The organism is Nonomuraea sp. NPDC049480, from assembly GCF_044465905.1.
Taxonomy (GTDB): domain Bacteria; phylum Actinomycetota; class Actinomycetes; order Streptosporangiales; family Streptosporangiaceae; genus Nonomuraea.
In genome coordinates, this window is the sequence record NZ_JBITMD010000014.1 from 114,014 (window position 1) to 169,292 (window position 55,279).

The 55,279-nt window shown below is 68.9% G+C and carries 55 protein-coding genes (1 of these 55 only partly in view); 25 read left to right on the forward strand and 30 right to left on the reverse strand.

Annotated elements, in window-relative coordinates; all coding sequences use genetic code 11:
- The 3 genes in view from ACIBX3_RS34595 to ACIBX3_RS34605 are tightly spaced (at most 25 nt apart) and all read left to right on the forward strand, a layout consistent with a single transcriptional unit that may run on beyond the window.
- Positions 1-704, forward strand: the 3' portion of a protein-coding gene (locus ACIBX3_RS34595; RefSeq protein WP_397124475.1) for a carbohydrate ABC transporter permease. Its footprint begins 247 nt before the window's first position; only the last 704 of its 951 coding nucleotides appear in the window; its start codon lies off the left edge, out of view; its stop codon occupies positions 702-704.
- On the forward strand, positions 701-1,522 hold the full coding sequence (locus ACIBX3_RS34600; protein ID WP_397124477.1) for a carbohydrate ABC transporter permease: 822 nt from the start codon (positions 701-703) through the stop codon (positions 1,520-1,522). Before ACIBX3_RS34595 ends, ACIBX3_RS34600 begins: the two co-directional genes overlap by 4 nt.
- A gap of 25 nt (positions 1,523-1,547) precedes the next feature.
- The gene (locus ACIBX3_RS34605; protein ID WP_397124479.1) at positions 1,548-2,096 is read left to right on the forward strand and encodes a hypothetical protein; all 549 of its coding nucleotides are present in this window, start codon (positions 1,548-1,550) and stop codon (positions 2,094-2,096) included.
- A gap of 5 nt (positions 2,097-2,101) precedes the next feature.
- Here the strand turns inward: ACIBX3_RS34605 and ACIBX3_RS34610 are convergent, their stop codons facing one another.
- From ACIBX3_RS34610 to ACIBX3_RS34635, 6 genes are all read right to left on the reverse strand, one after another.
- Positions 2,102-2,518 carry a hypothetical protein gene (locus ACIBX3_RS34610; protein WP_397124481.1) on the reverse strand — a complete coding sequence of 139 codons (417 nt, stop codon included), beginning with the start codon at positions 2,516-2,518 and terminating at the stop codon, positions 2,102-2,104.
- 81 nt (positions 2,519-2,599) lie between these two features.
- Positions 2,600-3,064 carry a PPOX class F420-dependent oxidoreductase gene (locus ACIBX3_RS34615; protein ID WP_397124483.1) on the reverse strand — a complete coding sequence of 155 codons (465 nt, stop codon included), beginning with the start codon at positions 3,062-3,064 and terminating at the stop codon, positions 2,600-2,602.
- 76 nt (positions 3,065-3,140) lie between these two features.
- The gene (locus tag ACIBX3_RS34620; RefSeq protein WP_397124485.1) at positions 3,141-3,629 is read right to left on the reverse strand and encodes a hypothetical protein; all 489 of its coding nucleotides are present in this window, start codon (positions 3,627-3,629) and stop codon (positions 3,141-3,143) included.
- Complete coding sequence (locus ACIBX3_RS34625; protein WP_397124487.1) at positions 3,614-3,820, reverse strand: FAD-dependent monooxygenase; 207 nt, start codon at positions 3,818-3,820, stop codon at positions 3,614-3,616. Before ACIBX3_RS34625 ends, ACIBX3_RS34620 begins: the two co-directional genes overlap by 16 nt.
- 3 nt (positions 3,821-3,823) lie before the next feature.
- The gene (locus ACIBX3_RS34630; RefSeq protein WP_397124489.1) at positions 3,824-4,786 is read right to left on the reverse strand and encodes an MBL fold metallo-hydrolase; all 963 of its coding nucleotides are present in this window, start codon (positions 4,784-4,786) and stop codon (positions 3,824-3,826) included.
- Between the two features lie 31 nt (positions 4,787-4,817).
- The gene (locus ACIBX3_RS34635; RefSeq protein ID WP_397124491.1) at positions 4,818-5,612 is read right to left on the reverse strand and encodes a DUF2071 domain-containing protein; all 795 of its coding nucleotides are present in this window, start codon (positions 5,610-5,612) and stop codon (positions 4,818-4,820) included.
- 86 nt (positions 5,613-5,698) lie between these two features.
- Between ACIBX3_RS34635 and ACIBX3_RS34640 the strand changes: the two genes are divergently transcribed.
- Positions 5,699-6,196 carry an NUDIX hydrolase gene (locus tag ACIBX3_RS34640; RefSeq protein WP_397124493.1) on the forward strand — a complete coding sequence of 166 codons (498 nt, stop codon included), beginning with the start codon at positions 5,699-5,701 and terminating at the stop codon, positions 6,194-6,196.
- A gap of 4 nt (positions 6,197-6,200) precedes the next feature.
- On the opposite strand, the gene ACIBX3_RS34645 is transcribed toward ACIBX3_RS34640, so the two are convergent.
- Positions 6,201-6,638 (reverse strand): DUF1772 domain-containing protein, encoded by a 438-nt coding sequence (locus tag ACIBX3_RS34645; protein ID WP_397124495.1) that lies wholly within the window; start codon positions 6,636-6,638, stop codon positions 6,201-6,203.
- A 189-nt stretch (positions 6,639-6,827) separates the two neighbouring features.
- On the opposite strand from ACIBX3_RS34645, the gene ACIBX3_RS34650 reads away from it, so the two are divergent.
- Both ACIBX3_RS34650 and ACIBX3_RS34655 read left to right on the forward strand, forming a co-directional pair.
- Entirely contained in the window at positions 6,828-7,325 is a 498-nt protein-coding gene (locus ACIBX3_RS34650; protein ID WP_397124497.1) for a DinB family protein, read from the forward strand.
- A gap of 224 nt (positions 7,326-7,549) precedes the next feature.
- Positions 7,550-8,209, forward strand: a complete 660-nt coding sequence (locus tag ACIBX3_RS34655; RefSeq protein ID WP_397124499.1) for a rhomboid family intramembrane serine protease — start codon at positions 7,550-7,552, stop codon at positions 8,207-8,209.
- 25 nt (positions 8,210-8,234) lie between these two features.
- Here the strand turns inward: ACIBX3_RS34655 and ACIBX3_RS34660 are convergent, their stop codons facing one another.
- The 3 genes from ACIBX3_RS34660 to ACIBX3_RS34670 all read right to left on the reverse strand — a co-directional run bounded on the left by ACIBX3_RS34660 (position 8,235) and on the right by ACIBX3_RS34670 (position 10,845).
- Positions 8,235-8,672, reverse strand: coding sequence for a hypothetical protein (locus ACIBX3_RS34660; RefSeq protein ID WP_397124501.1), 438 nt, complete (start codon positions 8,670-8,672; stop codon positions 8,235-8,237).
- A 122-nt stretch (positions 8,673-8,794) separates the two neighbouring features.
- Complete coding sequence (locus ACIBX3_RS34665) at positions 8,795-9,487, reverse strand: hypothetical protein (protein WP_397124504.1); 693 nt, start codon at positions 9,485-9,487, stop codon at positions 8,795-8,797.
- A complete protein-coding gene (locus ACIBX3_RS34670) occupies positions 9,478-10,845 on the reverse strand; it encodes an alpha/beta fold hydrolase (RefSeq protein ID WP_397124506.1) in 1,368 nt (455 codons plus the stop codon). The genes ACIBX3_RS34665 and ACIBX3_RS34670 overlap by 10 nt, the downstream gene beginning before the upstream one ends.
- A gap of 103 nt (positions 10,846-10,948) precedes the next feature.
- Here ACIBX3_RS34670 and ACIBX3_RS34675 point away from each other — a divergent pair, with 103 nt between their 5' ends.
- The 3 genes from ACIBX3_RS34675 (at position 10,949) to ACIBX3_RS34685 (ending at position 15,247) form a co-directional block, all read left to right on the forward strand.
- Positions 10,949-12,010: a sensor histidine kinase gene (locus ACIBX3_RS34675; protein WP_397124508.1), complete on the forward strand. Its 1,062-nt coding sequence runs from the start codon at positions 10,949-10,951 to the stop codon at positions 12,008-12,010.
- On the forward strand, positions 12,007-12,636 hold the full coding sequence (locus tag ACIBX3_RS34680; RefSeq protein ID WP_397124510.1) for a response regulator: 630 nt from the start codon (positions 12,007-12,009) through the stop codon (positions 12,634-12,636). Before ACIBX3_RS34675 ends, ACIBX3_RS34680 begins: the two co-directional genes overlap by 4 nt.
- A gap of 112 nt (positions 12,637-12,748) precedes the next feature.
- The gene (locus ACIBX3_RS34685; protein ID WP_397124512.1) at positions 12,749-15,247 is read left to right on the forward strand and encodes a polysaccharide lyase family 8 super-sandwich domain-containing protein; all 2,499 of its coding nucleotides are present in this window, start codon (positions 12,749-12,751) and stop codon (positions 15,245-15,247) included.
- Between the two features lie 159 nt (positions 15,248-15,406).
- Here ACIBX3_RS34685 and ACIBX3_RS34690 read toward each other — a convergent pair whose 3' ends face one another.
- Complete coding sequence (locus ACIBX3_RS34690) at positions 15,407-15,778, reverse strand: DUF4267 domain-containing protein (RefSeq protein ID WP_397124514.1); 372 nt, start codon at positions 15,776-15,778, stop codon at positions 15,407-15,409.
- Positions 15,779-15,945: 167 nt separating this feature from the next.
- Positions 15,946-17,829 carry an adenylyl cyclase gene (locus tag ACIBX3_RS34695; protein WP_397124516.1) on the reverse strand — a complete coding sequence of 628 codons (1,884 nt, stop codon included), beginning with the start codon at positions 17,827-17,829 and terminating at the stop codon, positions 15,946-15,948.
- Positions 17,830-18,163: 334 nt separating this feature from the next.
- On the opposite strand from ACIBX3_RS34695, the gene ACIBX3_RS34700 reads away from it, so the two are divergent.
- The 6 genes from ACIBX3_RS34700 (at position 18,164) to ACIBX3_RS34725 (ending at position 22,443) form a co-directional block, all read left to right on the forward strand.
- Positions 18,164-19,114 (forward strand): SPFH domain-containing protein, encoded by a 951-nt coding sequence (locus tag ACIBX3_RS34700; protein WP_397124519.1) that lies wholly within the window; start codon positions 18,164-18,166, stop codon positions 19,112-19,114.
- 5 nt (positions 19,115-19,119) lie between these two features.
- Positions 19,120-19,386 carry a hypothetical protein gene (locus ACIBX3_RS34705; RefSeq protein ID WP_397124521.1) on the forward strand — a complete coding sequence of 89 codons (267 nt, stop codon included), beginning with the start codon at positions 19,120-19,122 and terminating at the stop codon, positions 19,384-19,386.
- Entirely contained in the window at positions 19,361-20,011 is a 651-nt protein-coding gene (locus ACIBX3_RS34710; protein ID WP_397124523.1) for a GPP34 family phosphoprotein, read from the forward strand. Before ACIBX3_RS34705 ends, ACIBX3_RS34710 begins: the two co-directional genes overlap by 26 nt.
- A gap of 167 nt (positions 20,012-20,178) precedes the next feature.
- A complete protein-coding gene (locus ACIBX3_RS34715) occupies positions 20,179-21,075 on the forward strand; it encodes an ABC transporter ATP-binding protein (RefSeq protein ID WP_397124525.1) in 897 nt (298 codons plus the stop codon).
- On the forward strand, positions 21,072-22,181 hold the full coding sequence (locus tag ACIBX3_RS34720; protein WP_397124527.1) for an ABC transporter permease: 1,110 nt from the start codon (positions 21,072-21,074) through the stop codon (positions 22,179-22,181). The genes ACIBX3_RS34715 and ACIBX3_RS34720 overlap by 4 nt, the downstream gene beginning before the upstream one ends.
- 73 nt (positions 22,182-22,254) lie before the next feature.
- Positions 22,255-22,443, forward strand: coding sequence for a hypothetical protein (locus tag ACIBX3_RS34725; RefSeq protein WP_397124529.1), 189 nt, complete (start codon positions 22,255-22,257; stop codon positions 22,441-22,443).
- Between the two features lie 238 nt (positions 22,444-22,681).
- Here ACIBX3_RS34725 and ACIBX3_RS34730 read toward each other — a convergent pair whose 3' ends face one another.
- The 5 genes from ACIBX3_RS34730 to ACIBX3_RS34750 form a co-directional block, all read right to left on the reverse strand.
- Positions 22,682-23,539 carry an ATP-binding cassette domain-containing protein gene (locus tag ACIBX3_RS34730; protein ID WP_397124531.1) on the reverse strand — a complete coding sequence of 286 codons (858 nt, stop codon included), beginning with the start codon at positions 23,537-23,539 and terminating at the stop codon, positions 22,682-22,684.
- Positions 23,532-25,298 (reverse strand): ATP-binding cassette domain-containing protein, encoded by a 1,767-nt coding sequence (locus tag ACIBX3_RS34735; protein ID WP_397124534.1) that lies wholly within the window; start codon positions 25,296-25,298, stop codon positions 23,532-23,534. Before ACIBX3_RS34735 ends, ACIBX3_RS34730 begins: the two co-directional genes overlap by 8 nt.
- Positions 25,295-26,233: an ABC transporter permease gene (locus tag ACIBX3_RS34740; RefSeq protein WP_397124536.1), complete on the reverse strand. Its 939-nt coding sequence runs from the start codon at positions 26,231-26,233 to the stop codon at positions 25,295-25,297. The genes ACIBX3_RS34735 and ACIBX3_RS34740 overlap by 4 nt, the downstream gene beginning before the upstream one ends.
- Before the next feature lie 69 nt (positions 26,234-26,302).
- The gene (locus ACIBX3_RS34745; RefSeq protein WP_397124538.1) at positions 26,303-27,847 is read right to left on the reverse strand and encodes an ABC transporter substrate-binding protein; all 1,545 of its coding nucleotides are present in this window, start codon (positions 27,845-27,847) and stop codon (positions 26,303-26,305) included.
- A gap of 67 nt (positions 27,848-27,914) precedes the next feature.
- Positions 27,915-29,057: a serine hydrolase domain-containing protein gene (locus tag ACIBX3_RS34750; protein ID WP_397124540.1), complete on the reverse strand. Its 1,143-nt coding sequence runs from the start codon at positions 29,055-29,057 to the stop codon at positions 27,915-27,917.
- A 70-nt stretch (positions 29,058-29,127) separates the two neighbouring features.
- Here ACIBX3_RS34750 and ACIBX3_RS34755 point away from each other — a divergent pair, with 70 nt between their 5' ends.
- Genes ACIBX3_RS34755 through ACIBX3_RS34765 form a run of 3 tightly spaced genes read left to right on the forward strand, consistent with a single transcriptional unit; the run spans position 29,128 to position 33,514 of the window.
- Positions 29,128-31,059, forward strand: coding sequence for a glycoside hydrolase family 3 protein (locus ACIBX3_RS34755; protein WP_397124782.1), 1,932 nt, complete (start codon positions 29,128-29,130; stop codon positions 31,057-31,059).
- The gene (locus ACIBX3_RS34760) at positions 31,056-31,751 is read left to right on the forward strand and encodes a TetR/AcrR family transcriptional regulator (RefSeq protein ID WP_397124542.1); all 696 of its coding nucleotides are present in this window, start codon (positions 31,056-31,058) and stop codon (positions 31,749-31,751) included. The genes ACIBX3_RS34755 and ACIBX3_RS34760 overlap by 4 nt, the downstream gene beginning before the upstream one ends.
- Entirely contained in the window at positions 31,748-33,514 is a 1,767-nt protein-coding gene (locus tag ACIBX3_RS34765; protein WP_397124545.1) for a DUF5605 domain-containing protein, read from the forward strand. The genes ACIBX3_RS34760 and ACIBX3_RS34765 overlap by 4 nt, the downstream gene beginning before the upstream one ends.
- A gap of 47 nt (positions 33,515-33,561) precedes the next feature.
- On the opposite strand, the gene ACIBX3_RS34770 is transcribed toward ACIBX3_RS34765, so the two are convergent.
- Complete coding sequence (locus ACIBX3_RS34770) at positions 33,562-34,746, reverse strand: FAD-dependent monooxygenase (RefSeq protein ID WP_397124547.1); 1,185 nt, start codon at positions 34,744-34,746, stop codon at positions 33,562-33,564.
- A gap of 297 nt (positions 34,747-35,043) precedes the next feature.
- Between ACIBX3_RS34770 and ACIBX3_RS34775 the strand changes: the two genes are divergently transcribed.
- The 4 genes from ACIBX3_RS34775 (at position 35,044) to ACIBX3_RS34790 (ending at position 37,643) form a co-directional block, all read left to right on the forward strand.
- A complete protein-coding gene (locus ACIBX3_RS34775; RefSeq protein WP_397124549.1) occupies positions 35,044-35,241 on the forward strand; it encodes a hypothetical protein in 198 nt (65 codons plus the stop codon).
- Positions 35,242-35,319: 78 nt separating this feature from the next.
- Positions 35,320-35,814, forward strand: coding sequence for a SigE family RNA polymerase sigma factor (locus ACIBX3_RS34780; RefSeq protein WP_397124551.1), 495 nt, complete (start codon positions 35,320-35,322; stop codon positions 35,812-35,814).
- A complete protein-coding gene (locus tag ACIBX3_RS34785; RefSeq protein WP_397124553.1) occupies positions 35,811-36,899 on the forward strand; it encodes a hypothetical protein in 1,089 nt (362 codons plus the stop codon). The genes ACIBX3_RS34780 and ACIBX3_RS34785 overlap by 4 nt, the downstream gene beginning before the upstream one ends.
- Positions 36,900-37,004: 105 nt before the next feature.
- A complete protein-coding gene (locus ACIBX3_RS34790) occupies positions 37,005-37,643 on the forward strand; it encodes a hypothetical protein (protein WP_397124555.1) in 639 nt (212 codons plus the stop codon).
- Positions 37,644-37,727: 84 nt separating this feature from the next.
- Here ACIBX3_RS34790 and ACIBX3_RS34795 read toward each other — a convergent pair whose 3' ends face one another.
- From ACIBX3_RS34795 to ACIBX3_RS34815, 5 genes are all read right to left on the reverse strand, one after another.
- Positions 37,728-38,558: a sugar nucleotide-binding protein gene (locus tag ACIBX3_RS34795; RefSeq protein WP_397124557.1), complete on the reverse strand. Its 831-nt coding sequence runs from the start codon at positions 38,556-38,558 to the stop codon at positions 37,728-37,730.
- Positions 38,559-38,803: 245 nt separating this feature from the next.
- The gene (locus ACIBX3_RS34800; protein ID WP_397124559.1) at positions 38,804-40,075 is read right to left on the reverse strand and encodes a cytochrome P450; all 1,272 of its coding nucleotides are present in this window, start codon (positions 40,073-40,075) and stop codon (positions 38,804-38,806) included.
- A gap of 857 nt (positions 40,076-40,932) precedes the next feature.
- The gene (locus ACIBX3_RS34805) at positions 40,933-42,174 is read right to left on the reverse strand and encodes a hypothetical protein (RefSeq protein WP_397124561.1); all 1,242 of its coding nucleotides are present in this window, start codon (positions 42,172-42,174) and stop codon (positions 40,933-40,935) included.
- 252 nt (positions 42,175-42,426) lie between these two features.
- Positions 42,427-42,882: a calmodulin-binding protein gene (locus ACIBX3_RS34810; RefSeq protein ID WP_397124563.1), complete on the reverse strand. Its 456-nt coding sequence runs from the start codon at positions 42,880-42,882 to the stop codon at positions 42,427-42,429.
- A 114-nt stretch (positions 42,883-42,996) separates the two neighbouring features.
- Positions 42,997-44,670, reverse strand: coding sequence for an IS1182 family transposase (locus tag ACIBX3_RS34815; RefSeq protein ID WP_397124565.1), 1,674 nt, complete (start codon positions 44,668-44,670; stop codon positions 42,997-42,999).
- 119 nt (positions 44,671-44,789) lie between these two features.
- Between ACIBX3_RS34815 and ACIBX3_RS34820 the strand changes: the two genes are divergently transcribed.
- The 3 genes from ACIBX3_RS34820 to ACIBX3_RS34830 all read left to right on the forward strand — a co-directional run bounded on the left by ACIBX3_RS34820 (position 44,790) and on the right by ACIBX3_RS34830 (position 47,608).
- Positions 44,790-45,620, forward strand: a complete 831-nt coding sequence (locus ACIBX3_RS34820) for a helix-turn-helix domain-containing protein (protein WP_397124567.1) — start codon at positions 44,790-44,792, stop codon at positions 45,618-45,620.
- 162 nt (positions 45,621-45,782) lie between these two features.
- On the forward strand, positions 45,783-46,763 hold the full coding sequence (locus ACIBX3_RS34825; RefSeq protein ID WP_397124569.1) for an ATP-binding cassette domain-containing protein: 981 nt from the start codon (positions 45,783-45,785) through the stop codon (positions 46,761-46,763).
- The gene (locus ACIBX3_RS34830) at positions 46,760-47,608 is read left to right on the forward strand and encodes an ABC transporter permease (RefSeq protein ID WP_397124571.1); all 849 of its coding nucleotides are present in this window, start codon (positions 46,760-46,762) and stop codon (positions 47,606-47,608) included. The genes ACIBX3_RS34825 and ACIBX3_RS34830 overlap by 4 nt, the downstream gene beginning before the upstream one ends.
- Before the next feature lie 60 nt (positions 47,609-47,668).
- Here ACIBX3_RS34830 and ACIBX3_RS34835 read toward each other — a convergent pair whose 3' ends face one another.
- From ACIBX3_RS34835 to ACIBX3_RS34865, 7 genes are all read right to left on the reverse strand, one after another.
- Positions 47,669-48,115, reverse strand: a complete 447-nt coding sequence (locus tag ACIBX3_RS34835; RefSeq protein WP_397124573.1) for a DUF4383 domain-containing protein — start codon at positions 48,113-48,115, stop codon at positions 47,669-47,671.
- A 100-nt stretch (positions 48,116-48,215) separates the two neighbouring features.
- Entirely contained in the window at positions 48,216-49,688 is a 1,473-nt protein-coding gene (locus ACIBX3_RS34840; protein ID WP_397124575.1) for a glycoside hydrolase family 30 beta sandwich domain-containing protein, read from the reverse strand.
- Entirely contained in the window at positions 49,685-51,658 is a 1,974-nt protein-coding gene (locus ACIBX3_RS34845) for a beta-galactosidase (protein WP_397124577.1), read from the reverse strand. Before ACIBX3_RS34845 ends, ACIBX3_RS34840 begins: the two co-directional genes overlap by 4 nt.
- A gap of 15 nt (positions 51,659-51,673) precedes the next feature.
- Complete coding sequence (locus tag ACIBX3_RS34850) at positions 51,674-52,579, reverse strand: carbohydrate ABC transporter permease (RefSeq protein WP_397124579.1); 906 nt, start codon at positions 52,577-52,579, stop codon at positions 51,674-51,676.
- On the reverse strand, positions 52,576-53,493 hold the full coding sequence (locus ACIBX3_RS34855) for a carbohydrate ABC transporter permease (RefSeq protein ID WP_397124581.1): 918 nt from the start codon (positions 53,491-53,493) through the stop codon (positions 52,576-52,578). The genes ACIBX3_RS34850 and ACIBX3_RS34855 overlap by 4 nt, the downstream gene beginning before the upstream one ends.
- Entirely contained in the window at positions 53,484-54,698 is a 1,215-nt protein-coding gene (locus ACIBX3_RS34860) for an ABC transporter substrate-binding protein (protein WP_397124583.1), read from the reverse strand. The genes ACIBX3_RS34855 and ACIBX3_RS34860 overlap by 10 nt, the downstream gene beginning before the upstream one ends.
- Positions 54,699-54,725: 27 nt before the next feature.
- Entirely contained in the window at positions 54,726-55,247 is a 522-nt protein-coding gene (locus ACIBX3_RS34865) for a hypothetical protein (protein ID WP_397124585.1), read from the reverse strand.
- Between the last annotated feature and the right edge of the window lie 32 nt (positions 55,248-55,279).

Below are 55,279 nucleotides of genomic sequence, written 5' to 3' on the forward strand. Positions count from 1 at the left end.
CGTTCCTGATCTGGTTCATGTCCACGGTGCCGATGCTCTTCCTGGCACTGGTCATCGCCAGCATGCTGAACAGCACCGTCCGCTTCGCCGGCTTCTACCGGATCGCCTATTTCGTCCCGAACGTGACCTCGGTCGTGGCGATCGCCATCTTCTTCGGCTCGGTGTTCGGCACGAACGCCGGGCTGATCAACGTCATCCTCGGCTGGCTCGGCTCGTCTCCCGTGCAGTGGCTGGTCAACGAGTGGACGATCAAAATCGTCGTCGCCACGCTGATCTGCTGGCAGTGGACCGGCTACAACGCCATCATCTATCTGGCCGGCCTGCAGGCCATACCGACCGAGCTCTACGAGGCCGCCAAGATCGACGGAGCCGGGCCCGTACAGATCTTCTTCCGCATCACGATCCCGCAGCTGCGGCCCATCATCCTGTTCACCGTGGTCATCTCGACCATCAACGGCATGCAGACCTTCACCGAGCCGCAGGTGCTGTTCTCCAGCAACGTCGCCAACGCCGCCAACTCCGGCGGCCCGGGCTCGGCCGGGCTCACCGCGATCCTGTACTTCTACCGCGAGGCCTTCAACAACAACGACTACGGCTACGGCGCCGCCATCGCCTGGGCCGTCTTCCTGGTCATCCTGCTGTTCACCGCGATCAACTGGCGCATCGTGTCGCGCCGCGACCGGCTGCCCAAGGGGGCCTCGTGAAGCGATTCCGCGGGGTGGGCCTGCACCTCACCATGATCACGGGCGTCGTCATCTCGCTGTTCCCCTTCTACTGGACAGCCGTCATGGCGACGAACACCACGAAAGACATGTACACCGTGCCGCCGAAGTTGACGTTCGGCCCCGAGTTGATGGCCAACATCGGCCGGCTGCTCTCGAACATCGACTTCTTCGGCTCGATGCTCAACACGTTCATCGTGGCCTGCAGTGTGACCGCGCTCGTGCTCTTCTTCGACTCGATCGCGGCCTTCGCCTTCGCCAAGTTCCCCTTCCCCGGCAGGAACATGCTGTTCGGCGTGCTGCTGCTGACGTTCATGCTGCCCAGCCAGCTCGCGCTGATCCCGCAGTTCGTCATCATGGTGAACCTCGACTGGGTGGGCACGCTGAACGCGCTCATCGTCCCGGCGGCGGCCAACGCCTTCGGCATCTTCTGGATGCGCCAGTACATCAGCGGCGCGGTGCCCGACGACCTGCTCGCCGCGGCCCGCATCGACGGGTGCGGCTTCTTCCGGCAGTACGCGTACGTGGCGCTGCCGGTCATCCGCCCGGGCCTGGCGTTCCTCGGCATCACCACGTTCATCGGCGCCTGGAACGACTACGTCTGGCCGCTGATCGTCATGGTCGATCCCTCGAAGCTCACGCTCCAGGTGGCGCTGTCGCAGCTCAACACGGCGCACAACACGGACTACAGCATGATCATGGCGGGGACGCTGCTCGCCGTGCTGCCGCTGGCCGTGGTGTTCACCCTGTTCGCCCGCGGCTTCATCCGCGACGCGATGAAGGGAGCCCTCCGCGGCTGACCGACTTTATGATCAAATATGCCGAATGGAGCGGATACGGCAGCTGGTCGGTGAGTCGCTGCTCTACTGTTTCGCGGTCGTCGTGCTCACCGGCGGCTTCCTGGCGTTCCACTACGTGCCCGACGGCCAGGAGGTCGCCTACGGCGGCTCCTACGCGCCGCTGAGCGGCGTTCCCATCAGCGCCGCGTACGATTCGGTGCTGACCATCAGCCTGGACGTGCCCGGCGGGCTGTCCATGCGGCAGCTCCACCACAGCTCCACGGTCGTGCTCTTCCTGGGGAGCGTCGTCTGGGCCGTGCTCGGCCGCCTCCGGTACACGCCCGCGCTCGCGGTGCTGGGCTTCGTCGTGCTCGCCGGGCTCGGCGGGTACGGATCCGCCGACGACCTGCTGTCCGGGACCTTTCTCGGGAAGGTCCCGGTCGTCGTGTGGTACGGCCTGCACCTGATGACGGCGCTGGCCGTGGGTGCGGCGCTGGTGGTCTCCTCGCGGAGGGAGGCGGCCCAGCGCCCCAGGACGCCGCGGTTCGTCGCGCTCAGCATCGTCCTCGCCGCACTGGCGATCCTCGGGCTCTGACCCGCCTACCCGCCCTGGGTCATGATGGTCTTCCAGCGCGAGCACTCGCCGGTGGGGCGCTTGCTGGTGCCGCGGCAGACCTGGACCTTGATCTGCAGCACATTGCGGTAGTCCTTGCGGAAGGTGCCGTTGCCGGGCACGCAGTTGTAGAAGCCGAAGCTCTTCCACCGCCCGTTGCTCGCGCTCTGCGCCTTGAACACGACCCAGGCGCAGCCCTTGCCGAGGGTGTCCTCCACGGTGCCGGTGACGAGGTAGCCGAACTGGTGGATGGAGACCTTGCCCCAGGCGCGGGCCATGCCGTCGGTGGAGTGGACGGAACGCCACTTCCAGATGGCGGGGGTGGCCTCGGCGGGGGTGGCGACCGCCAGCGGAAGGGCGGCGGCGGCGAGAACGGCGAGAACGGCGAGCAGACGCAAACGCATGAGGGGACTCCGGAGTGAACCAAAGGTGAATCGGACACTCCTATGGATAGGCCCTCATACTTGTGAGCGGCTTGTAAGCGTCTAGGACACCAGGCGCGCGGGGAAGCCGCCGGTCGCGATGGGCCCCCACCGGTCGATGTGGATGCGGATCAGCGACTTGTCCTGGCGGCGCATGGCCTCCCGGTATTCGGCCCAGTCGGGGTGCTCGCCGGAGATGCACCGGAAGTACTCGACCAGCCCTTCCACGGCGTCCGGCATGTCCACCACCTCGGCGTGGCCGTCGACCTGGACGTACGGGCCGTCCCAGTCATCGGACAGCACACAGATCGACACGCGGTCGTCACGGCGGGCGTTGCGGGCCTTGGCGCGGTCGGGATAGGTGGAGACCACGATCCGGCCGCCTTCGTCGACCCCGCACGTGACCGGCGAGAGCTGCGGGCGGCCGTCCGCGCGGGTCGTCGACAGCAGGCCGTGGTGCCTGATGCGGAGGAATTCCAGCAGTTCGGGCAGGTCGACGCGGCGCGCGGTGGCGATGTTCGGAGCCATCTCAGATCCTTTCGAGCATATTCAGATCTGATCCTTTCATCCCGCGACGCCGCGATCCCGCCTGCCCGGGCGCGTGTCATGCCCTCACGGTCGCCGTCCCGGACAACGTGCCGCCCAAGGCGCGGCGCAGTGCCGCCGTGACCTCGCCGGGCGTCGGCCGGGCCGGCACCGCGGCGATGTGCGCGTCCGGGCGCACGATCCACAACTCGCCGGGGCGTGCGGCGAGGGCCCGGGCGAGCGCGCCGGTGTGGTCGATGTCGCCCAGGCGCAGCAGGCGGACCGGTGCCCGGGTGGCCCGACGCGTCGCATGCAGCACGGCATCGTCATCCACCACGCCTCTCATGTCGCCGGCCATGCCGTCGCCCGTCCCGCTGCCCATGCCGCTCACCGAGAGCAGCAGGAAGCCGTCCCGGGCGATCTCCCGTAGCCGGGTCACCCGCGACCCGGTGACGGACACCGGGGCGTCCGGGACGATCACGCCGGGCGCGGCCGGGGGCACGGCGCCGCGCGGCGGGCGGCCGGCGAACGGGCGGGACGGATCGGGCGTGGTCAGCGGCGAGTCCACGTACCAGAACGGCTCGGCGAGCCGGCCCGCACGTCCCGCTGCTGGACGATCGCCTTGGAGCCGACCGCGTCGCGGCGGGGGCGCGCGTCCAGCAGCACGGACGGCACGCCCCAGCGGGCCAGCAGCAGCGCGGCGGTCTGCCCCACGGGGCCGTTGCCCAGCACCGCGACCGGCGCTTCGATGATCGCCATCCCTCAGCCCTGCAGCTCGGCCCAAACCTGACGGTCGCGCTCGGCCGTCCAGATGACCGGCCGCTCGACGCCCGACAGCTCGTCCCACAGCCGCGACACGTCGAACGGCAGGCAGTGCTCGAAGATCGGCCACCCGCCGTAGCGCCCGACGAGGGCGGCGTGCGTGGCCTCGAACGCTTCCTTGAGCGTTCCGCCGCGCTCGTGCACCGCGCCCACCTCGCGCAGCATGACCTGAAGGAAGTGCCGGGTCTGCGCGATCGCGGCCTCGACCTCGTCCCGCCCGCGGGCCACCGCCCCGCGCCCGCCGACCAGCGCCTCCGCCTTGAACGAGGCCACCCGGTCGAGCGTGCCGGCCGCCCACTCGCGGTGGAAGGCGTCGCCGGTGTAGAGCGCGGCCTGCGACTCGACCAGATCACCGGCGAACAGCACTTTCTGCCGGGGCAGCCAGGCCACGATGTCCCCTTCGGTGTGCCCGCGCCCGCAGTACTGGAGGATCAGCTCGCCCCGGTCGCCGCCGAGGTCGATCGTGAACCGGTCGGAGAACGTGGCGGTGGGCCAGGTCAGCCCGGGGATGGAGGCGGGCTCCTTGAACAGGCGCGGCATCCGCCCGTACTCCGAATCCCAGTCCTGCTGTCCGCGCTCCGCGATCAGCGCCCGGGTGTTGTCGTGCGCGACGATGACCTCCGCGTCGAAGGCGCTCGCGCCGAGTACCCGCACCGCGTGGTAGTGCGACAGGACCAGGAACTTGACCGGTTTGTCCGTGTGCTCCCTGAGCCGGGCCAGCCACGCGCGGGCGGCCACGGGCGTGGCCATGGCCTCGAAGCAGACGAGGAAGTCCTCGCCCTCCACGGCGCCGATGTTGGGGTCGCCCTCGGCGGTCAGCGCGTAGACGCCGTCGGCGAGCACCTCCAGGGTCTGCTGCTTGTCGTCGAGGTCTGCGGACGAGGCGAACGCCTTCTGCGTCATGGCGCTCCTCCTTAATTAATCAAAGGTTTTACTATTGGGGGATGGTACGTTTCGCCGGCCGCGCTTGGGAAGTTCCGACGCGCCGGGCCGGGTGGAAGCGGCGCGGTGGGGTGTGGATGTCGAAGTGCAGGCGCGGTTGGGCCAGGACCGAGTGCGGTGGCGTGTCCGGCGTGATGAGGCCGAGGCGCTCGAAGAAGGGAAACCGCGCGGAGGTGGTGGCGAGATGGCGAGGCCGCATGACCGGGTGCCAGATGCTGTAGGTCCCCACCCTGCCGCCCCGCCGCCGGTACCAGCCCAAGGTGGGATGGGTGAGCCGTTCCAGCCAGTCCGACTCGTCAGCGAAGCCGTCCAAGAGGGTGAGCGGCTGGGGGAGCTCGCTCGCGTCGCAGTGGGCGTCCCCGGCGTCGAGCCGCCAGCGGGCCGGGGCACGGTCCCAGTCCGCCTCGATACGGATGCGGTCGCGCTGCCACGGCATGCCCCACAGGTGCTGCGGGATCGCGACGACGGGGTGATCGAGGTCGGTGCCGAAGAACCAGACACCCGGCTTGCCGTACGCGGTCACGTAGGCCCGGTAGTTGATCTGACCGCAGTCGATGCTCACCTGCGGCAGGAACCGGAAGTGGAAGTCCCGGTCCTTGAAGGCGACCGCCGAGATCAGCGTGCCCGGCCCGTCCTCGAAGCCCATCGTCATCGGCGCGAAGCCCTCGGGCAGGTGCCTGGCCAGGGCGGCGGCGTCCACCCGGTAGCTGACGATGGCGAAGTCGTCCAGGTCTGTCTGTGCGTGGTACCAGCGGGGGCGCGGCCGGGGCGTGCCATCGAAGCTCATACCTCAAACAGTAGGATCACGCCCGACCATCGAAGTGCGCGAGACGCTGAATGAGGCTCACAGTACGTCGATCATGATGTAGTGGTGTGGTGGAGATCCCCGGCGGGAGCCCGGTGCCGCGGCCGAGTGCGCGTGTGGTGCTGGTCGACGATGCTGATCGGCTGCTGCTGTTCTCGAGCTCGAATCCGGCGGACGGCACCACCCGCTGGTTCACCGTAGGAGGCGGCGTCAGGCCGGGGGAGAGCCACCAGCAGGCGGCGCTGAGGGAGTTACGTGAGGAAACGGGCCTGGCGAACGTGACTTTGGGGCCGGAGGTTTGGCGAGGGCGACCCTGGACGGCGTTTCGGGACGGCATCGCATACGAGGTCCGGCAGCGTTACTTCCTGGCCCGGGTGTCCGCCTTCGAAGTCGACACGTCGGGTTTCGAGGAGCTGGAGAGGGCGTCCATCACGGGGCATCGCTGGTGGGCCGCTGCCGAACTGAGCGTCACGACGGACGTTCTGCGGCCGGCTGGGCTGCCTCGGCTGCTGGCGGGCCTCTTGAGGGACGGCCCGCCTGACCAGCCGATCCTCGTCGATGGTTGACGGCCTACAGGGCGGCCAGGCCGGCCCCGACCAGGACGAGGCCGGCTGTGGACGCCACCGCGCGCAGGGTGTTCCAGGCGGTCCACCGCGGCGAATACTCCTTCCACGGCATCCGGCCCGCGTCCAGGGCGTTGTTCATCGGCACGTTGATCACCATGGTGACCAGGAAGGACCCGGCGAAGTTCACCGCGGCGCCGGCGAAGAGCCAGGTCGCGGCCGGCCCGTCCGCCATGAGCCCCGCCACCAGCGTGATGGGCGGCGCGCCGAGGAACGGAACGTATAACCAGGGGTTGAGGATCTTCCGGCTGATGCTCCGCATCGCCGCCTCGGCCTGGGCGGGTTCGAGAGCGTTCAGGCCTGGTATGACGGACATGGAGAAGGTGTAGAAGAGGCCCGTGAGGGCGCCGTGCAGAGCGAGTGCGACAAGAGCGAGTATCAACATGGTCCTATGGTGATCCCGGTGGGATGAGACGGTCCATGCATGGCGCGCTCAATCGCATAAGCAAGCGTCTACAAGGCGCTGATCCGAAGGCACGCTGAGCCGCCACTCCATGAACCGGCCCAGGCCGCGCGGCTCGAGGCGCCAGGGTGATGCCGCCAGAATGTCGGTGGCCTTTGACAGGCTCGGCCCATGCCGAACCTGCTGCCGCCGGTGGCCGACGAGCGCTCAGCCCTCCTCGCCTTTCTCGAGGAGCAACGCAACGCGATCCGCGCCACGCTCCGCGATCTCACCTGGACGCAGGCGACCTCCACTCCCACTGCCAGCGATCTCTCGCTCGCCGCCATCCTCAAACACGTGACTCATGTCGAGCGACGCTGGATCGTCGCAGGGGTGGCCGGCCGCTCCGAAGGGATCTGGCCGGTGACCGACTGGCATGCCGAGCTACGCATGGGGCCGGCGGACACCGTCGAAAGCCTCCTGGACGGCTACGCCAAGGTGACGGCCGAAACCGGCGCGGTGATCGATTCCGTCGCCGACCTCGGCCGGCCGTGCGCTCTCGAGGGCTGCGCGCATTGGTCGGTTCGCTGGGTGCTCCTGCACCTGATCGAGGAGACCGCGCGGCACGCCGGGCACGCCGACATCATCCGGGAGTCCATCGACGGCGCCACCGAACTGGATCACCGCTGACGGCGGGCCGAGGCGAGGCCAGGACTTGACGGCTCTCAGCGCCAGGACCCGGGGGACCGGCTCTCCCGCAGCCTCCACGGCGTGGGATGGCCGACCCGGCTGCCGTCAGAACGGTCTATTGCTGCTCCATCCGTGATCTTTTGTCCCGATACTGGTTCCCGCCTGCAGGACACCCACAAACCAGGAGGATCCGGGTGGAGGTCAAAGGTCGTACAGCCGAGATCATGATCGCGGAAGCCCGCAAGGCCTTCTGGGTGATGGTCGGATTCCTGGCCGTCATCTGGACAGTACAGATCGTCAACTGGGCGTCGGGCTACGCGCTGAGCTACCAGTACGGTCTCCGGCCATGGAGCCCCGACAGCCTGCCCGACATCGCCTCGGCGCCGTTCCTGCACTGGAGCTGGGCACACATCGAAGCCAACTCGGGGCCGCTGTTCGTCTTCGGCTTCCTGTCCGCCTATCGGGGCGTCGCCAAGTTCCTCGGCGTGACGGGACTCATCATCGTGGTCAGCGGCCTCGGCGCCTGGTTCACCGCCAGCCCGCTGAGCGTGGGCGCGGGCGCGAGCGGCGTCGTCTTCGGCTACTTCGGGTACGTCCTGGTGCGCGGCATATTCGACCGGCACCTGATCGACATCGTGGTAGGCGTGGTCATGGCCCTGTGCTTCGCCTACCAGTTCACCGGCCTGCTGCCCCAGGAGGGCGTCGGCTGGCAGGCTCACTTGTCCGGCTTCCTCGCCGGCCTGCTGGGTGGCTGGGTGTTCCGCGACCGCCACCGCGACCGCCACCGCGACCGCGACCGCGCCCGTCCCCGTCCGGCGCCGGCCTCTCCGCCGCAGGACTCCAAGGCCGCGCTGCTGAAGGAACTGGACGATCTCGGACTCTGACAGCCGCAGCCCCTGGCCTTTCCGGTCACCTGTAGTACTCGTAGTGGACGCTGGTCCTGGCCCTGGTGTTGAAGTCGATCCGGCCGTCGAGGTAGCGGTTCCACAGGCGGGTGAGTTTCGCCGACCGTACGGTGCAGCCGGCCCAGCGGACTCCCTTGGGGCGGATGCCGCCGACGTAGTCGTAGCAGGCCCCGACCTTCGTGCCGTTGACCCAGAGCCGGGCGTTCAGGCTGACGTCGTAGAGCCTCTTGCGGGTGAGGTTCTTGATCCGGACCTTGATGCGGCAGGTGTCCTCGCACTTGCCGAAGTAAATCTTGTAGTGGAGCAGGTGCGGGCGAGCTGTCGTGCCTGTTCCCAGGGAGCTCTGCGCTGCCGTGGACGCCGAGGCCGCCGCCGGCGTCACCGCGACGACGCCGGTCGCGGCGGTGGCCGCTAAGAGCATGCCGACAAGACTCCTGGTCATGTTTCCCCCATGGCCATGAACAGCCGCTTCCCCCGTTGAAAGCGGCACACTCTCCTCGATTAACCGTCAGGAAAGTGGCTTAGTCAACATTTGTCCCGGCTGGTGTCATCGGTGCGGGACGTTCACGGCATGAGGGCACGTACGGCCCCTCGCCCGCCGTTCGCCTCCGCCCAGCGGCTCACCTGGCAGGCGGCCTCGGCGTACAGCTGGGAATCCGCCGATGCCGCGCGCAGCCAGTCGGCGAGCGTGGCCGGGAGGGGCCGGCGGGAGTCGATCAGGCAGCGGTCGCCGGTCGGGGCGAGGTATCGGGGATCGTCGCTGACCAGGACGGCGAGACCCTCATCGAACCACTGCGGGACCTCGGCGCCCCCGAGACGGGCGTGGAGTTCCACGTGGGTCAGTTCGTGCGAGGCGATCACGGGATCGACGCCGCGCGGGGACAACATCACCGACCGGTTCAGTACGGCGATGCCGCGTTCACGGCCGCCGCCGATCCTGCGGTAACAGTCCTCGGACAAGCACACCAGGACGTCCGGTGAGCTTTTCAGTCCTCCGAAGAAGTCACTCACCCGCTTGTTCGCCTGCTCGACGACCTCGGCAACGTGCCGGCGTCGTGCCTGCGGCAGGCCGGGTTCCACGTACAGGCCCGGCCGGAGCCGCTCCAGACCGTAACAGCCGGGGCAGGCGGTGGCCGCGACGGAGGGGAACCAGATCGCTGTCACTGCCGCGGCGCCGGTGAGGAGGACCGCGATGACGGCGACCGCGATCCACCGGCGTTTTCCGCGGCGGCTCCCCTCTTGCCGGATCAAGGGCATGTGGTTCCCTCCGGCGGCAGCCGGCGCTCGGTGACGTATCTGCTGACGTGGCCGATGACGCAGGGGTTGGCCATCGCGCCGAAGAGGTTGTGGCCCGGGCCGTCGTGTTCGATCGTGCGGCTGCCGGGGATCTGCTCGACCACCCGGCGGGTGGAGTCATGGTCCTGCCAGGTGCCGGCGCCCAGGAACGGCGGCAGCGTACGGGGCATCGGTGTGGGCGGGTTGGTCACCGGGGTCGGCCAGCCGGCGCAGGTGAGCGGCAGGTGCCAGGCGAGTCCGAAGGAGGCGCCGGTGTTGGGGGCGATGGCGCGCAGCCGCTTGACCGTGCGCGCGACGTCCCGCTGATGGGCGGGGCGCGGGAGGTCCAGGCACTCCTTGTACCCGCCGCCCGGGGCGCCGGGGTAGGGCTGGCGGCTCGACAGCGCGAAGCCCGAAGCGTCGCCGGCCTCGGCCGCCGTGATGGCCGCCGTGAAGTCGCCCCAGGCTGCAGGACCGGGTCGGAGCTTCAGGAACGCGATCGCCTGCAACTGCGTGCCGTCGAAGCGGGCGTCGACCTTCGGGGCGGGGATCGGCTCGCGGTTCGCCTCGGCGATCAGCGCCTGCCAGCGTTTCTCCGTCCCGGCGGGCGCCCACGCGAAGAACCGGTCCATGAAGCGCTCGGTCTCGCGGGCTATGGTGTCGAGTTCCCGTTCCCAGTCGCGGAGGCTGTGGTTCTTGGTGCCGTCGATGTACATCGTGCGCACACGATGGGGGAACAGCCGGGCGTAGGACTGCGCGATCGTTCCGCCGTACGACAGGCCGAGGAAGTTCATCTTGTTCTCGCCGAGCGCTTTGCGGATGGCATCGGCGTCTCTGGCGTCGGCGGCCGAGTCCATGTGATCGAAGAGTTCGGGGTCGGTGTCGCGGCACTTGTCGGCCCTGGCCTTGTTGGCCGCGGCGATTTGGTCGAAGCCGGCCTGGTCGGCGGGAAACGGCGGCGTGCGCACAAAGCCCCAGTCGCACTTCAGCACCGCGCTGCTGAGCCCGGGGTAGCCTCGCGGGTCCCACGTCACGACATCCATCGACGCCCTGATCTTGTCGAAGATCTGGGTGCGTGAACCCAGCGAGGCGATCTGGTACCCCTGAGGGCCGCCGAAGTTGACCATCACGGACCCCCTCTTCGTGCCGGTGGCGGGCAGGCGGGCCACCTTGAGGGTGATCGTACGGTCGCTCTTGGGCGACACGGCGACGGGCAGGTCCGCGCACTGGAGCTCGGGCGCGTCCGCGATGGGACAGGCACTCCACTTGAGGGACGGCTGCGAGGTCTGGGCGCTGAGAGGTGTCGCGAGGACGGCCAGCGCCATGAGTGCTTTGAGCATGCGGAGAACGCTAAGAGCGCGCTCAGGGTGCGGTCTGCCCGCGAAAGTCATCGATTTCTGTTCACCAAAGTTGACTGTGGAGGCAATGAGTAGGGTGAGCCCTATGTCCAGATATGCGCTTGTCGCCGCGGTCGTGGTCGCGGATACGGCGCTGCTGTGGTTGGACGGGACGCAAGGCTGGCTGCTGGCCGCGTACGCCGGGGCGGTGGCGCTCGCCATGGCGGCGATGAACCGCCTGCCGTTCGCCGCCTTCCTCGCGGCGCTGGCGCTGGCGGTGCTCACCGGAGGGTCGCTGGCCCTGCTGACCTGCACCGGCTTCCAGGCGGGGCACCGCATCTCAGCACGCAGAGATCTGGTGGTGACGGCAGGCGCCCTCAGCGCATATGTGTGCGTCCTCCTGCTGGCCGTGCAACGATCCCCCGGCGCTGAGGAACCGTGGATCAGCTTGGCCCGCGTCGTCGTGCTGACCGCGCTGCCGTTGCTCGTCGGCCGGTACGTGGCCGAGCAGCGCGAGCACCTGCGGCGGGAGAGGGCCCTCATCGCCGAGCAGGAACGGCTACGCGAGCGGCTGCGCATCGCCCATGACATGCACGACTCGCTCGGTCACCTGCTCAGCCTGGTGTCCGTGCAGGCCGCCGCGCTTGAAGTGGCCCCTTTGCCGTCAGACCGGCAGCGGGCGGTGCGCGGCCTCGCGGACACCGCCCGTGCCGCCGCGGCCGAACTGCACGAGGTGGTCAACGCGCTGCGCAGACATGACGCCCACGGCCTCGAGGAGATCGACGACCTCGTCGCACGATCCCGTGCGGCGGGTGCCTCGGTCACGATCGAGACGCGCGGCGAGGCCGTTCCGCTCATGGATCCGGGGGCGTCCCACGCCGCCTATCGGGTCGTGCAGGAAGGGCTGACCAACGCGGTCAAGCACGCGTCGGGCGAGCCGATCACCGTGTCACTCGACTGGCAGCCCGACGCTCTCCTGATCTCGGTGGCGAACCCGGTGTCCCGCCGTTCCCCGTCCGCCGGCGGCGGGAGCGGGAGCGGCCTGCGCGGGCTGACGGAACGCGTCGCCGCGGCCGGGGGCCTGCTGCGGGTCCACCCGGGATCGCGCGAGTTCCGGCTCGTCGCGATGCTCCCGCTGGTGCCGGCCCTCGCGGGGGCCGCCACGTGATCAAGATTTTGATCGCCGACGACGAGCCCCTCATCACCACCGGCATCCGTACCGTCCTGGAGTCGGCCGGGGACATCGAGGTGGTGGCCGTCGCGCGTGACGGACGCGAGGCGGTGCAGGCCGCCCGCCGGCACCGCGTCGACGTCGCGCTCCTGGACATCTCGATGCCGGTGATGGACGGCCTGGCCGCCGCCGCCGAACTGACCGGGCCGCGCGTGGTGATGCTCACCGCCTTCGGCGATGAGGACAACGTACGGCGAGCGGTGCGGCGAGGCGTGTCCGGGTTCGTGCTGAAGACGTGCACCCCGGACGAGCTGATCCGCGCGGTCCGTGCCGCTCATGCCGGGCAGGCGTACCTGTCGCCGGCTGTGGCGCGGCAGGTGCTCGACATGGCGGCCCCGGGCGACGACGAGCGCGGACGCGACGCCGCCCGCCGGCTGGCCGCCCTCACGGCTCGCGAAGCCGACATCCTCGCCCTGGTCGCGCAGGGCCTGTCCAACGCCGAGGTCGCGCGGCGCGTCCACATGACCGAGGCCACCGTCAAAACCTACGTCAGCCGCATCCTCGCCAAGCTGAACTGCACGAACCGGGTGCAAGCGGCCCTGCTGCTCCGGGACGCGACTTGAGGCCTGGTCGAACCCCGCCGGAGAGCCGTGCGAATGCCTGGGCTGACCAAAATAGATCATGTAAGGTGAGCCCGGCATATCCTCCAACGGCCTGGAGTTCGTCGTGCCGCACATGTCTCGTCGCCAGGTTCTCTCCCTGCTTCCCGCCGCCGGTCTGCTCGCCGTAGCCTCCCCCTCGCGTGCCGCGGCGGGCATCGATCACGCGCGGCTGCTCGCCAACACCGTGGCCACCTTCGCCGGGACTCCGGACGTCAATGCCCGCCCCGAGGTCGCCGGCAAGCTCGCGGCGATCGTCAGGACCGCCTTCCAACGGCTGACCGCCATGGACCAGGCGGGTGACGGCGAGCTGTTCTCCGGGCTGAAGCTCGGCACCGACGACGCCAACCTCCGGCTGGCCTACCAGTACCTGTACGAGATCGCGCTGGCCACCCGCACGCCGGGTGGCGAACTCGTCGATGACCCCGCCGTCCAGCGGCGGGTCGCCGACGGTCTGCTGTGGTTGCACGAGCGCTACTACGGCGACCAGTCGAAGGGCTACTACGGCAACTGGCACAACTGGGAGATCGGCATCTCCACCCACGTGAGCAGGACCTTGGCCCTGCTGGCCGAACGGGTGCGGGAGGAACGGCCCGACCTGACGGCGACGTACATCGCCTCGATGGACGCCTACCTGCGCAACGGCAAGAACGGCGACGTCGACCTCGACTCGCGGTTCCACACCGGGGCCAACCTGGCCGACATCACCGCCAACCGGATCCTGCAGGGCGCGCTCACCGGCGACGACGCCCGCGTCGCCAAGGCCATCGCCGACCAGGCCACGGTCTTCGCCACGATCGACCCCTACAACCTCCAGCACGGGGTCACCGACGGCTACTACCGCGACGGCTCCTTCATCCAGCACCACTCGGTCGCCTACACCGGCTCCTACGGCCGCGCCCTGCTGACCCGCGTCGTCCAGACCCTCAAGATGCTCGAAGGCGCGACCAGCGACGCTGCATCCGAGGGCCTGCCCGGCGTGGTGCACCGCTGGATCACCGACGGCTTCGCCCCGCTGATCTTCGAGGGGTGGATGATGGAGATCGTCAAGGGGCGGGCGGTCTCGCGCACCACGACCGGCTACGCCGACGTCGGGGTGATCGTGGAGGCCATCGCCGACCTGGCGGAGCACGTCGAGGCGGCCGGCGCTCTCGCCCTGAAGAAATACGTCAAGTTCCTGCCGGCCGCAGACACGGCCGCCTTCGTCTCCCCGGTCAGCATCGCCCGCTACGCGGCCATCCGCGCCGATGCCGCCATCCCGTCCGCCGACCTGAACCCGCCCGAGCGCAGCGTGGCGTTCAACGCCATGGACCGGACCGTCCACCGGCGCCCCGGCTACGCCTTCGCCCTGGCGCGAAGTTCAGACCGGATCAGCAAATACGAGTACATGAACGGCGAGAACCTCATGCCCTGGTTCCAGGGCGACGGCGCCTACTACCTCTATCTCACGGGCGAGGACCAGCGCGAGGTCTTCGGCGTCGACTACTACACGGCCGTCTCGCCGTACCGGCTGGCCGGGGTCACCGCGCCGGTGGAGGAGCGGCGGACGGTGCCCGAGTTGTACGGCCGGTTCTGGTACGAGAACCCGGGCCATCCGCTGAACTTCACCTCGTCCTCGGAGTCCCAGAACACCTACGTGTACTTCCCGCGTGCCGGGAACACCTTCTCCGGCGGCGCGACGCTCGGCGCGTACGGCGCGGCCGGCATGGTGCAGTCGGACGACGCCGCCTACACGGCCAAACAGGCGGGCATCCTGCCCGACGACTTCGTCGCCTACCGGAACGCCCGCGCCACCAAGTCCTGGTTCATGCTCGACGACGAGATCGTGGTGCTCGCCGCGGGCGTCTCGGGTCAGGGCGGCCGCGACGCGGTGACCACCGTGGACAGCCGCATCGCCGCTCCCGGCGACACGGTCGCGCTCACCGGCGAGGGCTGGAACGGCGGGGCCTGGCAGGCGGGGGACACCACGCCGCCGCGCTGGCTGCGCTACGCCAACGGCACCCGCCGTACCGCGATCGGCTACGCCTTCCTCACCCGGCAGCCCGTCGCGGCCGGGTTGGAGACGGTGACCCGCAGCCGCAGAGTCGTGCGCACGGCCAACCCCGACACCGGCGTGACCAAGAACGTCTTCACCGCCTCGATCGCCCATCCCGCCACCGGCCGCGTCCCCGCCCTCGCCTACGCCCTGGTCCCGAACGCGACGGAGACCCGCCTGCGCGGCTACGCGCACGGACCGCTGACCGTCCTGGCCAACGACCGACACGTGCAGGCGATCAAGCACAAGACTCCCGGGATCGTCGCCGCCAACGTCTTCTCCGCAGGCCCGCGCCACGTCGAGCGCCTGCTCATCGACGGCCCCGCCTCGGTCATCGTCCAGTCCGGCGAGCGCACGGTCGTCGCCCTGTCCGACCCCACGATGAAACGCGACCGCGTCTCCGTCGTCCTCCATGGCGCGTCCCTTCGCCTCGCCGCGGCCGACGAGGGGGTGACGGTACGACGCGTGCCGGGCGGCACCCTGATCCAGGCGACGACCCGCCACGCCCACGGCCGCACCTTCACCGCCACCCTGCGCTGAACCGGTGATGTCGCCGTCGTCCGAGGCGAACTCCTTCCGTCAGCGTCGTGCCCATTCCTCCGGCCGGCGGCTGAGCGGCGAGATCGCCTCGCTCGGTTCCCGGCCCAGGCCGGTCGGCGTGTAGCTGCGGGACAGGGGCGGTGGCGAGGGTCACGCGGTTCAGACGGCGAAAAGGAGGGCGGCGCTGATGAGGATGATGACCGCCGTGGCGAAGTGGATGCCGAAGGCTACGGCCTTGGTGCCGCCGTGGCGCAGGACGATGAGGGTGTCGCCGATGGGGACAAGGGCGACCACCAGCATGAACCAGGCCACCGCGTCGGCATCGGCGAAGGCGAGCAGCGCCAGGCCGACGAGGCCGGAGGTGAGGTCACGCAGGCCTTTGATGGTCAGGTAGGCGGCGTCGCCGTCCTGCTTGGCGGGCACGCCGTAGCCGGCGGCCGCGACCTTCGGGGACAGCAGGAATCGGGCGCCGATGAAGATGACGAACAGGGTGAGGACGACAGCCAGGCCGTAGGCGAAGGGGGCAAGCACTGATCTACTCCAATTTCTAGCATCGCTATCTACGATGGCGACGCTAGCAGATCAGTGATAAAGATTCTAGCGATGCTAGAATCTTAGGTGCCTCTCGGTCTCCGTACAGGGACGATCCTCGCGTGCGTGGGCCGGAGCCCGGAGACTCCGGCCCACCGGGGCGGGCCCTACGGGGCCGGGTGGTCCACGACGTACACCGGCGCACCGATCTTGGTCGTGTCGGCCGCATCGCCCACGCCGTTGACGACGTGGTCGATCGTCCCGGCGCTGAGGTTGACGGTCATGATGTGGTGCAGCTTGACGCCCGGGGTCTGCGGGACTTCGAAGCCGTTCTCGGTGTGGATCTGCGGGTTGTTCTGGTTGAAGACGTAGACCCCGCCGCCGTAGAGGTCGTGCGTCTTCACGCGGTTGCCGACCTTGTAGCCGGCCCACCCCTCGACGTCGCCGTTCATCCAGTCGGCCTGGGCCGGCGGGTCGTACGGCAGCTCGTTCTGGTACAGGATCGTCGTGCCGTCGTCGCCGTTCCAGACGGTGTTGTACTGCTGGAAGTGCTCGACGAACAGGCCGGTCGCGGTCACGTGGTCGCCGTTGACGACGGCGCCGTTGCGGCCGAGGTTGGTGTTCCAGCGCTGGGTGTCGGTGAAGCCCTCGGCACCGTGGTCGGCGCGCCACACCCAGGCGTGGTCGATGAGCACGTTGTCGCTGTTGACCTCGAGCGCGATGTCGGTCTTGCCGACATGCGGCCCGCCGACCCGGAAGTACACGTCGGACAGAGTCGTCGGGTTGTCCGGCGAGCTCCAGCGCTTCCCGTGCTTCTTGCCCACCCTCAGCAGGACCGGCGACTTCTCGAGACCAGCGTCGACGGTCACGCCGGCGACGACGACGCCGGGGACGTCCGCGACGTCGAGCGGGGTCGAGCCGCGGACGGCGGTGAGCGTGGCGTGCCCGAGACCCAGGACGACCGTGTTCGGGCGCTTGATCTCGATGCTCCGCGCGATGTCGTACAGGCCGGGCGTGAGCAGCAGGTGCTTGCCGCGCGCGAGCTGGTTGTTGATGACCTGCACCGAATCCGACGGCTTCGCGACGAAGAAGTCGGTGATCGGCAGCGTACGGCCCGGCGTCATGCCGTCGGCCCACGAGATGCCCCGCGTGTCCTTCCGGGCGGCGGGCACGCGGACCTTGTACCTGCCCTGCGCGTCGGCGTACAGGTAGGGCTTCTCCCGGCTGACGGGAGTGGCGTCGAGCGTCGTGTACGGCGGATTCGGGAACCCTGCCTCGTCCGGTGCGCCCACGACGCCCGCGAAGACCTGGTTCCACACCCCGTTCGACCAACCGGCGACCTCGCTGTTGCGGGTCAGCCACTGCTGTTGCGATCCGTTCGTGACGGACGGCAGCTTGGAGTCGGCGATGAAGCCGCCGCTGGCGTACTGCGGGCCGGCGGTGCAGTAGTCCATCAGCGACAGGTTGCCGCCGCTGATGTTGAGACGGCGCAGGGACACCGCCTGGGAGACGGCCCAGAAGTTCGCCGACGACCTGCAGCCGTCCTGGCCGGCCGCGTTGACGTTGATCGACAGGTTGGACAGGGTGCGCCAGAAGTTGACGAGCGCCAGGCAGTTGCCGGTTCCGCCGTCCGCCAGGCAGCGGTTGTAGACCTCGACCTTGCCGTTGATGACGACGTCGGTGGGTGAGGCGCCCAGGCCGGCGATCTCGGTGTAGTAGCCGACCTTGATCTGGAGGGGGTGCTCGGCTGTGCCGTACGTGCCGGGCTTGAAGAGGTAGGCGTGGCGCGTGGCGCCCATCTCGTTGTCGACCTGAGCGGTGTGTGCCGCGTCGAGGGTCGCCTGGATTTCGCTGACCGGCATGCTCGGATCGAAGACGGTGACGTTCGGCCCGAGATCGGGGGCGCCGTGGGCCGGCGATGCGGCGGAGGCGGCCGTTCCCGCCATCGTGACGGCGGTCGCCAGCACGAGACCGAACGTCAACGCCCGGGCGATCTGCAGACCGGGGCGCCGCCTCGTGAGACCCCCGTCGCCGGGAGGCTGGGTCGTCATACGGTTCGTCCTTTCCGCTGCGGGTGCAGCGCTCCATGGACTGTGGACGTCGGAGGTGGATGAGATCCTTCGACCTCTGGTCGGACACCGCCAGACCGGGAGAGAGCGCTCTCTCGGGACCGGAGGTTCGTATCAAGGTCCGGAAAGGTGTCGGACGTTTGTACCGCGTGGACCGGTCGGATCACAAGTGCGCGGATGTGTCCCGCGTCATTGCCGAGTGACCCGGAGCTCGTCCGGTGTCCAGCCGGTGCCCTGAGAACCGGGGTCTGTCGCAGTCGCCGAAAAAGTGATATCACTTTGATAGCGAAATGAAGTCATGGAGAAGGGACGGACGATGGCGAACACATCGGGCGGGGCCGCACTTGAGGCCGCCGTCGTGGACATGCCCGCACCGCAGACGAGCGAGCAGCCGGTTCGGGCGGCCAACGGGTTCGTGATGCTGGGGGTGGCGACGGCGCTGGTCCTGGCCGGAATCGCGCTGCTCGTCACGGGAATCGTCATGCTCGCCTCGGGGGCCGGGCAGGGCGGCATGTGGGCGGTCATCGTGAGCATCCTGATGATCCTGTTCGGGTTCTTCATGTACTTCGGCCTCACCGCGGTGGCGCCGGGCGAGGCCAGGGTGGTGCAGTTGCTCGGCCGGTACGTCGGCACCCTGCGCACCCCCGGCTTCCAGTGGGTCAACCCGATCACGGTGCGCCGGCGGGTGTCCACGAGGATCCGCAACCACGAGACGGGCAGGACGAAGGTCAACGACGCGGACGGCAACCCGATCCAGATCGCGACCGTGGTGGTCTGGCAGGTGCAGGACACCGCGCGGGCGGTCTTCGAGGTGGACGACTTCGTGGAGTTCGTGGCCATCCAGGCGGAGACGGCCGTGCGGCACATCGCGGGCAGCTATCCGTACGACGCGCACGGCGAGCCCAGGCTGTCCCTGCGCGACAACGCCGACGAGATCAACGAACGGCTGTCCACGGAGATCGCGGCCAGGGTGTCGTCCGCCGGGGTGAAGGTCATCGAGTCCCGCATCATCCACCTGGCGTACGCGCCCGAGATCGCCCACGCCATGCTGCGCCGCCAGCAGGCGGGCGCAGTGGTGGCGGCCCGGCAGCGGATCGTCGAGGGGGCGGTCGGCATGGTGGAGATGGCCCTGGCCAGGCTCGCCGAGCACGACGTGGTCGAGCTGGACGAGGAGCGCAAGGCGGCCATGGTGAGCAACCTGCTCGTGGTTCTGGTCGGTGACCGCGACACCCAGCCCGTGATCAACACGGGCACGCTCTACCAGTAATCACCGTGGAGCGGAAGAAGATCCTGCTGCGGCTTGACCCGGTGGTTCACGACGCGCTGGCCAGGTGGGCGTCCGACGAGCTGCGCAGCACGAACTCCCAGATCGAGTTCCTGCTGCGCAGGGCCCTCTCCGAGGCCGGACGCCTGCCCGACGGGGTGGGGCGGATGCGCCCACGCGGACGGCCGAGGAAGGCGCCAGAGGACGACACCGGGGACGACACATACCAGGAAGAAGAGGAGCGGGCGGATGGAGACGCAAGTGAAGCAGGGTGAGTCACTGACCCGATCGGCCTTCCTGCTGGCCTTCGACCTGCGGAAGGAGAAGCTGACTCAGCGGAGCGAGCTGGGCTACCTGTTGCGCGCGGCCACCCTCGCCGAGCTGCTGCTGGCGGGCAACCTGGCGGACGAGTCGGGCAAGGCGCGAGCTCTCACCGCCCCGGCCGCCGAGCCGGGTTCCCTGCGGGCCGTGGTCTGGGAGCAGATCTCGAACTCGCCGCCCCGCTCATGGCGGCGGTGGGTGGACAAGGACAGCGGCAAGGCGGTCCGCGTGGTACGCGACGAGCTGGCGGCCGCCCGGCTGATCAGCGTGGAGCGGCGCCGGATCCTGCTGTTCCCGGTCGAGCGGATCACGCTGCGCAAGGCGTACCTGTCGCGCAGGCTGGCCGAGCGCGTCAGCCGGGTCATCCGCGGCGGCCAGCCGGTCGGGCACCTGGACGAGGACGTCCGCGTCCTGGCGGCGCTGGCCACGGCGGCCCAGCTCAAGACGGTGGTCCCCTCCTGGCGCGAGACGCGTCTGCGCCGGGACCGGATCCAGCAGCTGTCCGCGCCCATTGAGCCGATCGCGACCGCATTGCGCAAGAGCGTCGAGGCGGCCAGGTCGTCGTACGGAGCGGGCTGACACGACGAATCACGGCGGCTCCCACCGCCGGCTCTCGGAGGAGATCACTTGACCACGTCAGTCGAAGCGCCGGCCCGGCCCCGCGCCATCGAGCACACGATTTCCGCGACTACCAGGGCGAACGGCTCGGAAACCACGTTTTGCCCCATGATGAAGGAGAGGATCTGATGCTGGAGATCAGCGAGTTACGCAAGCGCTTCGCGGGCGGTCCCGACGCTCCCGACGGCAAGCTCGCCCTGGATGGGATCAGTTTCGTCGTACGGCCGGGGGAGATGTTCGGGTTCGTCGGCGCGAACGGCGCGGGCAAGACGACGACCATGCGCATCGTGATGGGTGTGCTCCAGGCCGATTCCGGCTCGGTGAGCTGGCAGGGCCGCTTGCTCGGCTACGACGACCGGCGCCGCTTCGGCTACATGCCGGAGGAGCGCGGTCTCTACCAGAAGATGCGGGTCGCCGAGCAGATCGAATACTTCGGCCGCCTGCACGGGATGAGCGCCGCGACCGCCGAGAAGGCCACCGAGGACCTCATGGAGCGGCTGGGCGTGGCCGAGCGCAGGAACGACGCGGTGCAGGCGCTCTCACTGGGCAACCAGCAGCGTGTGCAGCTGGCGGTGGCGCTGGTGCACGACCCCCAGGTGCTGGTGCTGGATGAGCCGTTCTCGGGGCTCGACCCGATCGCGGTGGACGCGCTGGCCACGGCGCTGCAGGAGCGGTGCAGGGGTGGCGTTCCGGTGATCTTCTCCAGCCACCAGCTGGAACTGGTCGAGCGGCTGTGCGACTCGGTCGGCATCGTCTCCGCCGGCCGGATGGTGGCCACGGGCACGGTGGCCGGCTTGCGCGCGGCCGAAGGCGACACGCTGCGCGTGGTCGTCCGCGACCCCGCCCCCGGCTGGGCCGATGGGCTGCCGGGCACGGTCACCGTACGCGGCGATCAGCACATCCTGCGTACGACCGAGGGCGACGGCCAGGAGATCCTGCGCCGCGCCGTCAAGGCAGGCCACGTCGAGCACTTCGGCCACGACCAGCCGACCCTCACCGAGATCTTCAAGGAGGCCGTGGCGTGAACGGGTTGATGCTGGTCGCCCGCCGCGAGATCGTGACGCAGATCCGCACGAAGGCGTTCGTCATCGGCCTCGTCATCACGGCCGTGCTGGTGGCGGCGATCTCCTTCGCGCCCAAGGTGCTGGACCGCCCCGACTCCTACACTCTCGGCACCGTCAACTCCCAGCCGTTGCCGCTGCAGGCGGCCGCGCCGGAGGCGAAGTTCGAGTGGCGATCGTTCCCCGGCGAAGCCGCGGCCAAGCAGGCCGTGCTCGACGGCGACGTGGACGCGGTGCTGGTCAACGGCACGAAGGTGCTCACCGACGGCGATATCAACGACGAGCTCGGGGTGCTCCTGCAGAGCGTCAACCGGGAGGTGCGGCTCGGCGCGGTCGGCGTGTCCATCCCGCCGCTGCAGATGGAGTCCGTGCGCGCCGACGCCCGCTACGACTCCGCACGGACCGGGATCGCGGTGGTGCTCGTCGTCGTGCTCTTCATGCTGCTCATCGGCCAGGTCTCGATGGTGGCCATGGGCGTGGTGGAGGAGAAGGGCAGCAGGATCGTGGAGATCCTGCTCTCCACGCTGCGGCCGTGGCAGTTGCTCGGCGGCAAGATCCTCGGGCTGGGCGTGCTCGGCCTGATCAACCTGGTCACGATCCTGGTCGTCGGCCTCGGCGCGGCCGTGGCCTCCGGGGTCGCCGCCGACTTCCCGCCCGGCGTCCCGGGGCTGGTGGCCGGGGTGCTGGTCTGGTTCGTGCTCGGGTACGCCTTCTTCGCCACCCTGTCGGCCGCGTTCGCCTCGCTGGTCTCGCGCCAGGAGGAGGTGAACACCGTGCTGACGCCCCTGATCATGACGGTCATGGTCACGTACTTCGTGGCCTTCTACGCCACCAACGAGCCCACCGGCACGCTGGCCACGGTCATGTCGTACGTGCCGCCGTTCTCCTCGATGATCATGCCGGTCCGGATGGCCGCGACCGAGGTGCCGCTGTGGCAGGTGGGGGCCTCCATGGCCGGCATGGTGGTGGCGGTGGTGGCGGTGCTGGCCTTCGGCGCGAAGGTGTACGAGCGGGCGGTGCTGCGGACGGGCGCCCGGGTCAAGCTCGGCGAAGTGCTGCGCGTGCGGTAAATGGACGATCTCTAGCGGGCGCGGCGCCTCACCTGGAAGATGCTGATCATCGACGAGCGTTCTGGAGGATGGCATGGTGCTGACCGAAACAGTCCCGGCGGCGTTACCGAAGCAGCGGAGCAGGTGGCCGTTCTTCGTGTGCCTGGCGCTCCTCGCCCCGATCGTCGCCTACGCCCTGGTGTTCAAGGTCCCCGAGTGGCAGAACGACGAGAAGCCGGCGGTACTACGAGTCCGCCGCGATCGAGGGGGTCGCAGGTGGTGAACTCTCCGGCACCGTCTACGTCAACCCGAGCGGATCATGGCGGGACGGGTTCAAGGGCGTCATCGTGCAGTTCTTTGACGGAGGTCACGAAGCCGGCTTCGATATGCGCTGCCACTGACCGAAGCACCGCGCCGCCGGCCGTGGCCCCGGAGCTGGGGTCGCGGCCGGTCGGGTTCACGGAGACGATGGTGCGGCTGGGCCGCAGGCCCACGACGCAGGGTCAGTGTCAACCTTGCCCTTAAAGCCCCGCCTGCACGTTCTGCTCGACCTGCTGTGCGAGCAGGCGGTGGCGGTCGGCTCTATTGACCTCCTGCCGACGCGGATCCGGGATGGGCGCCGCGAGCAGGAGGCGCTGGGTGTACGGATGCTCGGGGCTCGATGTCACGACGTCCCCATCCCCGTCCTCGACAAGTTCCCCTCGATACATCACCGCCACCCGATGGCTGATGTAGCGCACGACGCCCAGGTCGTGCGACACGAACAAGTAGGCCACACCGAGCGACTCCTGCAGCTCGATCAGCAGATCGAGCACGGTCGCCTGGGTCGACAGATCAAGAGCCGACACAGGCTCATCACAGACGACGAGCTTCGGCCGCAGCGCGAGTGCCCGGGCGATCGCGACTCGCTGGCGCTGGCCGCCGCTGAACTCCCGCGCATAGCGGTCCACGGCGTCTTCCGGCAGCCGGACCTTGTCGAGGAGTTCGCGTACCTGCGCCTTGGCGGCATGACGCCTGACGCCCGTGACCCAGAGCGGCTCGGTGAGGATGTCGCCGACCGTCATACTCGGGTTGAGCGAGGTGTAGGGATCCTGGAAGACCACCTGCAGCTCGCGCGCGAGCCCGCGACGCTCACGGCGCGAGGCATGCCCGATCTCCCGGCCCTCGAACAGAATCGAGCCCGCGGTCACCGGGGCGAGGCCGAGAATGGCGCGGCCGAGTGTGGTCTTGCCCGAGCCCGACTCGCCGACCAGGCCGACGGTCTCGCCGGGTTTCACGTCGATCGAGACCTCGTGAAGGGCACGGAACGGTTTCGAGCGGAAACCCTTCGACGGGTACTCGACGACGAGGTCTCGAACCTCAAGCAGCGATTCAGACACGAGAGTCCCCCGTAGCCTCCGCGCGGGCGAGCCGGGCCGGCCGCCCGTCGAGCATCGAGTCCAGCAGCGACCGCGTGTAGTCGTGCTGCGGCGTGTCGAAGATCGCCTGGGCGGGCCCGTCCTCGACGATCTCGCCCTGCCGCATCACGAGGACACGATCGCAGATGTCGGCCACGACACCGAAGTTGTGCGTCACGAACAGCACGCCGAGACCTTTCTCCTGCTGCAGGTCACGAAGCAGGTCGAGGATGTCGGCCTGCACCGTGACGTCGAGTGCCGTGGTCGGCTCGTCGGCGATGAGCAGTTCGGGATCACATGACACGGCACCGGCGATGAGGATTCGTTGCGCCATACCGCCGGAGATCTCGTGCGGGAAGGCGCGGTACGTGCGCGCCGGGTCCGGGATGCCGACCCGTGCGAGCAGGTCGAGCACGCGGTCACGCGCCGCCGCGCGGGAGAGTCCGAGGTGCACCCGGACGGCTTCGCTCAGCTGGTTGCCGACCCGGAACGACGGGTCGAGGTTGCTCATCGGCTCCTGCGGGATGTAGCCGATCCGGCGCCCGCGCACGGTGCGCAGGAACGACGCCGAGCGGCCGAGCAGCGGCTCGCCGGCGAGCGCGATCGCCCCGGAGGTGACCTCGCCGCCGGTCGGCAGCAGGTCGAGCACCGAGAGCGCGACTTGGGTCTTGCCCGATCCGGACTCGCCGACGAGGCCGACGATCTCGCCGCGTGCGACATCGAGCGAGACTCCGTGGACGACCTCGACGGAGCCGCCGCTGTAGGCGACGCGCAGATCGCGGACCGAGAGCAGCGCGTCCGACGGGGCCGCCGCGTTCCCGGCCCCGTTCCCGGCCGGGGGAGCCGCGACGCGGCGGCGGCGCCGGACCGGCTTGGCGCTGCCGGCCTGCAGGGCGTCCCGCAGACTGCTCGCGAACAGCGCGAGGGCGGCAGAGGTCATGAAGAGGGCGAGGCCGGGCCAGAACAACATCTGCGGAGCTTGGAAGATGTTGAGGAAGCCCTCGTTCAGCATGGAGCCCCAGCTGGCGGTCTGCGGGTCGCCGAAGCCGAGGAACTCGAGCCCGGCCTGGATGTTGATGCAGATCGCCAGCACCATGGCGCTGTGCATGATGAGCGGCCCCCGCACGACGCGAAGCATGTGCCGGGCGATGATCCTTGAGTCGCTCAGGCCGGACACCAGGGCGGCGTCGATGTAGAGCTCGTTGCGTACCCCGCTCACCGTGGCGCGCACCAGGCGGAAGGCTCCGGGCGCGAGCATGACGCCGAAGATGACCATTGACGTCCAGATGGAGGGGCCGAACACCGTGCGCAGCGCCAGCAGGACGATGATCGCAGGCAGCGCCTGGAGCAGGTTGGACGTCCAGGAGGTGACCGAGTCGAAGGTCCGGCCGTAGTAACCGGCGATGAGCCCTGCGGGCAGTCCGATGACGAGCGAGGTGAGGAGGGCGATGGCCGCTCCGAGCAGGCTGACCTGGGCGCCGTACAGAAGCCGGGAGAGCAGGTCGCGGCCGGCGCTGTCGCCGCCGAGCGGGTGCGCGGCGGAGATCGGGGCGAAGATGTCGTCGAGCGATGACCGGGCCGGGTCCTGCGGGGCGAGCACGGTTGCCAGCACGGTCGCGAGCAGGATGAGCAGCAGGGCCACCAGCGAGATGATCCCGAGCGGGTCGTGCAGCACCTTGCCGATGACACCACGCCGTGCTGGAACCGCTGTGGGGGCCGGGATCGTGACCATCTGACTCATGAAAGACGCACCTTCGGGTTGAGCAGGCCGATGCCGAGTTCGACCACGAGGTTGACCAGCACGACGATGGCGGTCATCACCAGGACCACGCCCATGATGACCGGTACGTCGCCGTTGACCGCCGCGTTCGTGGCGGCGAGGCCGAGTCCGGGGAGTGCGAAGATGCGCTCGACGAAGACCGCACCGCTGAGCGTGCCGATGAAGGTGAGCGCGACGACCGTCAGCGCCGGCGCGCTCGCGTTACGCAGGACGTGCACGACGACCCGCCAGGACGGCAGGCCGCGCGCCCGGAGCGTCCGCACGTAATCCTGTTCGAGGACGTCGATCACGGCGCCGCGGACCTGCTGCGCCACGCCGGCGACCGCGCCGACCATGAGGGCGACGATGGGCAAGGTGATCGATGCCAGCCACTGGCCGGGCGAGGCGCTGAAGGGGACGAATCCCGTCGCCGGAAAGAGTCGTAGTTGCAGCGCGAGGCCCGACACGAGCAGCAGCGCGAGCCAGAAACCCGGCACCGCGAAGCCGACGATCGCGAGCACCTGAAGCGCGATGTCAATGGCGCCCCGGCGGAGTGCGGCGACGACGCCCAGGGCGAAGGCGAGCAGGGTCGAGATCAGGATCGAGCCGATGACGACCGTGAGGGTGACGGTGGCCCGGCTGGTGAGCAGGGAGCCCACGGGCTCCGCCGAGAACCAGGAGCGGCCGAGGTCACCCACGGAGAGATGCCCCACATAGTCGACGAACTGGACGTACAGCGGCCTGTCGACACCAAGCGCGGCCGACTTGGCGGCGATCTGCTCGGCCGTCGCGTTCTCGCCCAGGATCTGCCGCGCGGCGTTCGCCGCATTGCCGTACATGAGCAGGAACGTGAGGGATGGGACCACCAGGAGCACTGACAGACCCGCGCCGATTCTCTTCGCGAGGAACGCCAACAACTTGACTGCCTTTCCGGCACCGTCTCCGGGCGGACCGAGCCCCGGCCCGTCCGGAGACGGTGCTTCTTGTTAGCCGGCGGGCGCGTAGTTGTAGATCGACGGAATGTTCTGGTCCTTCTGCAGCGTCACGTTGACGGGCCCGGCCACGAAGTACTGCTCCTCGATGAACAGCCAGGGGTCGAACCAGACGTTGTCGACGAGGAACTTGTTGATCTCACCGATGATCTTGCCGTGGTCCTTCTCGGCAGCGGCCGGATAGGACTCGATCAGCTGGGACAACTTGGGGTCGGTCGTGTGCAGCGGATTCCAGGCGGCCTTCTCGACGAGGTAGTTGTTGATCACTTTCCAGTCTGTCGGGCCCGCGCCGAAGATCGCGGGGGCCATCGCGTACTTGCCGCTCTGCAGGCCCGCGAAGGTTTGCGCGATCGTGCCGAGGTTCTCGAATTTGACCCGAATGCCGAGGGCGCCGAGGCTGTTCTTGTAGTTCTCCATCGCGGCGGGCGTGGTGAGCGCGTTGATCGGCAGGGTCAGGTCGAAGCCGCCTGCGTAACCCGCCTCCGCCATGAGCTTCTTCGCGTCGGCGACGTCGTAGGCGTACGCGTTGTTGAGCGCTTCGTCGTATCCGGGGGAGGCCTGCCGGAAGATCTGCGTGTTCGGCACGCCGGTGTCCGCCATCAAGGCTTTCCGGATCTGCGGCACGTTGAACGACATGGCTATCGCGCGGCGGACCCGCTTGTCCCCTAGGGCCGGGACGATCGAACCGGTGCGGTCGTAGAAGATCGTGCCTATCCACGAGATGTTGCTGTCCGGAGTCAGATGTTTGATACCCGCGGCCGTGGCGGCCTTGCGGTTGTCGGCGCCGGTGAGGTTGGCGGCGTCCACCTGACGGCTCTGGAGCGCGTTCAGCAGCGACACCTCGTCGGGGAAGATCTTGAACACGACCTTGGCGAACTTCTGCAGTTGGGGGTCCCAGTACTGCTTGCGCGCGGTGAAGGTGTACGTCGAGCCCTGCACCGTCGCGGCGGTGTCGAGCACGTAGGGGCCCGAGCCGACCGGGGTCGTGGCGAGGCTTTGCGGGTTCTTGAGCGCGGCCGGGCTGGCCATGCGGCCGGCCGCGTCCGCGAGGTTGTAGAGGATGTCGGGATCCGGCGAGGTGTAGGTCAGCGTGACGGTGTCCGCGTCGACGACCTTGACCGAATCGAGGAGGGCGAGCTCACGCGAGAGCGGACCGGTGCCGGCGTGGAAGTGTTCGAGGTTCGCCTTCGCCGCCTCGGCGTCGAAGGGAGCGCCATCACTGAAGGTGACATTGGGGCGCAGGTTGAGCGTGATCGACTTGTTGTCCTCAGCGAGCTTCCAGTCGGCCGCCAGCATGGGGGCATAGGTGCCGTCCGGCTTGCGCAGGATGAGGGAGTCGTAGGCGGCCTGGGCGTAGGGGACGAAGTTGGCGTCGCCGACCCCGGCAGGGTCGAACGTCTGCGGTGCGATGGTGCTGCCGAGGGTCAGCGTGCTGGTGGCAGCGCCGCTGGCGCTCTGCGGCTCGGTGCCGGCGCAGGCGCCGGCACTCATGGTGACGCCGACAGCGAGGGCCGCTGCGACGACGGTGCGGATGTGCATGAATACTCCCTTGAGTCCGTTGCGCGGCGGCGACGGCGTGGCGGGTCCTTGCTCAGCACCTGAGCAGTCATGCTTGGCGGACGATCGACCGCATTGCCTGGGCGATGCGGAGCGCCCGGGCGTCGCAGCCGCCCGGCGGCGGCATGCGGCGGACGATGTACCCGAAACTGATTGCGGTTTCCGGATCGTGGAAGCCGAGCGCGCCGCCCATGCCGTCGTGGCCGAACGCACGGAATCCGCCGAAGTGGAGCCCCGGGACGGGCTTCTGGAAGACGATGCCGTAGCGCCGCTCGATCCCGATCACCTCGTCGATGCCGGCCACCTGAGGTTGGGCCAGTTGCGCGATGGTGTCGGCGGAGAGCAGGGGTGTGCTGGTGAGGCCCACAGTGCTCTCCGCGAAGAGGGCCGCGATGCCGCGCGCGGACGCGGTCGCGCTCACGGCCGGCATGCCGATGGCGCGGTCGCGCCGGGCCTGGAGACGACGCTCGTCTTCGCTCGCAGGGGGCGCGCCGGCGGCCATCACGTAGGCGCCGAGCTGGCCAGGCGTGCGGGGAAAGGGCGGGCCGCCGGAGCCGGCGACCGGGCGCATCGGCAGCAGGTCGAGAGCGCGCGGTTCGAGCTCCTCGGGAAGCCCTAGATAGAAGTCGAGGCCGCGCGGCCCGCGGATCTCCTTCTCGTAGAACTCGCCGAGGGTGCGGCCGGTGATGCGGCGCACGATCTCGGCGCCGAGGATGCCGATGGTCACGGCGTGGTAGCCGAAGGCCGAGCCGGGATGCCAGAGCGGGCGCTGCGCGGCGAGCAGTTCGGCACCGCGCACGGTGCCGGCGAGTTCGTCACGGGTCAGCCGGGGCACGGTCTGCGGCAGTCCGGCCTGGTGGGAGAGCAGTTGGCGGACGGTGATCGCGGCTTTGCCGGCGGCGGCGAACTCGGGCCAGTAGCGCGCCACGGGGGCGTCGAGGTCGAGCCGGCCGCGTTCGAGGAGGAGGCCGATGCTCATGGCGATCGTGTTCTTCGACACCGAGTAGGGGATGAGCAGGCTCTCGCGGGTGATCCCAGGGCCGATCGCGATGTCGAGCACGAGTTCCGTGCCCGCGTAGGCGGCGATCTGGAGGTCGTCGTCGCCGAACTCCCCCCGTTCGGCCATGCCGTCGATGAGCGGGCGGAACGGGGCGGAGACGTAGCCGTCGAAGCTGTTCGTGGGGACGGTCATGCGCTGGCTCCCTACGTTCTCACAATGGCGTGTGAGCAACATTTGGGAAAACTACTGACCGGTGGTAAGTATGTCAATGGCGTTATATATGCAGGGTCCGCGCGTGATCAAGAAATTGGAGTCGCACATGCCAGCTGCCTCGTCGGCAGTCGCCGCTGACACGCTGACCGCACAGGACGGCACGCGCTTCAGGGACCTGAACGGCAACGGCACGATGGAGCCCTACGAGGACCCACGGCTCTCCACCACCGAGCGGGTCGCCGACCTCGTGGCCCGCCTCTCGCTCGCCGAGAAGGCCGGCCTCATGTTCCACACCCAGGTGGTCGCGACCGCTGACGGCCGGGTCTCGAACGTGCCGATTCGACCGGGCCGCGCGGGCGCCGCCGACCTCGTCGGCGGCAAGCTCATCACGCACCTCAACGTCATCGAAATGCCCGGGCCGCGCGCAATGGCGCGCTGGCAGAACGCGGTGCAGGAGCTCGCCGCGCAGAACCCGCACGGCATCCCCGTCACCCTTTCGACCGACCCGCGACACGGTTTCGGGCACAACGCAGCCGCTTCCTTCGCGGCGGCCGACTTCTCCGCCTGGCCCGACCAGATCGGCTTCGCCGCAATAGGCGACGCCGATCTCGTCCGCCGATTCGGCGACGTCGCACGGCGCGAGTACGTCGCTGTCGGCATCAGGGCTGCGCTGCACCCCTCGGTCGACCTCGCGACCGAGCCGCGCTGGGCACGCCAGTACACGACCTTCGGCCAGGACGGCGAACTCGCCGGCCGTCTCGTCGTCGCGTACGTGGAGGGTTTTCAGGGCGCGACCCTCGGTCCCCGCAGCGTCGCCTGCATCACGAAGCACTTTCCCGGCGGCGGGCCGCAGCGCGACGGCGAGGACCCCCACTTTCCCTACGGGCGCGAGCAGATATACCCAGGCGGCCGCTTCGACGAGCACCTCGCGCCCTTCCGCGCGGCGATGGCCGCCGGCACCGCCGGTCTCATGCCGTACTACGGGATACCGATGGGCCTCGAGTTGCATGGTGAGCCGATCGAGGAGATCGGCTTCGGCTTCAACAGGCAGATCATCACCGGCCTCCTGCGCGAGCGTCTCGGCTACGACGGCGTGGTGTGCAGTGACTGGGGACTCGTCACCGATGCGCAGGCGCGTGACGGGAGCCGCAGGCTGCCCGCACGGGCCTGGGGCGCTGAACAGCTCACGCCCCGCGAGCGCGTACGTCGCATCGTGGAGGCGGGCTGCGACCAGATGGGCGGCGAGGAGTGCGTCGAGATCCTCATCGACCTCGTCGAAAGCGGCGACATTCCCGAGTCGCGGATCGACGAGTCCGCGCGCCGGCTGCTCGGGGTGAAGTTCGACCTCGGACTGTTCGACAATCCGTTCGTCTCCGAGGACGAGGCCGCCACCGTCGTCGGCGCGCCCGGCTTCGTCGCGGAGGGGCTGGCCGCCCAGGCTCGGGCGATGGTCGCGCTCACCCCGCTCGACGCGTTGCCGGTGCGGCCTGCGCGACTCCACCTCGACGGTCTCGACGCGGCGGCTGCGGCAGGGGCCGCCGACATCGTCGACGACCCGCGCGACGCCGACCTGATCGTGGTCCGGATCGCGGCGCCGTGGGAAGCCCGCGACACGTACATGCTGGAAAGCGGATTCCACGCCGGCAGCCTCGAGTTCGCTGAAGCCGACATCGCCCGGATCCTCGACCTCGCGGCGATGGCGCCGACAGCTCTCGTGGTGGGGCTGGACCGGCCCGCTGTCCTCACCCCGTTCCTCGACGCCGAGATCACCTTGCTGGCCGAGTTCGGCGCCTCCGATCGCGCGGTGCTCGACGTCGTCCTCGGCGTCGCGGAGCCGGAGGGACGACTGCCGTTCGACTTGCCGCGCTCGATGGCCGCGGTCGAGCTGAGCCTCCCCGACGTACCCGGGGACACCGCCGACGCATTGTTCCGCGCCGGATACGCTGCCAGCAGCACGGCCGGGATCACGGACCTGAGATGAGGGGAACTCCGTTGCTCGACAGGGAAACGCCCACACCGTCGCGCCCCGGCCCATATGACAGCCCCGGCCCTTATGAGAAGGGGCGGGCGAAGCGCCGAGAGATTCTCGACGCCGCGCTCGAGCTGATCGCCGCGAACGGCTACGGCAACACGAGCCTGCAGCAGATCGCCGACGCGGCGAACATCACCAAGGCAGGGCTGCTCTATCACTTCGGCTCGAAGGAGAACCTCCTGACCGAGGTGCTCCGTCGCCGCGACGAACGCGACATCGCCTCCTTCGCGGACAGCGACGCCGCCGGACCGCGCATCGCCCGCATCGTCCGGCACAACAGCGAGGTGCCCGGCCTCGTGGAGCTCTACTCGGCGCTGGTCCAGGAAGGAACCGACCCGGAGCACCCCGCACACGACTACTTCGGCGAGCGCTACCGCCGGATCGCCGGAAACGTGCGCGCCGACATCAGACACGCCGCGGACGCAGGCGAACTGCGGCCCGGGCTCGACGCCGAGATGGTGTCCCGCATCCTCATCGCGGTCGCGGACGGTCTCCAGCAGCAGTGGCAGTACGACCGCTCGATCGACATGGCAGCGCATCTCGACTACCTGTGGTCGCTGCTCGGTACAGCACCGGCTCGGGACGTCGACGTGCCTGAGGATCCCGCCGGCGGGACCGTCACCTCGGGCGGCACGGCATGAACGACCGGAGATTCGGGCCGCACACTCTGCTCGCCGACATCCTCGACCACGCCGAGGCCCGCGACATCATCCGGCGCACGTTGCCCGGGGTCGTGAACTCGCCACTGCTCGTACAACTGCGCCGGCGCGCCCTCGGCGACATCACGGCCGCCGGCCCGCACGTCCGGCTCACCTCCGCACAGCTCGATGACCTGTGGCGCGAGCTTGCCGCACTCGATGCCGGTGACCCGCGCGTGCGTTCCGATCCGCCGGAGATCGCGCCGGATCCCCGCTACGAGCCGGCGGGCACGCCTCGCGGTTCGGCCGAAGTGATCTCCGCACCCGCCGCGGGCGAAGTGTGGGCGACCTGGGAGCTCGTACTCGCCGGACCGAGCCATGGCAATCCGTTCGTCGACGTCGAGTTGTCCGCACGCGTGACCGCCCCCGACGGGTCGGCACGCCGGCTCGGCGGCTTCTACGACGGCGACGGGATCTGGCGCATCCGGCTGCTGCCCGACCAGGCCGGACGCTGGATCGTCACGACGGAAGCGACCACGCCCTCCCTCGACGGCGTCACCGTGGAGCTCACCGCGACGGCCGGTACCGGCCGGGGGCCGGTTCGGGTCGCCGACCGGTACCACTTCTCGTACGCGGACGGCACGCGTCACCTGCCGCTCGGCACGACCGCGTACGCCTGGACCCACCAGAGCGAAGCGCTGCAGGAACAGACCTTGCGTACGCTTGCCGACTCGCCCTTCACCAAGATCCGGATGGGGATCTTCCCGAAGTCGTATCTTTTCAATGCCAACGAGCCCCCGCTCCATCCGTTCGAGCGGAACAGCGACGGTACGTGGGACTTCACGCGCTTCAACCCCGCCTACTTCCGCGCCTTCGAGCGCCGGGTCGCGGATCTCGCGGCGATCGGCGTCGAAGCCGACGTCATCCTGTTTCACGCCTACGATCGCTGGGGCTTCTCGGACATGGGGACCGCGGCGGACGATCGCTACGTCCGTCACGTGGTCCGGCGATTGTCGGCATTGCCGAATGTCTGGTGGTCGCTCGCGAACGAATACGACCTGTTGTTCTCGAAGACCGTCGACGACTGGGAGCGGTTCGCCGCGATCGTCGTCGAGGAGGACCCGGTCGGGCACCTGCTCTCGATCCACAACTGCTTCGGCTTCTACGATTACGGCCGGCCGTGGATCACCCACGCGAGTGTGCAGCGCATCGACGTGTACCGCACCGCCGAGAACACCGACCAGTGGCGTGAGCAGTGGGGCAAACCCGTCGTCATCGATGAGTGCGCCTACGAAGGCGACATCGACCAAGGATGGGGCAACATCACGGGTGAGGAGATGACCCGGCGGTTCTGGGAAGGCGCGGTGCGCGGCGGTTACGTGGGACATGGGGAGACCTACCTCAACGACCGCGAAGAGTTGTGGTGGTCGAAAGGCGGCGAACTCATCGGCTCGAGCCCGGATCGGATCGCCTTCCTCAAGCAGATCATCGAGGAATCACCGACCGGTGTGCTCGACCCCCTGCCCAGTGACTGGGACACCCCTTGGGGCGGCGTGGCATCGCGCTACCTGATCGCCTACTTCGGCTTCAACCGGCCCTCCTATCGCGACGTCACGATGGCGCCCGGCACGGTCTGGACGGTCGACGTGATCGACACCTGGAACATGACCGTCGAAACGCTGCCCGGCACATACTCGGGCAGCTTCCGGGTCCCCCTGCCGGCGCGCCAATACATGGCGATCCGACTCGTCGCGGCCGGCGTGTAGCCGATCGCCGGGACCGTCTGACCTCCTCGGCCGGCGCGGTCGCCGCCTCACCCGGGGTCGTACGCGTAAATCCAGCCGTTCGCCACCAAGGGGTCCGCGTCGGCGAAGGACTTGTCGCGGGCCTGTTGTTCGGGCCCGTCGGGCAGGTGGTTGACGAACGCCCGGGCATGGCTGACTTCCTGCAACCGGCTGGTCCGGGGGATCCGCAGCGTCTCGTAGTGCTGCAGAGCCCGGGCCGGATCGCCCAGGTCGTCGGTTAGACAGCGGGCGAGCACGGCGGCGTCCTCAATAGCCTGCGCCGCCCCTTGCGCGAAGAAGGGGAACATCGGGTGGGCCGCGTCGCCGAGGAGGGTCACCGGGCCCTTGCTCCATCGCCGCAGCGGTGCCCGGTCCAGGAGGGCCCACCGTCCGGGTGTCCCACCTGCCCGGATGAGCTCGGTTAGCCTCCGGTCCCAGCCTTCGAACTCGGCCAGGAACTCCTCCACCGTCGCGGTCGCGGTCCAGGACTCGACGGCATCGTCCCCCGCGGGAGCGAACGCGACGAGGTTCACGAACCGTCCGGCCGAGACGGGGTAGTGCACCAGATGGTGGTCAGGCCCGATCCAGAGTGTCTGGGCGTTGCGCCGGGCGAAGGCCGGAGCGCGCTCGGACGGCACGAGGGCACGGAAGGCGCAAAAACCGGAGTAGGCGGCCGGCGAGGACTCTGCGATCGTGCTGCGCACGACGGAGTGGATCCCGTCCGCTCCGATCACGACGTCCGGCTCGACGATCTCGCCGTCGGCGAAACGCAGCACCGGCCGGCCGTCGTCGCGGGTGGTGAGGTCGACGCACCGCTTGCCGAGGCGGATGCCGCTGTCGGGGACGGCTGATCTCAGGACGTGCAGGAGGTCGGCGCGATGCGCGGTGTAGGTGTGCTCGCCGTACAGCCGCTCGCACGCCGAGGCGAGGTCCTCGGCCGACAGCACCGTGCCGTCCTGCCAGCGGCGGAACTCCCAGCCGATCTCGAGCCGCACCGCGCGGCGCAGGAAGCCGTCGACGACGCCGAGCCGGCGGAGCAGCCGGACCGCGTTCGGCGCCACCACCACCCCGGCCCCCACCTCCTTCAGCTGCGACGCTTGTTCGTAGACGGTGGCGGAGATCCCTTCACGATGGAGGAAGGCGCCGGCCGCGAGTCCGCCGATCCCACCCCCCAGAATCGCGATCCGCGGGTTCTTCGCCCCTGTGTCGGCCATCTGCTCGCACTCCGCTTCTTCCGTGGCTCGTCACCGCCTGTACGGCACGTCTGATGGGCGTCATGGTGCCCCACCGCGCCGCTCCGCGGATCGATATGTTCATCCAATGAACATGCCTGTTTGGGTGCCGCTACCTGATGAGTGAGGAGGTCGCGCGCCGCCTGGCCATGGAACTGGTCGCGGCGGGCGCCCTCGAGCGCCGGGAGGACGGGCGATTCACGGTGGGCCTGCGGTTGTGGCAGCTCGGGACGCCGGCACCGCTGACCGAGTCCTTGCGCACCCTGGCCCAGCCGTTCAGTGGCCGACTCGGTGGCCACGCGCATCGTCGACGGCGCCGGCCGGGTCGTCGCGGCGCTGTCGGTGGTGCTCCGGGCGGGCTCGGTCAAGCACCAGGCCGCGCTGCCGTCGGTCCTGGCGAGCGGCCTGGGGATCTCGCGGCAGCTCGGCTGGCGACCCGGCATCCGGGTCCGCGAAGGCGTCGTCCCCTCGGGCTGACCGTCCACGAGGCGGCCGCATGAGCTCGATCGCGCCGGCATTCCAACCCGGAGCCCTTCTGTGGAGTTATTTCGATATATGGACCGTTACGAGGGGTTCCATGAGTTCGTGCGTACCCGTCAGCAATCGCTGATGCGGACGGCGTACCTACTCACGGGGAACGCCCATCTCGCCGAGGACCTGTTGCAGACGGTCCTCACCCGCGTCGCCTCTCACTGGACGAAGCTCGCCAAGAGCGGCAACCCCGAGGCGTACGCTCGCAAGGCCTTGGTGAACCAGACAATTTCGTGGCGCAGGCGTAAGCAGATCGAGCTGCCCGGGGCCGAGCTGCCGGAGCCGGCCGAGCCCGGGCAGCCTCACGACGAGGCGACCGTGCGCCGTCTCGCCCTGCACCACGCGCTGGCGCAGCTCACGCCGAAGCAGCGGGCGGTCATCGTGCTGCGTTTCTACGAGGACCGCTCAGAGCACGAGACCGCGCAGCTCATGGGCGTCTCGATCGGCACCGTCAAAAGCCAGACCAACTACGCGCTGTCCAAGCTTCGCGCGCTCACCCCCAAGGAGGTGTACCGATGAACACACTGCGTGATGATCTGCATGCGCTGGCAGAGCAAGCGCCCGCTGTCGATCTCGCGGCCCAGGCGGTGCGGGGTGCGCGGAGAAGGCGTGCGACCCGACTGGCCGTGGTCGCCGCCACCGTGACCTGCCTGATCGTGGGCGGTGGGGGCCTGCTGCTGCAGGCACGCCCCGCACCCTCGATCGTCCTCACCCCGCCGGAGACGAAGGCGCTCCCGTTGCCGGCGAAGGGGGTCGGGCCGGTGGAGCAGGCGTACCGATCGGAGTGCCGGGAGGCGGCCGAGGCATGCCGTACCTGGCGGATCTCGACGCGTGAGGGCGACACGTACGAGCTGGGCAGGGATGCGACCGGGCCGCTGGAGGTCACGGCAGACGGCCGCAGGATCGCGTACTACAGCTCGCGGCACCGCACGATCGTGGTGCGCGACCTGGAGAGCGGCAAGACCTGGAAATCGCCGCTGCAGCAGCCCGCGGAGGACTTCGCGGTCGAGTACGCGCTCCGCCTGTCGCCCAACGGGCTGCGGTTCATCGTGTCGGGATGGGGCGGCCGGAAAGAGCTGAACAAGTTGGTGGACGTGGAGCGCGGGACGGTAACCGACCTCAAGCGGGGATGGTGGCCGGTGAGCGTGTCGGACGGTTCCGGATCCGTCGTGCTGGCCAAGCCGTACGAGAACACCAGCCAGGTGTGGGTGCTCGGCCACGACCCGATCACCATCCCGGACTTCACGTACTACTACAGCGCTCTCGCGCCTGACGGCCGGACGCTCGCTCGGCTGGGACAGACCTTCGACCCAGATCGAGAGCCGATGGTGCAGGAGGACGGTTCAATCGTCACTTTCGATGCGGTACAGGGCGGCGGGGAGACCCGTACCCCGATATCCGGGCTCGCGGAAGGGTTCCGTCCTTGGCGACTCGGGAGCTGGCTGAACGCCTCGGAGGTGAACATGCTGGCCACCCCCAAGTCGCTGGGCGCGAACGGGCCTGCGGCGGTGGTTTATGCGGTGGATGTGCGGACGGGCAAGAGCAGGAAACTGTTCGCCGTGCGCGAGGGCGGGCGGAACGTGGTGCCGGGGTTGGTGCGCTGAGCGGGCCCGGGGCCTGCCCCGGCACCCTGCGCATCCTTTCGAGGTGTCGCCTGATTGAGCCGCGGCGCACACCCGTCCCACGTCGGCGTTGTTACGATCCTCCGCATGCGCAGCGCAGACACCGCAGTCGACGGGGAGGATGTGCGTCGGGTCGTCACTTTGGCTATCGACGCTCTGAGGCATGCGGATCCCCAGGCGTGGGAGAGCAAGGCCGGCACGCTCGAGTGGACATGCTGGGAGACGCTCGAGCATCTGGCCGATGACCTGTTCACCTACGCCGCGAGGTTTGGGCTGGCGAAGCCGCCGATGTCCGCGTTGTTGCCGTTCCGGACGAGCAGTGACCGAAGCGGTGGACCGGCGAATGTCATCTTTGTCGAGCGGGCCTCCGGCCCAGAAGGCCTCATGACGATCGTGGAGGCGTGTGGTGGCCTGCTCGCGTCCGTCCTCCGCACTGCTTCCTCGACCACCGTTGCTTACCACGTCTTCGGGCCCTCGGATCCAGAGGGCTTTGCCGCAATGGCGGTTGTCGAGACCCTCGTGCACACCCATGACATCACTCAGGGGCTGAATCTGGAGTGGTCGCCGCCAAGGGAGCTGTGCGAACGGGTGCTGAAGAAGCTCTTTCCCCATGTCACCATTGATCGTGACGCCTGGGAGGTCCTGCTGTGGGCAACTGGACGCACCACTCTCCCCGATCGCCCACGACTCACCGAGTGGCGCTGGTACGGCACGCAGGACGCGTGACGGCCCGCTGCACAACTCGGTGAGCGCAGCGGCAGGGCCTGGTCTGCCGAAATCCGTTTCGTGCGTGTGAGCGAGGCATGGTCATCATCGATGAACCTCACCCAGAAACTGCCGCGCGCCACGCAGCCTGGTCCGAAGCCGCCGCTGAGTCATACCGCACTCCAAGCGCACATCCATCGGGCCGGGCACGTCGGTGTCCGCTCGCCGGCCTGAAGGCAACTGGTCCGCGTCGAGTCCATCACGTCGGGCGATGAGCAACCCCAGCTCGTATCGGCTTACCGCGTCGGTTCCGGCGACATGGTGGATGCCGTGATACTCGGATGCGGCAAGTTCGAGGAGCGCCGCAGCGAGATCGACGACATGCACAGGACATCGCACGTCGTCGGTGAACAACATTCCTCTCGCCCTGCCGGTGGCCAGTGAATGCACCAGCGCCTCGTGCGGAGAATCACCGTCACCAATGATCAGGGATGTCCGGGCTATCACCGCGGTCGGCGCGATCACGTGCACTGCTGTCTCGGCAGCGGCTTTGGCCGCACCATACGGAGTGATCGGGTCAGGGACGCACGTCTCGTCATAGCGAATCGCGGCACCAGAGAAAACCACGTCGCTGGACACATGGACCAGGCGTCCGTATGCCGCAGAGGCAGCGAGAGCCACGTTCGCGGCTCCCATCGCCGTGGTCGCCCAATCTGTCTGCCGGTACGCAGCGTTGATGACCACTTCTGGCCGAAATGCGCCGATCAGCGCGTCGACGTCCTCTCGCCGGCGCACATCGAGCGGCAACCACTCGACACCCGCGGTCTCTCCTGGCCGGGTCAGGTAGGTCGCAGCCACCTCATGCTTGGCCACCGAACACTGCCGAGCGAGTTCGCTGCCGAGAAAGCCACTGCCACCGACGATGAGGAATCTCATGGCCGGTCACCATAGTTGATCAGTCGCTCTGAAGCGGCCGCCGCATCCACGTCCCGAGACATGGTGCTCATACTCATTGACACCGGCCTTTTCGATGCCGTCGAGAGTCGCATCCCAATCTGCTGCACTAGGAGGCCAAGGACCCCGTGGACGGGCGAGGTCGATGCGCGCCCTCGCCGTTCCTGGGCCGGTGACGCGACACGCAGCGCTCCGGAGGCCCGCCGCGTGTCGCGTCACTCCGCCTCCTACGTGAAGTCGCGGGCCGCCGCCGCGCGGCACGAGGTCGCGCCGGACACGTCCCTCGCGGGACCGAGGACCACCGGCAGACTGACCGGTCCTTCAGTGATGATCGACGAGTTGTAGACGATCTCGTCCGTCCCGACCGCCAGGCGCAACTCGGGGAACCTGCCGAACAACGAGGTCAGCGCGATGCGTGTTTCGAGCCTGGCCAGCGGCGCGCCGAGGCAGAAGTGCGGACCGCGGCCGAGTGCCAGATGCATGTCCGGCTCCCGTGTGACGTCGAACCGCTCGGCGTCCCCGCCGAACCTGGCCGGATCGGTGCCCGCGCCGGCGAGGCCGACCATGATGGCCTCCCCGGCCGGGATCGTCACCCCGGCGAGCCGCACATCCTGCCGCGGATAGCGCAACATGATGCCGACAACCGAGGTACGGCTGCGCAGCGTCTCCTCGACCACCTGCTCCCAGGCGATCTGCGTACGCGCCAGCGCGAGCTGCTCCGGGTCCGAGCACAGGGCGATGACGGCGTTGCCGATCAGGTGCACGGTGGTCTCGTGACCGGCGATCAGCACCTGCCACATGATCCACAACATCTCGTCCTCGGACAGGCGGTCGCCGTCGTCCTCCTGGGCGCGGATGAGCCCGGTGGTGAGGTCGTCGCCGGGTTCGCGGCGTTTGCGCGCGATGAAGGCGGCCAGGTAGCCGAGCACCCCGTTGTGTGCGGCGATGGACTCCTCGGGAGTGGCGGTGTGCGACAACAGTACGTTGCCCCACTCGCGGATCTGGGGCCGCTCGTCCTCGGGAACGCCGAACAGTTCGCAGATCACCGTGAGGGGGAGCGGCGCGTTGAAGGAACGCACGAGGTCGACCACGCCGCCTTCGGCGGCCATCCGGTCGAGCAACGCGTCCGTCATCTCCTGGATGCGCGGGGCCAGCCTTCGCACGCGGCCGGGCGTGAAGGCGTGGTTGATGAGACCTCTCAGCCGACGGTGATCCGCGCCGTCCTTGGTCAGGAGATGATTGCCCTCGATGAGCTGGCGCAGCGGCCAGTCGGGGGGAATGCTGCCGTCGTGCAAGGCCCTGAAGTTCCCGGGGTCCTTGCTGTAGAGGATGCCGTCGTTCGCGAGGACCTCGTTGACCATGTCGTACGAGGTCACCAGCCAGACGGGCACCTTGCCTGGCAGTTCGACCCGCAGGACGGGGCCGATCTCGTCGCGATAGCGGCGGATCGTCTGGGATGTCCGCTCGTTCGGAGCCGGCAGTTGGAGGGGGATCTGCATCGGCAACTCCTATGATCGAATGTCATCTTCACTGTGCGTGTAACTTTCAAACACGCCAAGTAGCGAACGGTCTTACCGCCAAGCCGCTTCCACCTGCCGACCGGGCCACATTCCGTGCCGGTCCCGTTTGGTCAAGCACCGGCGCCTGGTTGCCGTCCGGCACCACGCCGGCGTGCGTTCTTGAGTTGCCCGGCCTCGGTCCAGGGCTCGCGGGGTGGGTTTGGTGGCCGAAGCCACGTCCGGACCGGTGATGCTGACGACCTTCGGGGTCGGCAGGCAGAGCGTCGGCTGGTTCTGTTCCGCGACGGGCTCGGCTCCCTTCCCGGCGGAAGGTCCATACGCGCTGGAGTACGTGCCGGGAGAACTGCTGTTCTGGGGCGTCGTGCTGCCCTGGCCCTTGATCATCTGTTGTCCGGTGGCCGTGCGGGCGCTGCTCCTGGCGGCCCGGTCAGGCCGACGGGATCGGGTTGCCGGTCGTTCTCGTCGCATTGGCGGCGGCCGCGAGAGCCACCGGTCCCATCCGATGGGCCGCCCTCGTCGCGTCGGCCGCTTGGAGCCCCCGGGTGCGGATCTCCTGGGCCGGGACCGTCCACCTGGTGCGAAGTATGATCCGCGGACAGTCGGAAGGCGTGATTCCCGGACGGGCGAGGGATCTCGCCATCGCAGTTGTGATCGCGGCCGCCGGCGTCTGGATGATCGTCTCGTCCTTCACGCCGACGCGGTAGGAGCACAACGGACGCAGATCCCGGCATGGAGCGGCATCTACGCCCGGAGCACGTCATTGCGAGGGGGTGCGGGCGCCTCTCGCCTGATCAATTGCCGTGTGGTGGTGGCCCTCGCCACCGCCGGCGTTCCAGTCAGCGCTTGGCGTGGTGGATCTCCGTGCCGGCGTCGGTGTAGACCAGCGCGGCGTAGGCGGTGACGCGGTCGGGGACGATCCCCGCGTCGGCGCTCACCGTTCGTCCGGTACGCCCGTCCACGACGAACGCTCCATCTTTGCCCTTGGCGTAGAACAGGTCCTTGAAATCGGCTTCCACGGTGGCACTCCAATCGTCCGGGCCGTCACCCGCCGCCCGGCGCCACAAGACCTTGCCGGCATCGTCCACCGCGAACGCCCCGTCCTGCTTCGAGGCGCACAGCAGAACGGTGCCGCCCTCGCCGCGATTGCAGCTCATACGCTTGGTCAGGCCGTCCCGCTTGGACAGGACGAAGTCGCCGGTCGCCATCTCGATCAGCCGCACCTGCTCGCTGTCGTCCTCGAGCTCGGCCAACGGCCCGCCGTTCGATCTGATCGCCCAGGTGGCGCTGTCCGGCACCCCCTTGACCCATAGGTCACGGCCGTCGGTCGCGGCGACACCGGTCAACGAGTACTCCCCGGCCGGCTCCTTGCGGAAGCCCACCAGGGCGTCGCCGGATCCGCCGATCTTCCAGAAGCCCTCACGCTGCCACAGCATGCGGGGCTCTTCCAGGGAGAAGGCGAAGGTGCCTGCCATGTAGCCGTCTTCCGACCAGGTGACGGCCGCCACGTCGTTCGAAGCCGACACCTGGAACGCGCCGAGCTTGCCGGCCGGGTCGCCATAGATGTCCACGGGCAGCCGCCAGAGCAGCTTGCCGTTGTCCGTCCGCGCCGCGATCACCTCGAACCCGGCTTGGGCGGAACCGCTGCCTTGCTTGGCCAGCTGCACCGGCACGACGGTGAACATGGCCGGTACGCCGCCGATCTTCACCGGCACCGGGAACGATACGCGGCTTCGTATCATCTCGGCCTGCTTCTTGCTCAGATCGCGTGGCGCCGGCAGGTCATATGTGGGCTTGTTCTGGGTCGCGATGTCGGTGACGGCCTTACCCGTGGCCAGGTCGTACACCGTCACGCCGGACGCGTGCGAGAGCCAGGCCGCGCGCCCGTACAAAGCGATAGTGGGGTAACCCTTGGGGCCGGTCGGTATGAGGTGGGCCGCCTTACTGTCGAACGTCAGGGGCGCCGCGGCCTGTGGATCGCCATTGAGGTCAAGAGCGTTCTGGGTGGCCTTGACCGGCGGCGAGCCGGTGGCCGCCGGACTGCCGCGTCCCCCGGCGGCGCCTGCGGTGCATGATGTCACCAGCGCCGCTGCGGCCAGGGCAATGGCACTTTCACGTATCGGACTCCTCATCCCACTCTCCGCGTTCCGTGACTTGCGACCCCGGCCGGTGACCCAGGTAAGCGCTCATGACATCTGCCCATTCGACCACTGGTGGTCCGGGACCGGTCCCGAGCTCGAAGGAGTTGTGCTCCGCCCCGTCGTGCCTCGGCTGTACGTTTCCGAAGGGACGGAGCACGGTGCCCCACCGATACGGTTCGGTACCAGGAGGGCTCAGGGGGCGGGGACCTCGCGCAGGAGGCGGGAGGTCCAGGGGCACCAGGTCAGGCCGGGGAGGAAGGATCCGCCCGCCTCGTTCAGGTGGTCCTCGACGTAGCGGATGGTCGCGTCGCAGACCTCGACGGCGTTGCCGAAGAACGAGATCGAAGCGGGGTCCAGGTGGTACCGCCACGGGGAGTTGTACGACGCGGGACGTTTGACGATCTTGCCGACGACGTGAATCCGGTCCTTCTGTACGCCGCTCAGGATGTTCCTGGCTTCCCTGATCTTCGCTGGATCGGTCAGTTTGAAGACGAACCTGCCGGACCCCGGCGGGGTGTCGAACTGGAAGTAGGCAACTGACGCCGCTCGTTGTGCGGGGCCGTTCGCGCGGGTCGCCGCGGCCGGTTGTGACAAGGCGAGCATTGCGATCACTGCGAGGACGGCGACATGGGGAATGGCGCGTCGCATGGGCACCTCCGGTGCGTGTCGGGCCGTGGCTACGGCCGTTCGGTGCGCATCGTAGATCCCCACAACGCCAAGATCGCGGTAATTCTCCGCATTCACGACCCCGTTGCTGATCTCTCATTCTGTGCAGGTTGCGAGAAGGCGGCATAGATGGGTGAGTCGGGTTCGTTCGGGTCGGTGGCCTTGCTGCCAGGCGTCGATGCGGACGAGGTTGATAGCGGTGGCGGCCAGACAGTGGCCCACATGGGTAGGTGCAGTGTTCTTGTAGCGGCTGCGGCGACTTTGGGTGCGATGGACGATCTGGGAGATGGTGGACTCGATGCCGGCTCTGAGGCGGTAGCGGGCCCACCAGGCACGGGTGTTTTGTTCTCGCCGGCGCTGTTGGAGAGCGGAGCGCTGAGCGGGTGCTCGCAGGGTCAGGGCGCGTCCCCACTTGCCGTTGCCTGCTGTGGTGCATTGCTGGCGCAGCGGGCAGGTGCGGCAGGTCTCCGCGTCGAAGCGGATCTGGACCAAAGGGGTTCGCGTGCTGCGGCTGGCATGCGTGCTCGCCCACGAGATGCTGGTCTGTCCAGCTGGGCAGACGGCATGATGTTGTTCCTCGTCGATGAGGAAGTCCTCGTGGCTGAAGAGTTTCTGTCCGCCCTTGTGGGTGGCCGCGCGTGCGGGACCGACGAGGTCGATGCCGTGCTCTTGCCGAGCAGCGACCAGGGTGGCTGCGGTCACATAGCCGCTGTCGACGAGTTGCTCGCAGGGCAGCAGGTCTCGCTGTTTCAGCCGGGCATGGATGCCGGCCAGGACCTGGCTGTCATCGCCCCCCGCGGCGCTGGTGGTGGCGATGTCGGTGATCAGGCGGGGCAGGTCCGTCTCACAGGTTTCGGTGACGTGCAGGCAGTACCCCGTCCAGCTGGTGGTTTTCTTGGTGGCGAAGCGCGCTTCGGTGTCGTGAGGGCTGGCCAGCCGTTGCCGCCCCGGTGGTAGGTCCTGACTCTCGCGGATGTGCACGCCGCTCTCGTCGCGGTAGTACTGCTGAACCCATGCCCGGCGCAGGACGTCCAGGGCGGGGATGCGACGTATCCAGCCGGGAGAGGTGGGCCGCCAGATCGCGGCAAGCAGGTGGAAACCGTCTTCTCCCACCTGGACAAGCCATGCCTGGCGGTCTTGATCCTGCGGTAGGCAGTGCCAGGAGTCCACACGCTCTCCATAGCGGCCAAGCCAGTCTGTTTCGCGCTCGGCCAAGATTGCCTCCAGCCAGTCCGGGGCGGCTGCGGCCAGCGCTTCCAGCGCAGCGCGCAGTGTCTCGGCGACGAACTCCATCCGGTTCAGCTCACGCACGTCGGCAACGACCCTGGTGGAGTCGGTGCGCTGGCGTCCCCCTCGTTTGAGCAGCCCTTGGCCGGCGGCGGCCTGGAGTACCGCGGTCAAGATGCTCTCCTCCAAGCCGTGCTCGACCAGCCGGGACCGGAACCTGGCGAGCAGCGTGTGATCGAAGCCGCAGTCTTCCAGCTCCAGCCCAAGGAGGTATTTCCAGTCGATCCGGGCGCGTACCGCCTCGGCCGCCTGCCGGTCCGACAGCCGTTCGGCGAACTGCATCACCGAGACCATCGCCAGCGCTCCAGGAGAGGCTGCGGGTCGTCCATCGGCTGGGAACGCCTCAGCGAACAGGACGTCAGCGAAAACCTGTCCCAGGCTGTCACGCAGCCGAATGGCCAGTGATCCCTTGGGAAAGGCTGCTCGAGCCACCCGCTGTGTCAATTCAGGGATCTCACGGACAGACTGCGGCTCCAGCGACATGAGAGCACCACCTTGAAGGCTACGGGGATACCTTCACCATCCCGGATCCATACTGATCACGAGTGACGATTTAAGAGATCAGCAACGGGGTCATTCACACGCGGGATATGCTCGCGGGCATGGGAGCGGACACCGCGCCGACGTCTCAGCGCCACGGCGCCTGGGAGGTGGCGGCACCCACCGAGGGGCAGGCGATCCCCGGCGTCAAGATGGTCGGCTTCCGCGATCGCTCCGGCGGCACGTTCGAGGAGCGCATTCCCCCCGGCCCGGCGATCACGATCGTGATCGACTGCACCCCGGGCAGCCTCGAACCCCTCGGAAGCGGCGGCATCGTCGCCGGCATCTCCCCGACGGACGCCCGGATGGCCGGACGCGCCGTTGACTGCGTCGAACTGCAGGTGGATCTGCTGGCCTCGCCGGGCTTTCTCGGCGTGCCCCCGGCGGAGCTCAATGGCGCGCCGCTGGACCTGGCCGAGGTCTGGGGGAGTGACGCCGGCCGGCTGCGCGCGCGGTTGATCGAGGTGCGGTCCTGGGACGACCGGTTCGCGCTCGTCCGCGAGGCGCTCGCCCGGCGCCGCCGTTCCTCGTTCCGCATCGACCCCGAGGTGGCCGACGCGTGGCGGCGGATCAGGGCCGGCCACGGGCGGGTGCCGATCGGCGACCTGCCCGGCCGGTACGGCTGGAGCCGCACGCGGTTCTGGAACCGATTCAAGTCGCAGATCGGCGTCACGCCGAAACGGGCGGCGATGATCGTCAGATTCGACCGGGCGCTTCGCCGGCTCGGCACGACCGCCAGTGTCGCCGAGGTCGCCGCCGAGATCGGCTATGCCGACCAATCCCACCTCCACCGCGAGGTGCTCCAGTTCACCGGCCGCACCCCGGGCGCGATCGCCTCAGATCCGCTGTGGACGGTCGACAGCGCGGCCTGGACGCTGGCGCACACCGCCTGAACATTCGTCCAAGACGGCGGCTCCGGTGTCGGGACACGCTGCCCTCATGACATCGCTGATCGAAAGACCGGCGCACGGGCCGGGGCGCGCCTCGCCGGGCACGCGCGCGTATGACGACCTCACCTTCCCCGGAGACCGGCAGCGCGGAGAAGGCGCCGCGGCATGAGCCACGAGAAATGGGCGATCGAAACCCGCGGCCTGGTCAAGGTCTTCGGCGCCAGCCGGGCGGTCGACGGCGTCGACCTCGCGGTCCCCCCGGGGTGCGTCTACTCCGTGCTCGGGCCCAACGGCGCGGGTAAGACGACCATGATCCGGATGATCGCCACGCTGATCCGTCCCGACGGCGGCACCGCCCGCGTGCTGGGCCACGACGTCGCCACCGAGGCGGCCCAGGTCAGGGCACGTCTCGCGCTCACCGGGCAGTTCGCGTCCCTCGACGAGGACCTGACCGGGATCGAGAACCTCACGCTGCTCGCCCGCCTGCGCGGACACCGGGGCAAGGCGGCCAGGAAGCGCGCCACCGACCTGCTGGAGGCCTTCGACCTGAGTGCGGCCGCCAAGCGGGAGGTGAAAACCTACTCCGGCGGCATGCGGCGCCGGCTCGACATCGCCGGCTCCCTCGTCGTCCGTCCCGACCTGCTGATGCTCGACGAGCCGACGACGGGCCTGGATCCGCGCAGCCGCGGTCAGGTGTGGGAGAGCGTGCGAGCGCTCGTCGGGGTCGGCACCACCGTTCTGCTGACCACGCAGTACCTCGAAGAGGCCGATCAGCTCGCCGACCGCATCGCCGTCGTCGACCACGGCCGCGTCATCGCCGAGGGCACGAGCGGCCGGCTCAAGGCTCTGGTCGGCGCGGGCGCGCTGCGCGTGCGGGTCGCCGACAGCGCGGACCGGCCGGAGGTCGCCCGGCTCCTCGCGGCCATGCTCGGCGCCGCGCCCGTTCTGGAGCCGGATCCCGTCGCGCTCTCCCTGCGGGTGGACGAGCCGGCCACGGTCGCGAGCGCGCTCGCGACCATCACCGAACGCGGACTCGGCATCGGCGAGTACGCGCTCGCCCAGCCGAGTCTCGACGAGGTGTTCCTGGCCCTCACCGGAAAACCGGCCGACGGCCCCGCGCCAGACCATGAGGAGGCATCGACGTGACCATCCACCAGGTGGCCGAACGCTCGACGTTCGATCTCGACACCCGGCTGATCTCCGCCGTCGCCGGCGCGCCGCCGCCGGACACGGGCGCCGGCGCGCTCCGCGCGACGCTGGCCTTCGCGTGGCGCGTCCTGCTGAAGATCAGGCATGTTCCCGAGCAGCTCCTCGACGCCACGCTGTTCCCGATCATGTTCACGCTGATGTTCACGTACGTGTTCGGCGGGGCGATGAGCGGATCGCCGGAGGCGTATCTGCGCTACGTGCTGCCGGGGATCCTCGCCCAGACGGTCGTCTTCATGACGATGTACACGGCCGTGACCCTCAACACCGACATCGACCGGGGCGCCTTCGACCGCTTCCGCTCACAGCCGATCTGGCGTCCGGCACCGCTCGTCGGCGCGCTGCTGGGCGACACGCTGCGCTACAGCGTCGCCTCCGCGTTCGTGTTCGGCATCGCGACGCTGATCGGATACCGGGCATCCGGCGGCCTCTGGGGCGTCGCCGGGGCCATCGCGCTGCTCCTGGTCTTCTGTTTCGCGCTGAGCTGGCTCTGGCTGATCGTCGGCCTCACCGTGCGGACGCCGGCCGCCGTCATGGGGGCGTCCAACTTGATCCTCTTTCCGCTGACCTTCGTGAGCTCGGCGTTCGCGCCGCCGGAGACCGTGCCGGCCTGGGTGCGGGAGTTCATGATCGCCAACCCGGTGACGCTCCTCGTCGAGGCGGCGCGCGGCCTCCTCGACGGCGTGCCCGACGCCGGGGACATCGCGCTCGTCGTCGGGCTCTCAGGGGTCATGACGGTCGTGTTCGCCCCGATCGCGCTCCGGCTCTACAACCGCAGGGCCTGAAGGCGTGTTTGCGGGCTGAGCTGCCTGGCCCGCCGTCGCCGCCGCGCCGGCGTGCTCGCCCTAGCGCACGGCGGAGGCGCGCCGGCGGGACAGGAGGAAGCCGAGGGCGATCATCACGACGGCCAGGAAGAGGTGCAGCCAGTTGTCGGCCGTGTTGAGCGGGACGAAGTTCGCCGGGCTGTCGTGCCCGATCAGCATGCCGTAGATCCACAGCAGCAGGTAGACGACGCCACCTCCGATGAGGAAGGCGCGGGCGCCGGACCAGGACCGGGCCATGAGGAGACCGGCGACCCCGAACAGCAGGTGGACGATGTTGTGCAGAATCGACACCTGGAACACGTTCAGCAACAGCGCGCCGGACTGGTGTCCGGCGAACTGCATCTCGTCGTAGTCGGTCGTGATGCCGGGGATGAACCCGAGCACGCCGACGAGCGCGAAGACGGCGCCGACGACGAATGACGCCAGCTGCACGGGGCTCCTGCCGGCGGCAGTACGAGGGCTGTCCATGAGACCTCCTCAGGAGTGTCGTCACCCTCGCGCCTACCCTCCAGTGATGGCGCCATTCGCGCCCTGACCACCAGTGCTGCCATGCTCGGGACGGATCGGATCAGCGGAGGAGGAAGGTCGCCACGCCGCCTGAGGGAAGCTCGTAGGAGAAGTTCGTGCGCCCCATGGAGACGTTGAAGCGCTGGCTGCCGGCACCCCAGTCGTCGTTGACGGCCAGGAGGTAGACGGAGCCGTCGGGGTTGCGGAAGGTCACGCCGATGACGGATCCGGCGTAGAAGGAGGTGCCGACGCGGACGGCTCCGCGCTTGATGAACTTGCCGGCGTGGCCGAGGACGTAGTACTCGGCGGTCGGGGTGGCCTTGCCGGTGGCGGGGTCGATGGTGACGACGCCGAAGCAGGTGGCGCAGCCGCCGTTGCGGGGGCCGCCGGCAGGGTCGAGCGCGAGGTTCCAGGAGATCACGGTGGACGCCCAGTGCCGCGTTCCCCACACGGTGAGCTGCCGCGTCTGCCAGTGCAGGGTGTCGGGGAAGGTCGTCGCCGGGTTGGCCGACTGGCTGCCGGAGCATTCGGTGAGGAGGATGTCCTTGCCGGGGTAGGCGTCGTGTGCGGCTGACATGCGGTCGGGGTCGCCGGCGTAGCAGTGGAAGGCCAGCCCGTCGATCTCCTCGGCGGCCCGCGGGTCGGACATCAGGGTCTTGACGTAGTCGGGGTCGGCCGGGTCATCGGCCGGTCCGGAGTCGTTGGGGTGCAGGCTCCAGTTGTGGTCGTGGCCGAGGATCTGAGTGTCGAGGCCGGCGGCGCGCAGCTTGGGCCCGAGCGCCTTGATGACCGCGGCCGCCTCGGCGGGCCGCAGGTCCATGCCGGGATAGCCGTCGGGGTTGCGGTTCTGCGGCTCGTTCTGCACGGTGAGCGCGTCGACCTTCACTCCTTCGGCCTTGTACGCCTTCACGTACTTGACCAGGTAGTCCGCGTAGACGTCGACGGCGTCGGGCTTGAGCCTGCCGCCGATGAGTGAGTCGCTGGTCTTCATCCAGGCGGGTGGCGACCACGGCGTGCCGATGATCCGCAGCCCTGGGTTGATCGCCTTGGCGAGTCTCAGCAGGGGCAGGATCTCCTTCCGGTCATGGGCGATGGAGAAGTGCTTGAGGCCCGGGTCGGTCTGCCCTGCGGGCATGTCGTCGTAGGTGTAGTGCGGTCCGTTGACGAAGTCGGAGGAGCCGATCGGCTGGCGCAGGTAGGACAGCCCGAGGCCGCGACCCGAGGGGGAGAACAGCGAGCGCATGATCTCTTGCTTGTCGGGCGAGGTGAAGATCAGGTGGGCGGAGGAGTCGGTGAGGGACGCGCCGAAGCCGTTGATCTTCTGGTAGGTCTCACGGGGGTTCACGGTGATGGTCGGCGCGGCGGGGTCGGCGGGCTGGAGGAGATCGGTACGGTCGGCCAGCAGGTTCCGCTCATCACCAGTGGTCAGCCAGACCCGGGCGACGGGCTTGGGCTCGGCGTTGGCCGGGGGTATGGCGATCGTGGTGCCCGCCAGGAGGGCGAGGCCCCCTAGCGTCATGGCTGTTTTCTTCACGCGACGTTCTCCTCGATGGGGGTGGATCCGCCGATCCGGCACAGATCGGCGGACGGAGGGGCGGCGATGTGCTCGCCGTCGAAGCGGATCGAGGCCGAGACGGCCGATCCGAGATGGCTGTTGGTGGCCTTGACGAGGTGGTCGTCGAGCCGGCCCGCGACGACGCGCAGGACGGCCGCGCCGCCCTTGGCCGAGACGATCTCGATCCGATGGGTGCGGCCCCGGTGGCGGAGCTCCAGTTCGATCGCAGGATGGGAGTGGCTTTGGACCAGGACGGTCACATGGCAGACGTCGTGGTCGGGGTGGATCCGGAGGTAGGCGTCAGCCGCGCCGGACAGGACGGTGACCCGATCCTCCGCGGAGAGGTCGCGGTGCGCGGTGCGGTGCAGCGCGTCGGCGAGGATGGTGCAGGGTTCGCCGTGCTCGTCGCGCAGAGGTTCCGTGCCCTCGAGGTGGACGTGTCCACCGGCGGCCAGATGGGCGGCGAGCTTGTCTTGGACTGCGCGGTGCATGAACTGCCCGCCGTGCAGAGCGATCCGGTCGTGCCCGGCCAGATCGGCGTGCTCCAGATCGACGATCCGGTAGTCACGGCCGGCGGCGCGCATCCGGTGGTGGAAGTCCAGCAGCGGCCGTCCGCACTGCTCGGCGGCGCCGGGCGACCAGGCGCCGATCGCGGCGTAGGGGGTGTAAAGGCCCCAGGTGGCGTAGGTGACGGGAGCGCATTCGAGGTATTCCGTGCCGTGGAGCGTGAAGTAGTCGGCGAGCATCTTCACTGCCTGGGCCTTGCCGGTGGGCCTGCCGTCGCCGTCGATCGGCGGGCAGTCCGGGTAGGGGGCGGACAGGACGGCGTCGAGCGCGGGTGTCCAGTCGGTGGTGGCGATCGCGGTGTAGATGTTGAATCCGGTCGCGCCGGCCGCCAGGGCGAGGAGAGTCTGGTGGAAGCTGGTCGTGCCCGAGGCGTAGGCGGTGTCGTACAGCTTGGAGAAGCCCCAGTTCTCTTCCATGTTCGGTCCGGCGGCGCGTTTGGCGGCGATCACATAGCGGGCGTGGGCGGACCGGTCGGCGGAGACGACGCCCATCCAGTTGGTGAAGCCGTACTGCAGGCCGTCCCAGGTCTCCGGCCGGACGCGGGCGAGCCAGGAGTCCAGGTCGCCGTCGTCGCCCGCGGGCGGGTTGAGGTTGAGCACGACCGGGACGGGCGGGGCGAACGCATCGCTCCAGCGGCGCAGCACCTCGCTCAGGTAGGCGGCGTGGAAGCGACCCCAATCGACGTGCTGGAGCGGGGTCGCCGGGCCGCGCGGTGGCTCGACCTCCGCGAGGGTGGTGTACGCGGTGCCGTGCCGTGCGTTGTAGCCGGCGACGTCCCCGTACTCACGGGCCAGGACGGTACGGAAGAACGCCAGCCCGGACGGGCTGTAGTCGTAAGCCGACAGTGGGCGGGCGCCGTTGGTGAACAGGCCTTCGTTCCCGATCTGGCTCCCGATGATCGGTCCTGCGGGCGTGACCAGGTCGGGGGTGAACAGGGCTTGTGCCGCGTCGCGCAGCCACCGCTCGGCGAGCGCGGCGAAGCGCGAACCGAGGGGCGCGGGAAGCGGCCACGGGACGGCGCTGCCGTCGGCGTCGAGTTCGGAACCCGACCACGTGACGGGGGCGCCGTCGGCGTCCAACTGCGGCTCGATCGCGGGATCGGCGAGGGGGCACACCCAGTCGGGCAGGCCGCCGTAGTTGAGCTCGGCGTGGACGAACGGGCCGGGCTTGACGATGACCTTCAGCCCGAGCTCACCGCAGAGCCGGACGAAGGCGACCGCGTCCGTCAGGTCGGGCGGTGCGGCGGCGTCGGGCTGGTGGTGCCGCCACGGGATGTAGGTGGTGACCACGCTGACGCCGGTGGCGGTGAGGAGGGTGGTCAGCCGGTCGCGCCATACCTCGGGGTGGTCGCGGAAATACGGGTACTCGGCGGTGATGAGCAAAGGAAAAGGCTCCGATTACTTGAGTCCGGTGAACTGGATGCCGTCGAGGATGCGGCGCTGGAAGATGAGGAAGATGAGGATCACGGGCATGACGGCGACGACCGCTCCTGCCATGACGAGGTGCGGCTGGGCGACCCGGCCCGAGGCGAGCGCTTGAAGGGCCAGCGGCAGCGTGTACTTGTCCTGGTCGCTGAGGATGACCAGGGGCCAGAGCAGATCGTTCCAGTGGAAGATGAACACGCTGATCGTCACGACCGCGAGGGCCGGCCGGGCCATGGGCAGCGCGATGCTCCAGAAGATCCGCAGCCGGCCCGCGCCGTCCATCATGGCGGCCTCCTCCACCTCCTTGGGGTGGGTCAGGAAGAACTGGCGGAGCAGGAAGATGTCGAACGCCGACACCAGGCTCGGCACGATCAGGCCGGTCAGGCTGTCGGCCATGCCGAGCCACTGGGTGACGTAGACCTTCGGCACGAGCAGCGCAACGCTCGGCAGCATGATCGTTGCCAGCAACGCGGCGAACAGCCGGTCCCGCCCGGGAAAGGGGATGCGGGCGAAGGCGTAGGCGGCCAGTGCCGAGCAGAACACCTTGAGCGGGATCAGCACGGCGACGACCAGGACACTGTTGAGGAACGCCCCGCCGAACCCGCCCAGCTCGAAGACCTCGGTGTAGCTGGCGAGGGTGCCCGCCCAGTCGCCTTCCTCGGTGGTCGGCAGCAGGTGCGACGTGGAGGTGAACACGTCCTGCGGCTGCTTGAACGAGGTGGCGACCATCCAGGCGAACGGGGCGAGCGCGACGAGCGAGCCGGCCGCCAGGAGCAGGAAGGCCAGGACGCGCAGCGGGGCCGGGGCGCGCCGTTCCGGGCGGCGCTCCGGGCGTCGGCGACCCACCGGACGGCGGGTCCGTTCGGCGAGCAGGGTCATGAGGCGGCGTCCCTTCGGCTCAGGCGGAACTGCAGCGCGGTGATGAGCAGGGTCGCTATGAACAGCAGGAACGACATGGCGCTGGCCACGCCCATCTCGCCGTCCCGGAACCCCGACACGTACAGCTGCAGCACGTAGGTGAGGCCCGCAGACTCAGGTCCGCCGATGTCCCTGCCGAAGAGCACGTAGACGACACCGAACATCTGCAGCGAGAAGATGATCCCGGTGACCGTCAGGTAGAAGGTGGTGGGGCGCAGCAGCGGGAGCGTCAGGCTGAACAGTTGCGCGCGCCGGTTCGCGCCGTCGATCTCGGCGGCCTCGTACAGGTTCCGCGGGATGCCCTTCAGCCCGGCCAGGAAGATCAGCATCGCGGTGCCCGATTGCCAGGCGGCGATCAGAACGAGCGCGGGGACGACCATCTCCGGGATGCCGAGCCAGTCGGGCCCGTCGATCCCGATCAGGCCGAGGGCCTCGTTGATGAGGCCGAACTGCGGGTCGTACAACCACCGCCAGATCGCGGCGACGGCGGCTTCGGCCGTCACGACCGGCAGGTAGAACGCGAGCCGGAAGAAGCCCTGTCCGCGCCGGACCGCGTCGATCAGGTAGGCCTGGACGAACCCGGTGAACAGCGCGGCGGGGACGGCCAGGACCGCGTAGAGAACGGTCACCCGGACCGAGATCCAGAAGTCGGGGTAGAGATCGCGGTCGAAGAGGATCTCCAGGTAGTTCCGCAGGCCGATCCAGCGGGGCGCGGAGGTCATGTCCCACTCGGTGAAGCTGAGGAACAACGCGCCCACGGCGGGGATCGCCATGAACACGACCGTGTGCACGATGGCCGGTGTGACGAACAGCCAGCCCACGAACGCGTCGGTGCGGGCGCCCTTTCTGGCGCCCGCCTGCCGCATCAGCTCCATCCGAGGACCTTGGTGGCCCGGGTGGCGGCGGCGTTCAACGCGTCGGCCGGTGATGTGTCACCGTCCACGCCTTCCTCGATGGCCTTGGCCAAGACGTCGTCATTGATCTTGATCCACTCAGTGAGCGCGGGACGGGAACGCGCCGACTCCAGCTGCTGGATGACGATCTTCATGTCGGGGTCGCCGGCCAGCGCCGAGGTGGCTGCGGCCTTCTTGTTGACGGGGAAGTTGCCGGTGATGTCGGCGTACTGGGCGTTGTGCTCCGCGCTGGACAGGAACTTCAGCCACTTCCAGGCGGCGTCGGGGTGGTCGGACTTGCTGAACACGACGCCGTTGTCACCGCCGATCGTGGAGGCCTCCTCGAGCTTCTTCGGCAGCAGGGAGACGCCGAACTTCAGCTGGGGGAACTGCTCGCGGATGCCCAGGACGTCCCAGGGGCCGGAGAAGGTCATGGCGGCCAGGCCCTTCTGGAACGCCTGATCGGTGTTGGTGATCTTCCTCGGGGAGCTGGTCAGCAGGGTGCGCCACAGGCCCAGCGCCTCCTGGCCCTGGGGGCCGTTGAAGGTGATCTTCTTGGCGGTCTCGTCGACCATCGTTCCGCCGGCCGAGGCGACGAACGCGGGGAAGATCCAGGCACCGAACCCGTCGCCCTTGGGCAGGGAGACCCCGGCGACGTTCGCGTGCTCGCGGTGGACCTTCTCGGACGCGGCGATCAGCTCGTCCCAGGTGGCGGGCGGGGTCTGGATGTACTTCTTGTTGTAGAAGAGCACGACCGTGGTCTGCTGGAGGGGGATGCCCATCAGCTTGCCCGCGACCTTGTTGGTGCCGAGAGCACCGGGGTAGTAGTCGGCCTCGTCGATCGTCCCGGCGGGGACCTCGGCGAGCTGTCCGCCGCCGGCGAACCTGGCCATCTGGGGCTGGTCGAGGTAGCCGGCGTCGGGGGCGCCGCTGCCGTTGAGCGCGGTGGCGAGCTTGGTGTTGTAGTCGTCCTTGGGGACCTCGGTCAGCTTGATCTTGATGCCGGGGTTGGCGGACTCGAAGTCCTTGGCGAGTCGCTTGACCTTGACGGCCTGGTCGGGCGTCGGCTGGTAGTACCAGAAGTCGACCGTCTGCGTCGCGGTCTCCTCGGCGCCCTCGCCTCCGCAGGCCGTCGCCGCCAAGGCGAGCGCGAACAGGGTGGCGGCCGTTTTCATCGGTGTTGTCATCTGGGATTCCTGTGGTTCGGGGGCGGATCAGGAGTACAGGTTGAGCTCCTGGATGGACCACCAGTTGCCGGCCGAGCCGGTCTGGACGATCCGCAGGTAGCGCTTGGTCTGGGTGGGGAAGGACACCGTGGTCGTGGCGGCTCCGCTGCCGGAGGCGGTGTTGAGGGCGACGAGGACAGCGTTGCGGATGTAGCCGGAGTCGTTGATCTCGACGACGCCGTTGCAGCGGGTGGAGCAGCCGCCCTGGTGCGGGCCGCCCGACGGGTCAAGGGCCAGGTTCCAGGTGATGGTGGACTCCCCGCCGTTGCGGGCGTTCTGCACGAGCAGATTCTCGGCGTGCCACATGAGCGTGTCGGCGAACGCGGCGCCGTCGTCGTAGGTGTAGAAGTCGGCGGTCCGGTTGAAGTCGGTGGCGCCGATCGGCTGCCGCAGGTAATTGAGGCCCGCCGTCTGAAACAGATCGGCCATCAGCGCGTTACGTCGGGGCGTCGCCATGGCCGCGATCAGTGAGGCGGAGGCGCCGGTGACGGAGGCGCCGAATCCGGCCATGGTCCGATGGGTCTCGGCGGGCCGCGGCCGTG

Excerpts from the sequence above, each read along its gene's own strand:
- ACIBX3_RS34605 (WP_397124479.1), top strand. The coding sequence starts at position 1,548 with ATGGAGCGGATACGGCAGCTGGTCGGTGAGTCGCTGCTCTACTGTTTC.
- ACIBX3_RS34610 (WP_397124481.1), bottom strand. The coding sequence starts at position 2,518 with ATGCGTTTGCGTCTGCTCGCCGTTCTCGCCGTTCTCGCCGCCGCCGCC.
- ACIBX3_RS34615 (WP_397124483.1), bottom strand. The coding sequence starts at position 3,064 with ATGGCTCCGAACATCGCCACCGCGCGCCGCGTCGACCTGCCCGAACTG.
- ACIBX3_RS34625 (WP_397124487.1), bottom strand. The coding sequence starts at position 3,820 with ATGGCGATCATCGAAGCGCCGGTCGCGGTGCTGGGCAACGGCCCCGTG.
- ACIBX3_RS34630 (WP_397124489.1), bottom strand. The coding sequence starts at position 4,786 with ATGACGCAGAAGGCGTTCGCCTCGTCCGCAGACCTCGACGACAAGCAG.
- ACIBX3_RS34635 (WP_397124491.1), bottom strand. The coding sequence starts at position 5,612 with ATGAGCTTCGATGGCACGCCCCGGCCGCGCCCCCGCTGGTACCACGCA.
- ACIBX3_RS34645 (WP_397124495.1), bottom strand. The coding sequence starts at position 6,638 with ATGTTGATACTCGCTCTTGTCGCACTCGCTCTGCACGGCGCCCTCACG.
- ACIBX3_RS34650 (WP_397124497.1), top strand. The coding sequence starts at position 6,828 with ATGCCGAACCTGCTGCCGCCGGTGGCCGACGAGCGCTCAGCCCTCCTC.
- ACIBX3_RS34655 (WP_397124499.1), top strand. The coding sequence starts at position 7,550 with ATGATCGCGGAAGCCCGCAAGGCCTTCTGGGTGATGGTCGGATTCCTG.
- ACIBX3_RS34660 (WP_397124501.1), bottom strand. The coding sequence starts at position 8,672 with ATGACCAGGAGTCTTGTCGGCATGCTCTTAGCGGCCACCGCCGCGACC.
- ACIBX3_RS34665 (WP_397124504.1), bottom strand. The coding sequence starts at position 9,487 with ATGCCCTTGATCCGGCAAGAGGGGAGCCGCCGCGGAAAACGCCGGTGG.
- ACIBX3_RS34670 (WP_397124506.1), bottom strand. The coding sequence starts at position 10,845 with ATGCTCAAAGCACTCATGGCGCTGGCCGTCCTCGCGACACCTCTCAGC.
- ACIBX3_RS34675 (WP_397124508.1), top strand. The coding sequence starts at position 10,949 with ATGTCCAGATATGCGCTTGTCGCCGCGGTCGTGGTCGCGGATACGGCG.
- ACIBX3_RS34685 (WP_397124512.1), top strand. The coding sequence starts at position 12,749 with ATGTCTCGTCGCCAGGTTCTCTCCCTGCTTCCCGCCGCCGGTCTGCTC.
- ACIBX3_RS34695 (WP_397124516.1), bottom strand. The coding sequence starts at position 17,829 with ATGACGACCCAGCCTCCCGGCGACGGGGGTCTCACGAGGCGGCGCCCC.
- ACIBX3_RS34700 (WP_397124519.1), top strand. The coding sequence starts at position 18,164 with ATGGCGAACACATCGGGCGGGGCCGCACTTGAGGCCGCCGTCGTGGAC.
- ACIBX3_RS34710 (WP_397124523.1), top strand. The coding sequence starts at position 19,361 with ATGGAGACGCAAGTGAAGCAGGGTGAGTCACTGACCCGATCGGCCTTC.
- ACIBX3_RS34715 (WP_397124525.1), top strand. The coding sequence starts at position 20,179 with ATGCTGGAGATCAGCGAGTTACGCAAGCGCTTCGCGGGCGGTCCCGAC.
- ACIBX3_RS34725 (WP_397124529.1), top strand. The coding sequence starts at position 22,255 with ATGGTGCTGACCGAAACAGTCCCGGCGGCGTTACCGAAGCAGCGGAGC.
- ACIBX3_RS34735 (WP_397124534.1), bottom strand. The coding sequence starts at position 25,298 with ATGAGTCAGATGGTCACGATCCCGGCCCCCACAGCGGTTCCAGCACGG.
- ACIBX3_RS34745 (WP_397124538.1), bottom strand. The coding sequence starts at position 27,847 with ATGCACATCCGCACCGTCGTCGCAGCGGCCCTCGCTGTCGGCGTCACC.
- ACIBX3_RS34750 (WP_397124540.1), bottom strand. The coding sequence starts at position 29,057 with ATGACCGTCCCCACGAACAGCTTCGACGGCTACGTCTCCGCCCCGTTC.
- ACIBX3_RS34755 (WP_397124782.1), top strand. The coding sequence starts at position 29,128 with ATGTCAATGGCGTTATATATGCAGGGTCCGCGCGTGATCAAGAAATTG.
- ACIBX3_RS34760 (WP_397124542.1), top strand. The coding sequence starts at position 31,056 with ATGAGGGGAACTCCGTTGCTCGACAGGGAAACGCCCACACCGTCGCGC.
- ACIBX3_RS34765 (WP_397124545.1), top strand. The coding sequence starts at position 31,748 with ATGAACGACCGGAGATTCGGGCCGCACACTCTGCTCGCCGACATCCTC.
- ACIBX3_RS34770 (WP_397124547.1), bottom strand. The coding sequence starts at position 34,746 with ATGGCCGACACAGGGGCGAAGAACCCGCGGATCGCGATTCTGGGGGGT.
- ACIBX3_RS34780 (WP_397124551.1), top strand. The coding sequence starts at position 35,320 with ATGGACCGTTACGAGGGGTTCCATGAGTTCGTGCGTACCCGTCAGCAA.
- ACIBX3_RS34785 (WP_397124553.1), top strand. The coding sequence starts at position 35,811 with ATGAACACACTGCGTGATGATCTGCATGCGCTGGCAGAGCAAGCGCCC.
- ACIBX3_RS34790 (WP_397124555.1), top strand. The coding sequence starts at position 37,005 with ATGCGCAGCGCAGACACCGCAGTCGACGGGGAGGATGTGCGTCGGGTC.
- ACIBX3_RS34795 (WP_397124557.1), bottom strand. The coding sequence starts at position 38,558 with ATGAGATTCCTCATCGTCGGTGGCAGTGGCTTTCTCGGCAGCGAACTC.
- ACIBX3_RS34800 (WP_397124559.1), bottom strand. The coding sequence starts at position 40,075 with ATGCAGATCCCCCTCCAACTGCCGGCTCCGAACGAGCGGACATCCCAG.
- ACIBX3_RS34810 (WP_397124563.1), bottom strand. The coding sequence starts at position 42,882 with ATGCGACGCGCCATTCCCCATGTCGCCGTCCTCGCAGTGATCGCAATG.
- ACIBX3_RS34815 (WP_397124565.1), bottom strand. The coding sequence starts at position 44,670 with ATGTCGCTGGAGCCGCAGTCTGTCCGTGAGATCCCTGAATTGACACAG.
- ACIBX3_RS34820 (WP_397124567.1), top strand. The coding sequence starts at position 44,790 with ATGGGAGCGGACACCGCGCCGACGTCTCAGCGCCACGGCGCCTGGGAG.
- ACIBX3_RS34825 (WP_397124569.1), top strand. The coding sequence starts at position 45,783 with ATGAGCCACGAGAAATGGGCGATCGAAACCCGCGGCCTGGTCAAGGTC.
- ACIBX3_RS34835 (WP_397124573.1), bottom strand. The coding sequence starts at position 48,115 with ATGGACAGCCCTCGTACTGCCGCCGGCAGGAGCCCCGTGCAGCTGGCG.
- ACIBX3_RS34850 (WP_397124579.1), bottom strand. The coding sequence starts at position 52,579 with ATGACCCTGCTCGCCGAACGGACCCGCCGTCCGGTGGGTCGCCGACGC.
- ACIBX3_RS34855 (WP_397124581.1), bottom strand. The coding sequence starts at position 53,493 with ATGGAGCTGATGCGGCAGGCGGGCGCCAGAAAGGGCGCCCGCACCGAC.
- ACIBX3_RS34860 (WP_397124583.1), bottom strand. The coding sequence starts at position 54,698 with ATGACAACACCGATGAAAACGGCCGCCACCCTGTTCGCGCTCGCCTTG.
- ACIBX3_RS34865 (WP_397124585.1), bottom strand. The coding sequence starts at position 55,247 with ATGGCCGGATTCGGCGCCTCCGTCACCGGCGCCTCCGCCTCACTGATC.